The following is a 57,671-nucleotide window of genomic DNA, read 5'->3' as shown; positions in this document are numbered from 1 at the left end:
ATTATTTTTAAAACATATGTAAATGGTGGGTAGTACTTTTCCCATCATCACTCTTGAGTCATCAAAACCTTACGTGGCTTAGTGCCTTCAGCTGGTCCAATCACTCCGGCTTCTTCCAATTCTTCCATCAAACGAGTGGCACGGTTAAATCCAACCGACAGACGACGTTGAATCATAGAAGCGCTAGCTTTTTGTGTTTCCAATACCAAGGCCTTCGCTTCTTCAAAGAGAGGATCTCCTTCCGAGCTACCACCATTGGCAGACGAACCTCCACCAAAATCATTCTCAGAAACTTCGCCAGGGTCAAAGCTCTCATCGTAGTCAGCAGAAGCCTGATCCTTGATAAAGGTCACAATACGTTCCACGTCATCATCAGAAATGAAGGAACCTTGTAGACGAACAGGGTGGTTCTCATCAATCGGTTTGAAAAGCATATCCCCACGTCCGAGTAGCTTTTCTGCCCCATTTTCATCTAAAATAGTACGACTATCTGTTCCCGAAGACACCGCAAAGGCCACACGAGAAGGCACATTGGCCTTAATCAAACCAGAGATAACATCAACCGATGGACGTTGGGTGGCAAGAATCATGTGAATTCCAGCCGCACGTGCTTTTTGTCCAAGTCGAATGATGGCATCTTCCACTTCTTTACTGGCCACCATCATCAAGTCAGCCAACTCATCAACGATAACCACAATCAAAGGCAAGGGGATCTGTTTCTCTTGCGACTGGGCATTCCAGTCTTCAACCTTGGCATTATAGCCTGCGATGTTACGCACGCCAAACTTACTAAAGAGTTCGTAACGATTTTCCATCTCATCGACCACTTTTTGAAGAGCCTTGGCGGCCTTACGTGGATTGGTCACCACAGGGATAAGGAGATGAGGAATATCGTTGTAAACAGAAAGTTCAACCATCTTAGGATCGACCATGAGGAACTTAATCTGATCTGGGCGAGCCTTCATTAGAATACTAGAGATGATTCCATTAACCGCAACAGATTTACCAGAACCAGTTGATCCAGCCACTAACAAGTGAGGCATCCGACCTAGGTCAAAGCTACGAGCTGAACCATCAACAGCCTTACCAAGAGGAACTTCCAAGAGCTTATTAGGATCCGTCTTGGACTGTTCCCAAAGTTCACGGAAAGAAACCGTCGCAATCTCGGAATTAGGTACTTCGATACCAACTAAAGATTTTCCAGGTATAGGTGCCTCAATACGGACATCTTTTGCCGCAAGAGCCAGAGCCAAGTCATCTGCTAAATTGGAAATACGATTAACCCGAACCCCAACAGCAGGCTTGACCTCGTACTTAGTTACAGACGGTCCAATCTCAGCCCGCTCAACCTTGACATCAATATTGAAACTCTTGAAAGTATCTTCTAAGATTCGAATATTCTTACGAACGATGTTTTTCTCTTTAGATTGACTCTTAGGCTTATCAGGTGCAAAGAGATCTATCTGAGGTAATTTATACTGTAAGAGCTTCTTCGGTGTGAAATCAACCTCGACAGGTGCATCATCTCCCTCAACAACCATAGATGGCGGAAACTCCTCGGTTGGCACATCCTCTGGATAAGGTGCATAATCTTCTTGGAAATCCTCATAATCCCCTGGAGGCAGATTATCATAGTAAGCCTCAGAGGCATAATCACTGATTTCAGGTTCAGGTTCAAAAATCTCGGCTTCTTGTGGCAACTCTTCTGCGGCGTCATCTAAGATTTCTCCCGTCTCCTCGTCAACAGTTAAATCAGCCAGGCGCTCTTCCTCAGCACGTTCTTGCGCTTCACGTTCTTTCTGAGCCTGACGTTCTGCCTTCTTCTCCTGACGTTTGGCCGTTCGTTCCAAACGCTTCTCGGAACCTCTCTTCCAGATACCTTTTGCATAATCCATGATATCTAAAACATCCCAAGGACTGAGAATAAAAGCACCCAATAGAATAATCAAGCACCCAATCATGAAGCTACCAATATTTGAAAAGAGGAAGGAAATCGGTTGGTATAGGAGAGCTCCCAACATACCACCACCCGCAAAACGAGCTACTTGCACACTGACCAGTTCCCCAAAAAGCAAGTCCTTTGTCCCAGGGAAAATATCCAGACCACTCATGCGTTCTAGACTAAAGAGATAGGCGTGAAACTCCAACAAGAGACCCGCGAAGACCATCCAAAATCCTGTTACGTAGTTACTATGTTTCCGTAACCATTTAAAACCAAAGAGATAGATATAGATAGCAAAAATTAAAGGATAAGCCATACTCCCCACAAATACTCGAAAGAGATTATAGAGGGTAACCCCAAAGAAACCCAATCGAAAGACTGGGAAAATTAAGACAAAGGCAAAAAAGAAGGTCCATAGCATTCGCTTAATCGCCTTCTGTCTGTCTAATTCTGCTTTTGTAAGCCGCTTCTTACTGTTCTTAGAAGTCGACCCTTTTTTCGTTCTTTTCGTTGTAGCCATAGGTGTATTATACCACGTTTTTAGACATGAAAAAAGAGAGACAGGTCTCTCCTTAGATTGAAGACAAAGTCTTTTTTTGAGACTTTCCTTCTTTTGAAATTATTCTTCAATTAATGATGTTGAGTGAACCGGACGATTCTTACCGTCTGGATCAATATATTGAATAGCTTGGTTGATAGCGATAGGAGCTTCACCCATTCCCACAGCAATCAAATCAATCTTACCCTCATATTCTGCCACATCACCAATAGCATAAACACCTTCTTGTGAAGTTTCAAACTGAGCATTAACCGTAACACTAGAGCGTTTGAAGTCAACATTCCAGTTACGAAGGTTTTTATTATTGGTTGAGAAGCCAAAGCTAACAATAAGGGCATCAAGTGGCAATTCCACAACCTCGTCTGATTTCACTTTTTGAACGGTCAAACTTTGGGCAAGACCATTTTCACCCTTGATTTCAAGGGGGACATAAGGCGTCATCACATTAACTGATGATTGATGAAGAAGCTCTACACTATGCTCATGGGCACGAAAGGCATCACGGCGGTGAATCAAAGTCACGCTCTCAGCAATCCCATCCAAGTGATTAGCCCAGTCAACAGCTGAGTCACCGCCACCAGCAATCACAACCTTCTTGCCAGCAAATTGGTCCAGGCTATGCACATTGTAGAACAAGTTATTGTCCGCATAATCTTCTTCATTGTCCACTCCCAAAGGGCGAGGGGCGAAGGCACCATTCCCACAAGCAATGACGATAGCCTTGGACAAGTGTTGACCCTTGCTAGTAGCAATCGTGAAGATACCATCTGTTTTTTCAAAGGTTTGAACCTCCTCTTTTAAGCGAATACTGACACGATCTTCAAAACGCTTAAGCTGGGTCAACAGATTTTCTGTCAATTCGGCACCTGTCGTTTGAGGAAAGGCTGGGATATCATAGATTTTCTTCTCAGGGTAGAGAATGGCAGGCTGACCACCAAGCTCTGACAAACTCTCGATAATATTCACAGTCATGCCACGTAAGCCGGCATAGAAGGCAGCCCAAAGGCCTACTGGTCCACCACCGATAATAGTAATATCATATATCTTTTCTTCTGACATTTTATTTTCCTTCTACTTTTATCTCTTCTAAAATGTGACGTTCTTCGTCTGTAAAGGCGTAGTTTTCCAAGAGGTCAGGTCGACGCTCCCAAGTCTTTCGTAAACTCTGTTCCATACGCCAACGTCGAATATTAACATGGTGACCTGACAAGAGTACATCTGGCACCTTCATGCCACGAAACTCAGCTGGGCGAGTGTACTGTGGAAATTCCAAAAGCCCTGATGAGAAACTATCATCCTTATGACTAGCTTCCTTACCTAAGACCTCAGGAATCAGGCGGACAGTCGCATCTACAATAGTCATTGCAGCCAACTCTCCCCCAGTTAAGACAAAATCTCCCAAGGAAATCTCGTCTGTCACCAAGGTTTTGATGCGCTCATCATAGCCCTCATAATGGCCACAGATAAAGACCAATTCCTCTTCTTGCGCCAATTCTTCTGCATAGGCCTGATCAAAGGTACGACCCGCAGGATCTAAGAGAATAACGCGAGGCTTAGTGACATTTAGCTTGTCAAAAGTATCAAAAATTGGCTGGGCACGTAGCAACATGCCTTGGCCACCACCGTAAGGTTCGTCATCTACATGACGAGCCTTTTCCGCATTTTCACGGAAATTGTGATAATTGATTTCTAGAAGCCCCTTATCCTTTGCCTTACCAACAATGGAATGCTCTAAGGGAGCAAACATATCTGGAAATAGGGTCAAGATATCAATCTTCATCGTCTAATCCTTCCATGAGCTCAACCTCAATACGACCAGCTGCGACGTCAACATCAAGAACCACTGGTGGAATATATGGCAAGAGCAGGTCCTTTTTACCTTTACGTTTCACTACCCAAACATCATTAGCACCCGGTTGGAGAATCTCTTTGACCTGACCAATCAAACTATCGCCTTCGTAAACATCAAGGCCAATGATTTCATGATAGTAAAATTCACCGTCATCAAGATCTGTTAGATTTTCCTCAGCAATCTTTAGCCTACAGCCCTTATACTTCTCTACATCATTGATATGGTAAAGCCCTTTGAACTTAACGATATCAAAGTTCTTATGCTTACGGTGACTCGCAATCTCGACATCCATGATGTGATTATCTTTGTCATCAAAAAGAGCTAGTACACTCTTCTTCTTAAAACGTTCGTCCGCAAAATCTGTTACAGACAGAACACGAAGTTCACCCTGCAATCCCTGTGTATTTACAATCTTTCCAACGTTATAATATGTCATTTAACTTCCTTATTAATTCTTATTCAAATCAAACCATGAGTCAACGAATTTTCAAGTAGCCTATGACGGCATCTCAAAACACGCGTTTTAAACCAGGTTAGATTCTTGTTATTCTTTATTTTAAAGCGATATAAAATGTCTGGCTTAGATCATTCAACCCCTCTATTTTATCAAAAAGGACACAAAAAAACCAGCTTTCTCTAGCTGGTGCTTATAGTCCGTACGGGATTCGAACCCGTGTTACCGCCGTGAAAAGGCGGTGTCTTAACCCCTTGACCAACGGACCATAATCTGTATCTCTACCCTCAGATAGAACTGGGGTAGCTGGATTCGAACCAACGCATGAGGGAGTCAAAGTCCCTTGCCTTACCGCTTGGCTATACCCCAAAAGACTCTTATTATTTTACAGAAAAATCAGGAGGCTGTCAATACTTTTCTTAACTTTTTTTCAAAAAAAACAATCGGCATAACCGATTGCTAAGTGTTAGGAGATTTCATAATCTAAGTGACCTTAGATTGATGATTCGAGGTTGAAGCAACCTCATACGAAAAAAGAAAAGTTTTAGGATGATTTAATTATATATGTTGCTAGAAATAAAGTCAAACACTTTGACTCGTAAAATAAGAGATAATTTGCACAGCCATAATTAACCTTTTCCAACTCCTAAAATAGATTTATTCATCATCCTGTGAAACCAGATGATGTCTAAAGGCATAAACTACAGCCTGAGTACGGTCATCAACATTTAATTTCCCAAGGATATTAGACACATGGGTCTTGACGGTTTTTAAAGAAATAAACAGTTCGTTAGCAATGGTTTGATTGTCATAGCCTTTAGCTAAGAGGGCTAAGATATCACGTTCACGCGCGGTCAAATCATCATGTAAGTCCGGGTGACTATCGTGATATTTAATTTTATTATCCACCTCAGTTTCGATAGCTTCTTCTCCACGGTAAACCTTTCGGATACTATTTAGAATCTCTGCTGCACTGCTCGTTTTAAGCATGTAGCCTTTGGCCCCAGCTTCAATGACTGGATAAATTTTTTCATTGTCCAAATAGCTGGTCAAAACTAGAATCCTAGCTTCAGGCCATTCTTTGAGCAATTCCAAAGTCGCCTGAACACCATCTAACTCAGGCATAACAAGATCCATAACAACAACGTCTGGACGCAACTCCAGAGCAAGATCGATACCATCACGACCATTTCCTGCCTCTCCCACCACTTCTACATCTCCTTGGAGATTCAAGAAACTCTTAAGGCCTAAACGAACCATTTCATGGTCATCTACCAAAATCACATTAATCTTATTCGACATTGTCTTCTCCTCTTAATATTGGCACACGAACATCAATAGACGTCCCTTTACCTTTAGCTGATAGGAACTGCACAGTCCCCGCCATTTCATCAACACGCTCTTGGATGTTTTTTAGCCCATAACTCATCTCGTCAGTCGAGGCGTTCAAATCATAACCAACACCATTATCTAGCATTTTTAACTGAATTTCCTGACTATTTTGATAGAGGTAAACCTCTATTTGGCTGGCCTTGGCGTGCTTAAGGGTATTAGAGATAAACTCTTGGGCAATCCTAAAGAGATTATTTTCAATACGTTTGGGCACTTTCTTAACCATATCCTTGTAGACAACACGGATATTGGATTTATCGGTTAATTCCTTAAGAATCATCTGCAAGCCTTCTTGTAAGGTCTTGTTCTCAAGCTCTGTCGGACGAAGGTGCAAAAGCAAGACACGCATATCATTTTGAGCATCTGTCAGCATGGCCTCGACTGCCTGAATCTGATTATGTAAATCTTCCTTACTTAGTTGGCCCACCATCTGAGAGACACCAGATAGGATCATACTAGCTGCAAAAAGCTCCTGGCTAACGGTATCGTGAAGATCTCGAGCAATGCGGCCTCGCTCTTTCTTAAGAATATCACGACTTTGCAAAGCCTGAGCATTTTCCGTCTTTTGCAGATCCTTGGTCAATTTACGCATTTTATGAGATAGACGCATCATATTCTTGTCCAACTCAATATCTCCCTGACGTTTGACTGGCTGGTTATTGATAATACGACGCAAGTCCTGATTGACCGAACGCATACTATTATCATTAGCAATGGCCCAAAGAATATATAGTAAAATGAGCAAACTCAGAACCACAAAAAACATGTTAAAAAAGAAGTGAAATGCCTGAGAAATACTACCGAAAACCAGCGAAAAGTTGAGGTTAAAGCTATCCATAACTACAAGGGTAACCCCAATTAAAACAACAACTGAATAAATTAGGATTAAAAATAGGTACTGTTTCTTCATTTACGACGTACCTCCACTGGTCCAGCTCCCACATTGAGAATCAATTTAACCGTGCGATGGGCATGCTCATACTCCGCTCCCTGCAAGGTCAATCTTTCGTAACGGAGGTCGTATTCATCTTCATTAAAGAAGGTCACAGAGCTATAGATAGCTGATATATTCAGCTTTACAGAAACATCAATTGGTACCAAGATTGTCGTTGGCCCATAAAGTTTCTGTAAAATGACGACATTTTCTCGACCCGAAACGATAACCTGGGTCAAATCAATCACATCTGTCCCAAAGAAACGGATAATATTAATATCATCAAAGTCATAGCGATCACTGACAGGTTCCATACGAGTCCCAATCCACTGATTTCGCACAGCCTGTGGATTCAAGTCGTCTTCCTTAAATTGAATGAGAGCATAGCGATTCTTTTTCTTGACCTGTGAAAAATGGTTAATCATGACATAGGCTACACCCACTAAGATAGCAAGAACCACATAGATATTCCACATGGAAACCAGAAAAAGTGAAATCAAGCAGATTGTCAAGACAAAGTCGCTCTTGGACTCCTTGTTAAAAAAGCGAACTGCCAACAAGGTCAAAACCAGTATGAAAATAAAACTGGTAATATCATTATTAAAGATGGTGATTAAGCCTAGAGTTAAAAGAAGAGCCTCCACCACTAAGAAAAAATTAAATTTGGTCATAAGGACCTCTCAAATAAAAGTATACAGGGTTCATTCTATCAAATTTTGGACTAATTGACAAAAAGGCCTAGTTCGAGAGCTTACTGGCTATGGGAGATAGGGGCAAAAAAGTACCTCCATTATAGGAAGCACAATCTTTAATCTACAGAAAACCTAGTCGTCGTTCTTATCCATTTTCCTACTCATAGCAAGCACCGTACTTCTGATTTCCTCAAGAATGGCACGTTGTTCAGCCAACTCCTTCTCAAACTCAGCTAATTTTCGTTCAGTTTGGCGACCTGAACGTACCAAAATATTATTAAGAGAGTTAGTCAACAACCCCAGAGTAGTAATTCCACTAAACATGAGCACAACAGCAATTACCTTACCTACGAGGGTTTTAGGGACACTTTCCCCGTACCCTACTGTGGAAACTGTTGCCACAGACCACCAAATAGCATCTATAAAATTATGATGCTCCACACGGGCGATAATAGCACTACTGATAAGGATGATAATACTATTAACCGAAAGCAAAAAGTAAAAACCATTCCTACGATTAATACGATTTGAATTATGCTTAAGCTTACTACTTAAACTAATTAGACGTGAGATTTTTACCAAACGAGCAAAGCGTCCCACCCTTGAAAAACAAAGGAAGGTGAAGACTTCATTGTAAGGAACAATAGCCAACAAGTCCAAGACATGCGTTTTAACAAAAATCCGCTTCCGAAGTGCCAAGGAGAAACAAATAATATAACCTAAAGCAAAATATAAGGGTAATGGTCTGATTAATAAATAGAAAAGAGTGTCTCCCAATAATAATCAACCCAACCAAATCAAAAATTACTCTCCCTATGGAAAGAAGGGATAGAACCGTCATGACAATATCGTAGCTAATAATATACCTTTTTCAGTTTTCTACGGTTTCTCATTGCGCCTCTCCTCTATGTGACGCGTTCATTATAAAAGAATCTGCCATTCCTGACAAGCAACCACTTTAAAATCCCCAAGCAATTGAATCAAAAAGAGAGGCAAAAAACCTCTCTTTCTCTTATATCTAAGATTTCAAAACTTATTATTGCTCTGTGTGGGTAGCTTCAGTAGCTGTTTCGGTACTAGAAGCTGTACTTTCAGAACTAGAACTTGTAGATGACGACGAATGTGTCGTACTTGCTGAGCTTGACTGTTGAATGCTTGAACTCTCAGTTACAACTGAAACATAGAGAATCACTGTACCATCAACGGCAGTACCAACTTGTGGGTCTTGATAAAGTACCTCTGTATTACTAGGTACCTTACTCTTATCCAACTTAACACCAGTATTATAGTCGTGATACTCAATACTGCTACTTGAAATATCTTTACGATTCAAGGTTTGGACTGCTGTCGAGACAGTTAAACCAGTCACATCAGGCATAGTTATGGTCTTAGGAGTTGCCACACGGAACTTGATTTTTGCCTTACTATCTTTAGGATTGAAGGACTTGTTTTTCTCCGGACTTTGAGATAGGATTTCACCTTCTTTAGCATCATCGTCTTCAACATGTTGAATATCAATTTGATCCTCGGAAACCCCATAATTCGAAGTTAAATCCTCAATGGCATCCTTATAATTTTTCCCCTTGTAATTTTTCAGAGTGAAACCTTTGCTACCAGAAGAAACATAGACATCAATGCTTGTTCCCTCTTTACGCGTTGTCCCAGCTGTAGGGTCGGTCTTGATAACTTTGCCCTTATCGACTGAATCATTCTCGACTTCATTAACATCGCCAACTTTAAAGCCTGCACTTTCAAGTTTCGTCTGAGCTGTTGACAACTCTTGACCTACAACATTTGGCACCTGAACATTGTCAGGATTGGTAAAAACAAGATAGGCAAAAATGATAATTCCTATAAAGACTAAGCCTAGGAAAACCTTGAGTAGAGTTGAAAAGGGATTTTTCTTCTTTTTAGCTAGAGAAGCTTTTTCCCTCGGTTGTTTGCTTGGAGCCGGTGTTGGCTCTGATGGTTTAGGAGAAACCTTTTTCTCAGGACCTACTGATGGAACTGAATCAACCTTTGGCAGGGTCTTAGTATCCATCATGTCATCAAAAACTACTTTAGAATCACGACTATGACTAGGATGTAAACTAGTTACTAGGTCGCGACTCATTTCCAAAGTGCTATTGTAACGATTTTCAAGCTTTTTAGCAGTTGCTCTAATAACAACATTTTCTAACGCTTGAGGAACATTACGGTTCTCAGCCAAAATCGATGGCAGGGGCTTTTGGAAATGTTGAAGTGCAATGGTTACTGCACTATCGCCATCAAAAGGAATATGCCCTGTCAACATTTCGAAGAGCATAATCCCCATAGCATAGATATCACTTTGGATAGTGGCTTTAGAACCACGTGCCTGTTCTGGTGACAAATAATGGACTGACCCCAACATTGAGTTAGTTTGTGTCAGACTGGTTTCAGCAAATGCTACTGCGATACCAAAGTCTGTAACCTTAGCTCTACCATCCTTAGTTAATAGAACATTCTGTGGCTTAAGGTCACGGTGAATAATGCCCTTTTGGTGGGCAAGAGTCATGGCGGAAAGGACTTCCCCCATAATACGCACAACATCTTGGTTAGACAACGGAGCATGGTCTTGAATGAATCTCTTCAAGTCCGAACCGTCCACATACTCCATCACCAAGAACTGCTGACCGTCTTCTTCACCAATATCTCGAATCGCAACGATATTCGGATGGCTAAGCTCAGCCATGGCACGCGCTTCACGCTGGAAACGCGCCACAGCAACCTGATCAGTTTGATAATTGGTACGTAGCACCTTAATAGCTACACTTTCATTATCCAGAATCAGGTCGTTAGCCAGATAAACATCCGCCATACCGCCACGTCCGATAGACTTAAGGATTCGATAACGTCCAGCAAACAATTTGCCAACTTGGATCATTATCCTTCCTCACTTTCTACTTTGATGAGAGCAACGGTAATATTATCATAACCACCGGCCTCATTGGCAGCGGCAACTAAACGACTGGTTTTTTCTTCGACGAAACCAGGACTGTTAACAATATGAATAATCTGTTCAATTGAAATCATATTAGTCAATCCATCTGAATTGGCCAAAATATAATCTCCCGGTTCCAATTGTTGAACACCAAGATCTGCTTCAACTGGAGCAGCTTGCCCTATAGATTGCGTAATAATATTACGTTGTGGGTGAACTGCTGCTTCTTCTTCTGTCAACTGACCAGCCTTGATAAGAGCATTAACCAAGGAGTGATCGTTCGTTAATTGCTTATACTCACCATTACGGATAAGGGAAATACGTGAATCCCCAACATGAGCGAAAATCACAGCATTATCAACTAAGGCAAGAACCTCGATAGTTGTTCCCATTCCTTTATATTCTTCATTTTGACCAAGCTCATAGATTTTACGATTTTCTTCATCGATGGCAGCAATCATCCAATCACGAATATGGCTCAACTCACGTAGATCAGTGTTAATCCAGTCACGACCAAGGTCAGTTACTGACATCTCACTGGCAATATTTCCAGCACGGTGTCCACCCATTCCATCTGCAACAATGACAAGTGTAACACCAGCCTTGTTGACAAATTTATTAACAAAATCTTGATTGTTTGACCGTTTTTGGCCAATGTCTGTTAATAATGATATTTCCATAATTTTCTTTCTGACTTGCGTCAGTGTTTCCTCCTCTGTAACCCTAGACCTTCTTACGCAACTGAGCGATAAAAAAACCATCAGTTAGATACTGTTCGGGGGTAATAGCCAAACAGCCATTGACCACGATGTCCTTGCATGGATGATCCAAGGCAACTTGCTCAAAATCAGGATGGCTCTCAAGAAAGGCTTGAATCACCTCTTGATTTTCTTCTGCTATGATGGTGCAAGTACTATAGGTTATTATACCACCTTTTCGTAGGGTTTGACAAACACTGGATAAGATATCCAATTGCACAGACTTGAGGGATTCAAAGTCTTGGAGATACTTATTGTATTTAATGTCTGGTTTTCGACGAATGAGACCAATCCCTGAGCAAGGAGCATCCACTAGAATCTTGTCAAAACTATCAGATGGAAAGACTTGATGCACCTGACTAGCATCCAGCTTCTGAGTCCTAACCTTATCAGCCTGGCCAAGACGTTGTGCATTTTCTTCGATAAGGACAAGCTTATGATCATAGAGGTCAAGCGCCGTCACATGTCCACTCGTCAAATAAGAGGCCATATGTACCGTCTTACCACCAGGTGCTGCACAAGCATCCAGAATTTCTTCCATACCTTGAATTCCTAAAGTTGGTGCAACTAGCTGACTAGTCTCATCCTGAATGGTCAATAAGCCCTCTTTAAAATAATCAGTCCCAGCAAAATAACCCGAAGATTTAACAAGCCCGACTGGTGACAAATCTGAACGCTCTGCTCCAGTGGCCTCCGCAATCTCTTCCAAACGTGACGCATCCGTTACACGCACACTAGCCTTATTTCTAACAAAGAGACTTTGAAAAATAGCAAGGGCTCGCTTTTCCCCATACTGGTCAATAAGCTTTTTCACCAACCATACAGGTAGGGAATATTGAACAGAATAGCGTTTATTGACACGTTTAATCTCGCTTGGATCTGGCAATGGCTGGCTAGATAGTTTACGAAGAACTGCATTCACCAGCTTCTCAGCTCCTTTTTTATTGCCACGATTTTTGGCAATAGAAACCGCATCATTAACCACCGCATGGGCTGGAATCTTATCTAAATAGGCCAACTGGTATAGACTCAAAAGCAAGAGGTCGTAGACCCAAGGTTCAAGCTTATCTCGGTCCTCGATGACATGGGCTAAAATCCACTCCAAAGTAATCTTACGAGCTACGGTCCCATAAACAATTTCCGTCACCAAGGCCTTGTCTTTATCAGTCAAATATGACTTGCTCAGATGTGCATTGAGAGCAATATTTGAGTAAGCACCTTCTTGGAAGACTTCTTCTAAGACTTCAAGTGCCTGTCCACGGGCTGTTTTTTTCCAATCATTGGCCAAATGCATCACCTACTTCAAGATTGCGACCAACTCCATTAAGGAAATCAACAATAGCCATACGAGGTTTACCTGCAGGCTGAACACTCTTAAGTGAAATAGCCCCCTGACCAGTCGCAACGACCAAACTCTTCTTAGTTTTTTCGATAATATGACCAGCCTGTCCTTGCCCTTCTACTAAGTCTCCTTCATAAATTTTGAAACGTTTACCATCAAGCAAAGTATGTGCCACAGGCCATGGGTACATGCCACGAATTTGATTAAAGATGTCACGAGCCGACTTATTCCAATCAAGGCGTTCCTCTTCTGGGCTAATGTTTGGTGAAAACGTTACCTGACTGGCATCTTGAGGAACAGGTTTGATTTCTCCAGCAATGTAGGCAGGCAAGGTTTCAAGCAAGAGGTCACGACCCAAAACTGCCAATTTTTCAAACATAGTACCGACATTATCTTGGTCCAGAATTGGCAAGGCCTTTTGGCTGACCATGTCACCAGCGTCCATTTCCTTGACCATTTCCATAATAGTCACACCTGCTTCTGCATCACCATTGATAATGGCATAATGGATAGGTGCACCACCACGATATTTTGGCAAGAGCGATGCGTGAACATTCACCGCAAAATCCATGCTATCAAGCAACTTACTTGGCAAAAATTGTCCATAAGCCGCAGTAACAATCCCATCAGCACCAAGTGACATAAGTTGTGCCATTTCCTCAGAACCTGACAACTTTTCAGGTTGATAGATTGGCAAGTCATGTGCCAAGGCTACTTCCTTGACCGGTGTCATGCGGATTTCTTTTTTACGGCCGACAGCACGATCTGGCTGTGTGACAACAGCGACAATGTCGTAACGCTCATCTGTCAAAAGTCCCTCCAGCACTGTCGCTGAAAAGGCCGGCGTTCCCATAAATACTATTTTTGTCATATTCTTCCTTTTCTAAATTAGGTAAAATTCTGAGGCTCATGGTCGATAATCAAACGCAGATCCTTATTTTCAGGTTCCTGAGTCATATCAAGGATCCTATTAAGCGTCTCTTCCAAGCTATCCTCAAAACGATATTTGATAATAATCTGATAATGATAAAGGTTATGTGTTCGGGCAATAGGTTTTGGTGTTGGTCCCAAGAAAGTCACCTTGTCCGACAAGTGTTCTCTTAAATAAGCCATGACATCATAGCTCTTACGGATTACAAACTCTTCATCCTTGTGGGAAAGAGTGATCCCTACCGTATAAAAATATGGCGGGTAGGCCAACTGACGTCGAATCGCCATCTCATAGGCATAGAATCCCTCATAATCCTGTTGCTGTGCAAAACGAATGGCATAATGACTAGGATTATAGGTTTGAATAATAACTTCCCCTTCCTTGTCAGCACGACCAGCACGACCAGCCACTTGTGTCAAAAGCTGGAAGGTACGCTCAGCCGAACGAAAATCTGGCAAATTTAGCGACGTATCCGCATTTAAGACCCCTACCAAGGTAACATTGGGAAAATCCAAGCCCTTGGCAATCATTTGGGTTCCTAGCAGAATATCAGCCTGGCCACTTCCAAAAGTCTCTAGGAGCTTCTCGTGAGCCCCTTTTTTACGTGTAGTATCAACATCCATACGAATCACTCTGGCTTCTGGCAAAAGTTCCGTCAATTGATCATAAGCCTTTTGTGTTCCAGTCCCATAATAGCGAATCTGGCGACTCTGACAGTTAGGACAAACATGAGGAATAGCTTTTTGAAAATCACAATAGTGACAATTCATGGTCTTAGTATCCATATGCAAAGTCAGTGAAATATCACAGTTCGGACAATCATCCACATAGCCACAGTCACGACACATGACAAAAGAGGAATAGCCACGACGGTTCAACATTAGCACGACTTGTTCCTTACGTGCCAAGCGTTCTCGGATTTTCTCTAAGAGAGGGGGCGTAAAATCACTCGCCTCTTGTCGACCTACAAAGTCCTTAAAGTCCACCACTTCCACCTGCGGAATTTTAGCCTTAGGATTGGCCCTCTCCGTCAACTCAAGAAAATGGTAGACCCCTTTCTGAGCCCTCGCTCGCGACTCAATAGAAGGCGTAGCTGACCCAAGTACAAGCACAGCTCCATGACTCTTAGCCCTAAGCAAGGCCACATCTCTAGCATGGTAACGAGGATTGGACTCTTGTTTATAAGTAGCCTCATGCTCCTCATCGATAATGATAGCCCCAATATTTTCCAAAGGAGCAAAGATAGCCGAACGCGCTCCTACGACAACCTTGGCCTGACCAGACCTAACCTTACGCCACTCGTCAAATTTCTCACCGTCTGACAAACCTGAATGCATGATTGCTACTAAGTCACCAAAACGGGAGATGAAACGATTGGTCATTTGTGGCGTCAGAGAAATTTCTGGAACCAAGACAATAGCCGTTTTCCCCATAGCCAAGGTTCTCTCAATGAGATGTAGGTAAACCTCAGTCTTACCTGACCCCGTCACTCCTTCCAACAAGAACGGCTTCCCACCATGACCAATCTGACCTGTCATTACTTCAACAGCATATGCCTGCTGAGTATTAAGCTCTAGAAAATCCGTCTTCTCTACCTTTTCAAAGTAGCTATCAGCACGATTGACCTCAACTTCAGTGATAGATAGAGCTCCAGTACCAATGAAAAACTTCACCACATCTCGAGAAAAAAGTTTGTGCAGGTCTACCAACTTTCCAGACTCATTCTTTTCTAACAAGAAGTCGCGCAGCTCCATCCGTTTCTTGGCTCGTTGCGAAATATCCAAAGTCTCTAAAATGCCCCTTTGAACACTATAATGCTTCTCCGTTTTTATATTTTGTTTATCCTTAGCAATGTAATCAACCGTTACGCGACCAGATTCCACCAGACGCGGAATAGCTTGACCTTGTTCCTTCGACAATTGGGAGAAGAGAATATGATCTCGCCCCTGAAGAAAAATGTCCCTCTCCTCTTCGCTCAGTTTATCAGTTGCCATGATAACTTTGTCATACTGTGAATTAAGGAGACCCGGAAGCATAGACTTCAAGATGGAAATCTTATAGGAAAAAACCGTGTGTCGCATTTGGTCAGCCAAATCCAGCTGATCCTGATTAAGGACTGGTTCATAATCCAAAAGTTCCGCAATTGACTTCAAGTCTGGCAGCTTTCTTACATTTTCTTGCTCTCCAAAGCCAATAACAAACCCTTGCAAGAGACGATTTCCTTTACCAAAAGGTACATGAATCCTCATGCCGATGGCAATTTGCCCCTGCATGGATTCGGGTACAAGGTAACTATAAGGCCTGTCCGTCTGCATCAGAGGAACATCTACAATTATTTGTGCAACTAACACCATATATCTCCTCTCTTCACCTTTGGACCAGCGATTTCCTAAACTCCAGAAATCTTGAGCTAGTGATATTCATCATAAAGAAGGAAGCTGAGACACTATGCCTCAGCTCCTCCTATCCTTGTAAACCAAAGCAAGACTTTGATTTTAGATTTTATCGCCTTCTTCTTTTTCTTTAGCGATTTGCTCTTTGATTTTACGTTCTTCTTCCTCAGCAGCAAGACGCGCTTGGATAACTTTCAAACGTGCCAATTCACGTTTAGCTTCTGGATCTGGGTGGATAGTGACATTACCAGATTCAATTTCTTCAAGGGCTTGAAGCGTAGATTTTACAGCCGAAAATTCTTGAGTAGGTTCAGCACCAGCTGCCAATTCATGGGCACGTTTTGCTTGCAAAATAACTAATGAATATTTTGAAGGCACTTTATCCAAAAGTTTATCAATAGAGGGTTTCAACATCATAATTCTATACCTATTTCTAATTTATTTATCTGATAATTTCTTGTCTGAAATCATATTACGATAGTGACCAATCACACGGTCAACTCGGAAGTGTTCCGCTTCAATAACACGCTTCACACGCTCGGCAGCCAAAGGCACCTCATCATTGACAATGGCATAATCGTATTCGCTCATGAGAGCAATCTCTTCACGCGCACGTTCAATACGTTGGGCAATAACTTCTTCAGAATCCGTTCCACGGCCAACTAAACGTTCTTCAAGTTCGTTCAAATCTGGTGGTGTCAAAAAGATAAAGACAGCATCTGGAACCTTTTTCTTAACCTGTAGGGCCCCTTGAACCTCGATTTCAAGGAAAACATCAATCCCTTTATCCAAGGTTTCATTGACATAGGTCAAGGGTGTTCCGTAGTAGTTGCCCACATACTCAGCATATTCCAACATTTGACCATTACGAATAAGCTCTTCGAATTCCTCACGCGAACGGAAGAAATAATCCTTTCCATCAACTTCACCAGGACGTTGAGCACGTGTGGTCATCGATACCGAGTATTCAAATTTGTGGTCAGGTGTTGAAAAAATCTCCTGACGAACAGTTCCTTTTCCGACACCAGAAGGCCCTGAAAAAACAATTAAAAGTCCACGTTCAGACATGTCTTCTCCTTAAACTAAGATTAAAATTCTTCTTATGACTCACCTTAAAAAAGAGAAGTAAATCATCTCTTTTTATGGCTTAGGGGTTGTTCAGTGATTAAGTTACAGCTCACTTTTCAAAGCAGTCGTATTTCTTACTATTTTATCAATAAAAGCGACTTTTTTCAAGGTGAGGACACCATTAAAAAGAGTGAATCTCTTTTCCCAGTACTCACTCTTTTTAAACCAATCCAGTCAAGAGACCTTGCATGAATTCTTCTGAATGGAACTCCCCAATGTCGTCAATTTTCTCACCAAAACCAATTAACTTAACTGGAATATCCAACTCTTGGCGAATGGCTAGAACCACACCACCCTTGGCACTACCATCCAACTTAGTCAAGACAAGACCTGTAAGAGGTGTAATTTTTGAAAATTCCTTAGCCTGACTAAGGGCATTTTGACCTGTTGAGGCATCCAAAGCCAAGAGGGTTTCATGAGGTGCTTCTGGCACCACACGCTTGATAATACGGCCGATTTTTTCAAGCTCTGCCATGAGGTTGTCTTTGTTTTGTAAACGACCCGCAGTATCGATCATAAGAACATCAACACCTTCAGCAAGGGCCTTCTCCATACCATCAAAAACCACTGAAGCAGGGTCAGCCTTTTCAGCACCAGTCACTACTGGCACATCAACACGATGTCCCCATTCAACCAATTGGGCAACAGCTCCCGCACGGAAGGTATCTGCAGCAATCAGCATGACTTTTTTGCCTTCTTGTTTGTATTTATGTGCCAACTTACCAATAGAAGTCGTTTTACCAACCCCATTAACACCAACAAAAAGCATAACTGTCAAACCATCTTGGAAATTAATATGCTCCTTGTAAATATCGTCCTTCTCGTAGATATCCACAAGTTTTTCAATAATCAAGCGTTGCAAATCCTCAGTCTTTTTGACATTCTCAAGTCGAGCTTCATAGCGTAAGTCTTCTGTCAATTGCGTTGCAACATTAACACCTACATCGGAAAGAATCAGCATTTCTTCCAATTCTTCGAAAAACTCTTCATCAACACGACGGAAATTCGCAAAGAATTCATTCAGGCGGGCAGCAAAACCTGTACGCGTCTTCTTAAGGGTACGATTATATTTTTCTTGTTCTGTTTCAGTTTTTGAAGCCTGAACTTCTTCAGTTTTTTCCTCAACTTTACGGGTTTGAACAGCCTCAAAAGTAACTGTTTCACCTTTTTCTGCAGCAGCAGCTACCTGAGCCTTTTTAGCATAGTAATCAGCCATGACATCCGCAAAGTGGTTATCCACAGTTACTTGGCTTTCTTCTGTCACTGTAGATTCGCTTTCTTCAACAGATTCTGTAGACGAAATCTCTTCTACTTGAGTCTCTGACTCACTGAGCTGTTCTGCTTGACTTTCACTTGTTGACAAGTCTTGATTATCAAGAGCCTCAGTTTCTGAAAATTCCTGATTTGCTACAGTTTCTTGTGACTGGTTTTCCTCTTGTCCAAATAATCGATCAAATAGACCCATTTGGTTCTCCTTATTTCTCTAGAATATATTTGTGGATGGCCTCAGCCACTCCAGATTCCTCATTAGTTTTTGTCGTTACTGCCTTGGCAACAGCCTTAACCTTAGGAACAGCATTTGCCATAGCCACACCAAGACCAGCCCACTCCAACATGGTCAAGTCATTTTCCTCGTCTCCCATAGCCATAACCTGACTTTTATCAAGGGTAAGATAATCAGACAAAAGTTTCAAGCCTACAGCTTTATGAACTCCTTTCGGCATGACCTCAAGGATAATCTCACGAGACTTAAAAACTTCAAAATTCTGATATAGCTGTTTAGGTAGTTTTTCAATTTGGACATCCAAAAATGCTTCCTCACAGACCGTAACTACCTTATTATAGACGATATTTTCAGGAATGTCATCAATGCTATCCACATCAACGAAGGTCAAGGTAGGATTAGCCTGACGATAGAGAGAATGATTTCCTTTACTCGGAACACCATAGACAATGCCATCACTGATAACATCCATAGGGAGCCCTAGAGGTTCAAAGACAGCATAAATCTGCTTTAAATCTTCTCGACTCATCTCTTTCTTTATAAGGATATCCCCATTATTACGCTGAACCAAGCCACCATTGAAGGTCACACTATAGTGCTTATCATCCAACAAGCCCAAATCTTCCAAGATATGAGTAATAGCTGGCAGAGGACGACCAGTCGTAATGACCACATGAATTCCCTCAGCTTCTGCCGCCTTAAGAGCAGCTCTATTTTCAGCTGTTACTTGCTTATCCTTGGTAAAGAGGGTCCCATCTAGGTCCAAGGCTAGTAATTTAATCTCAGACATCTGAACCTACCAATCCTTCCATGTAGTCAAAGACTGCACCATCTTTATGGTGACCAATCACCTCATCTGCTACTTCCTTAATCTCATCACGCGCATTTTCCGTAGCAACCGCATGCCCTGCAAAGGTCAGCATCTCCATATCATTGAGATTATCGCCAAAAGCAACGACATCTGAAGCCTGGCATCCCAACTTTTGACAAAGATGGTAGAGACCAAAGCCCTTGTCCACACCTTTAAGAATGATATCCATGGAATCAAAGCCAGTTGTCACTGCTGTCATATCCTCAAAGATTGTGTTGAGGTAGTCACCACGGTCCATAATGGTATCCCCTTGGAACTTAGCAGTTACCTTGAAAATATCATCTGTGACCGCTTCAAGGTCCGTTGCCATAACATTTTCATAGTAGCGTTCCATGGCCTTAAGATAGGCTGGATCTGCATCGTTTGGTGCATAGGCTCCTCGACGTCCTGACAAAAGAATTCCCTCGCAAGTTGGCAGGGCTAAAGTCGTATCTGCAATTTCCAAATAATCTTTAGGTTCTAGCTTAGACTCAAACAAGACTTCACCCTTATACTGAACCAAGGCCCCATTTTCCGCAATAATAGCAATGCGGCCCACAAAGCCGTCAAAGAGTTCTTCCAAAGCTAAGAGAGCTCGACCAGAAGCTACTGTAAAGACACAATCTTTAGCTTCACAAGCATCCAAAAGCTTATCTAAACGTGCCTTATCATAGGAACCAAGGTGGTCCAAAAAAGTACCATCCATATCTGTTGCTAAAATTTTCAAAATAATCTCCCTTCAGGTCGAATATACTTGCCCCTATTGTACCAAAAATAAGGATATAAGTTAGGGAAAAGCTAAAGAAATTAGAGAAAATATAGCATTTTACTTGCAAATTTATCGTTTTAGTTGTATCATTACTGTAGTACAAAAATAATACTATTATACTTTTAGAAAGGAGTCTTTTATGGCTTGGACATTTGATGAAAAATCGCCAATCTATCTCCAAATCGCCTATCGTGTAAAACTGAAGATAGCTTCCAAGGAATTGAGCATGAGACAACAACTCCTACCTGTAAGGGAATTTGCTCAGGAAGCCGGGGTCAATCCCAACACCGTACAAAGAGCCTTCCAAGAACTTGAAAAAGAGGGGCTGGTCTATTCTGCCCGTACCTCTGGCCGCTTTGTTACCGAAGATGAAAAACTTATTGATCAAAAACGGCACGAGATTGCCCAAAGTCTCATGAAAAACTTTGTCACTGAGATGGTAGCCATTGGTTTTAGCTCACCTGAAATCAAAGCTATCATTACTGACTACATCGAACAAACAGGAAAGGACTTATAGACCGATGACTGATATTGTAACTCTAACAAATCTCACCAAGACCTATAATGGTATTCCAGCCCTTAGAGATGTGACCATGTCCATTCCTTCTGGTAAAATCATTGGTCTCTTAGGACCAAACGGTAGTGGTAAAACAACTCTCATCAAGATTTTGAATGGCCTCCTCCAACCAACTTCTGGTTTAGTAACTATTAATGGATTTCAGCCATCACCTATCACTAAAGCTCAAGTGGCATATCTACCCGATACAACTTATTTGGATGAAAGTAAGACTATCCAATACTACTTGGACTTCTTCCAAGATTTCTATGCTGACTTCCGCTATCCTCTTGCCTTGCAACTCTTGCAGGATCTAAAACTACAGCCTGATTTGCACCTCAAAGACCTTTCAAAAGGTAACAAAGAAAAAGTTCAGTTGATTTTGGTTATGAGTCGTGAGGCTAAACTCTATCTCCTTGATGAACCTATCGGTGGGGTCGATCCCGCATCACGTGACTATATCCTTAAAACTATCATCAACCAGTACTCTGAAGATGCTTCTGTTATTATTTCAACCCATTTGATTGCAGATATTGAATCTGTCCTAGATGAAGTTGTCTTCCTAAAATATGGTCAGATTGAACTTCAGGGTGATGCTGATAATATCCGTCAAGCCCATGGCAAATCTATCGACAAACTCTTTAGAGAGATGTTCCACAATTAGGAGGTATGAGCATGTTTTGGAAATTAGTTAAGTATGAATTACAATCAGTCCGCAAGTGGTATCTTGGCATCTATGGGATTGCCATCCTACTGTCCATACCTTTGGGCTTAATGCTTCAAAAATTAACGGTCACCTTTGAACACAGCCACAAGGAACCAAGCTTACTGTTTATGGCTTTCTTCACACTGATTGTGATTGCTACCATTGTTGTTTGGGGAACCATCTATATCGCAACCATTGTTCTCATTATCAAACGCTTTGCGACTAGCGTCTTTGGACGAGAAGGCTACCTAAGCAACACGCTTCCTGTTTCAGCGCACCAATTAATCTTGTCTAAACTTTTGGCAGCTTTTATTTTAGATACGATTTCATCTCTCGTTGTACTCGCTTCAATTGGCATTATAGCCACTTTCAACCTTGATATGAAAGATATCCTACTGACTACCAGCTACTTCGGTCAAATCTTAAAAGAAATGGGAGCTCTCTATCTCTTCATCCCTACTACAATTTTAGGAACAATTGGCAGTATCCTATTCTATTACCTCTGTATCAGTATCGGAAACCTCTTCAATAATAACAAAGTTCTTATGGGATTTGTCGCCTATTTTGCCATTCAGGCTATCCTATTCTTTATTGGTTTCTTCTTTGGAATCGGTGCATCCTTGACCGGAAATGCAACAAATACTATAATTAATAACTCGTCATATATCTTTAGTCTAGTTCAATCTCTCATTCTCATCGCAGCAAGTTACTTTGGTACCTATTATATCATGACAAAGCGTTTAAATTTGGACTAAAGAAAAACCGTGTTCCTTTTGGAACACGATTTTTTTTGCATTGAAAAGACTTACTTACTTTGTTCTTTACGATAAGTCTCAATTTCTTTCTTGTTACCCCAAACGAAGTGACCTGGACGTACTTCCACCATTTCTGGTTTATCAACCGAATAGTCGTGTTGGTTTGGATCATAAACCTTCAAGACCTTCTTACGTTCCAAGATTGGATCTGGAATAGGAACAGCAGACAAGAGTGACTTGGTGTAAGGGTGGATAGGATTGTTGTAGAGTTCTTCTGTCTCAGCAACTTCCACAATTGTCCCCTTATAGATAACAGCGATACGGTCAGAAATGAAACGGACCACTGATAAGTCGTGAGCGATAAAGAGATAGGTCAATCCCAACTCTTTTTGGAATTTCTTAAGCAAGTTCAGGACTTGGGCACGGACTGACACGTCAAGGGCTGAGATTGGTTCGTCAGCGATAACCAAGTCAGGCTGCATGACCAAGGAACGCGCAATCCCGATACGTTGACGTTGTCCCCCAGAAAATTCGTGAGGGTAACGTGTCAAGTGCTCCTCAAGAAGTCCCACTTCTTTGATGATTTCCTTGATTTTAGCTTTACGATCTTCCTCATCTTTATAGAGATGGAAGTTATGCAAACCCTCAGACAAGATATAATCAACTGTTGCACGTTCATTCAAACTAGCCGCAGGGTCTTGGAAAATCATCTGGATACGACGGATAAGGTCGTTTTTCTCAGAGTTAGATAAGTGTCCATTGATTTTCTTACCGTCAAAAATAATCTCACCATTACTTGTATCATTTAAACCAATAATGGCACGACCGATTGTGGTTTTACCACTACCAGACTCACCAACGAGGGAAAAGGTTTCACCCTTGTTGATGAAAAAATTAGCATTGTGGACAGCAACGAATTTCTTGCTTCCTTCACCGAAGGAAATCTCCACATCTTTTACCTCAACTAACTTCTTAGGCATCGCCTTCCTCCTCATCTCCTAAATGTGCAAATCCCATATTAGCACGGATTTTTTCATGTAGATTTTGGATAACCGCAGGTTTTTCAACTTTTGGTGCATCCTCATGTAAGAGCCAGGTCTTAGCCCAGTGAGTATCTGAAACTTGGAATTGTGGTGCTTTTTCCTCAAAGTCAATTTGCATAGCATAGTCTGAACGCAAGGCAAAGGCATCTCCAACAACCGGTGTATAAAGTGATGGTGGTGTCCCTGGAATTGAGAAAAGCTCACCCTTATCGTCAGCCAACTGTGGTAAGCTTGAAAGCAAGCTCCACGTGTATGGGTGACAAGGCTCATAGAAAATTTCCTCAACAGTTGCGTACTCAATGATTTCACCAGCATACATAACAGCAACCTTGTCAGCAATACTTGCTACCACACCAAGGTCATGGGTAATGAAAATCACTGAGAAACCGTACTCCTCTTTGAGAGATTTCAAGAGGTCAATAATTTGAGCTTGAATGGTCACATCAAGGGCAGTTGTTGGCTCGTCACAGATAAGGACATCAGGACGGCAAGCCAAGGCAATGGCGATGACGATACGTTGACGCATCCCACCAGAGTATTGGAAAGGATATTCGTTGAAACGTTTTTCAGCATCAGGAATACCAACCTTATCCATGTAATCAATAGCCATTTTTTTAGCTTCTTTGACTGATTTTCCTTGGTGTTTGACAATGACTTCAACAATTTGGCTACCAATAGTCTTAATTGGGTCAAGACTGGTCATAGGATCTTGGAAGATAGTCGCAATCTTAGCTCCACGAATAGGTGCCCAATCTTGGTGACTCTTAAGCTTGGTCAAATCTTGGCCACGATAATCAATAGAACCGCTAGCTACACGACCATTTTCTTCAAGCATCCCTGTGAAAGTCTTAGTCAATACTGATTTACCTGAACCAGACTCACCAACCAAGGCTAAAACTTCACCTTCAACCAAATCAAGGGACACTCCTCGAATAGCTGTCAAAACACGGTCACGAACGTCAAACTCCACGACGATATCGCGAGCCGATAATATTACATTTTTATTTTCTGTCATATTGGACTCCTATCTATGCGTACGTGGGTCGCTGGCATCCGCCAAGTTTTGACCGACAATAAAGAGGGCAAGGGAAACGAGGATCAAGGTAGTCAATGGAATCCAGAAGAGATAAGCATTGACTGTAACGTTCTGTGCATAGTCTGAAATCAAACGACCAAGACTAGGCGTAGTAACGGGAAGTCCCAAACCAAAGTATGAAAGAAAGGCCTCATAAGAGATAAATCCTGGCAAAAGTTGACTAGCCATGGTTACGATAACTGACACAAGTTGTGGCATGATATTTTTAACCACAATCTTAGCAGTTGGTGTTCCCAAAGTACGAGAAGCCAAGTTATACTCCAAATCACGGTAACGCATGATTTGAATACGGATAGTATAGGCAATACCAATCCATCCTGTAACAGTCATGGCAAAGATCATATTCCAGAAACCAGAACCCAATGAGTAAGTCAAGACGATAACCACAAGGAGGTCAGGAATATTTGAGATGATGTTGTAGATTTCCATCATAATCATATCGAAGGTCTTAGAAATCCCCCAAACAGCACCAACAATCAAACCAATTATAACATTAAGGAAGGTAGCGATAACAGCAATAAGGATAGAATTACGAGCTCCGAACCAAACACTGTCAAATAGAGACTTACCATTACTGTCAGTACCGAACCAGTATTGAGCGTTTGGATGTACATAACGCAAACTGAAATCATTTACTTTTGAGACATCATTGAAGTCAAATTTAGAAAACATTGGGTAGATGAAACTCATCAAAACAATGGCAATCAAGATACCTAACATGACAACTGTTGATTTCTTTTTAAAAAATTGACGCATCACTGATTTCCAGTATGAGTAAGCCGGTGCATCAATTGTTTCAGAGGCAAAATCATCGCGCTTTACAAATTGGAACTTACTTTTATCAATTGAAGCCATTACTTACCTCCTTTAGATGTCAATTTGATACGTGGGTCAATAATAGTCATAAGGATATCACCCACAAGCAATGAGAAGATGGTGAGGGCTGTGAAAATAAATACCAGACCAACAACCATAGCATTATTAGAAGCACGAACAGAATCGATCAACATTTTACCCATACCAGGGTAGGCGAAGATTGTTTCTGTCAAGGTAGCCCCTGTGATAACCCCAACAATAGATGCTGGAATTCCTGAAACCAAGGAAACCATAGAATTCTTGAAAATGTGCCTGTTCGAAATTTCTTGTTCTGATAACCCTTTGGCACGTGCAAAACGAACGAAGTCTTGTGATTGCAAATCGATCATGTAACGACGAATCCAAATAGCAAGACCTGGTGTTGACAAGAGACCGAGAATAACAGATGGCAAGACGTATGAACGCCAGTCACCTGCACCCAAGATAGGGAAGGAATCTGGAAGACCAATCTCAGAACCAATCAAACGAATGATATAAACCAAGGCGATGGTTGGTAGTGAAAGCAAGAAAGTCAAGACACCTGTTGACACACTATCAAAGAGTGTGTTTTTAAAGCGTGCCATGTATGATCCCAATGGAATTGCCAAAGCATAAGACAAGACCAAACCAATCAAACCTGCAATGGCAGAGCTTGTCACCATTGATGGGTATTGATAGCGACTCTTGGTAGCTGTGTACGGATCATCACCATAGTAAGAACGATCTCTAGCGTCAGCCTGACTAGGTGATTTATAAGTACGAGAATAGATATCTACTGAAGATATTTTCTTACCAGTAGGGAAGTTAACCTCAGAGCTTTGTGTTTGCCCTTGGCCTTGAGTAATAACATCAAGAACACCTTGCTCAGCATAAGTTGGGTATGAAGTTCCAAGATTCATCTTCACAAAGTTTTGGTGAACAAATGGGAACTGACTGTTAAAGTAAAGCAAATATTTGTGCTTAGTCCCTGAACCAACAACTGACCAACCAATAGCTGGATCATTTTCAATACGGATGTAACGCTTCAAGTTTGGATTCGTTTTATCTTTAACCCATCCAGTATTGTCAAATTCAAAGAGGTGCGTGTAGAATTCAAACACACGTTCAAGCACTGGTACATCACGTGTCGCATAGAACTGCTTACTTTGCTTAAACTGATGCAAACGCCAGCCATGTCCCAAACTATCCACATATTTTTGGTAGATAGCTTTATTGGCTTTTGTTGGCTTAGTTGTTACCAACTTATCAAGTGTGCTGGCTTTCTCCTGCAACTCCTTGGTGTCATAGTAATCAATGTAACCCATACGTTCAAAGATTGTATTTTCATAGTTTGCCTTAGAATCAGCTGTTTTTGCAATCTTATTGTAGTTAGGGTCCTGTCTGAAAATCAGACGCCTCGGCACCATGGTATAGATAATCGTGTAGGTCAAGGCCGTCACGACAAATATTGACAATAGAGAACGGAGGGTTCTCAATAAAATGTATTTTTTCATGTCTCTTCCTTTAATTCCAAAAGAACTTTCCCAATCAAATGAGAAAGTTCCATCGTCCTTTTATTTAACGTGTTTCTCAAGATCTTTTTGAGCTTTTTCGTTAGATGCTTTCTTTTCTTTAAGCCATTTTTCACGACTTTGTTCATATTCTTTCTTAGTAACTACTTTTTCTTGTGGTTTAACATATTTGAAGTAGTCACCTGAACTCTTATCACCCACTTGAGTATATGAACCTGTAAATGGTGTCAAACGTGAGACAACTGGAGCTGCACCGTTACCAACCGTCAAAGGAATGACAAGTGAACTATCTTCTAACCAAGCTTGAGCTTGAGCATAACGATCATAACGTACATTGAGATCTGTTGTTTCAGAATCTGCTGAGTCAAGCAAGGCATCATAATCTTTAAGTCCTACTTGGGCTGCTGCCGCATTATTTGGGTTATCATATCCCATGAAGGTCTTAGTGTTTTCATTTGATGTTGTCTTAAAGATATTAAGATAAGTTGATGGGTCTTGATAGTCTGGACTCCAAACAACACCATTTGAAATATCCCAATCTTCTGCAGCCGCATTTGGCGCATTAAGGGTTGCATTTTGCATATCATCAGATGACAATTGGTTGATATCAATCACCACATTGTCACTTCCCAATGATTTTTCAATGGTTTGTTTCAAAGATTGCGCTTGAGAAACATTAAGTTTAGAACTTTGGTCAACTGGAAGGTCCAAGTGGATTGGGAATTGAACACCTTCTCCTTGGAGAGCTTCTTTAGCCTTACTAAACTCAGTTTTGGCTTTTTCTGCATTGTAGAGACCATCTTGACCATCAGCAAAGTTGACGCCTGACCACTCATCACCATATGAACTCATCTTTTCAGTAACAAGATCTCCAAAGGTCTTATCTCCTGCACTAACGAAGTCAGAAGGAACAAAGAGATTTCGAATAGCTTTAGCTGCTCCATCCTTACCGTTGACTTGTGATTGATATACCGTACGGTCAATAGCAAAGTTAATTGATTGACGGAAGTCTTTATTCAAAAGAGCTTTTTTCGTTGAAGTCTTTTCAGCATCAGTCTTTTTAGCAGTGTATTTGTAACTTTGACGGTCAATATTGACACTCATGGCTGATGTTGACGCACCTGCTGCAGTATAGAAGATATTATCTTTATATTTCTTTTCGACAGATGCATAGTTAGAGCTCATTGGGTAGACACGAGCAATACTATAAGCACCATCAGTGAAACTACGTTCCAAAGATTCTGGATCAGAACCATCATCATAGGTCAATTTGATAGCATCAAAGTGAACGTTCTTCTTATCCCAGTAGTTTTCGTTCTTAGTCAACTCGATTGATGATTTAGCTGTCAAAGATTTGAGAAGGAATGGACCATTGTATAGGATAGAGGTTGGGTCTGTTGACTTACCGAAATCTTTTCCTTTAGTCTTAAGGAAGTCTGCATTGACTGGGAAAAGCAAACCATAAGTTGTCTTAGAGTTCCAGTATGGCTCTGGTCGTTTAAGTGTATATTGCAAGGTATGGTCATCAATTGCCTTAACACCAACCTTTGAGAAATCTTTATTGGCACCTGAAAGGTAGTCGGACAAACCAGCAATAGAATCTTGAACCAAATAGAGAGCACCAGCTTTTGAGTCTGCCGCATGCTTAAGACCAGTTACAAAGTCCTTGGCTGTAACATCAGCGTACTCTTCACCATCAGAGGTATACCATTTAACCCCTTTACGGATTTTATAAGTGTAGGTTAGACCATCTTGAGAGACAGACCAATCTTCAGCCACTGAAGGTACAAGATTACCATATTTATCTGTTTCCATAAGACCATCAACACCATTTGTCACAGCGGTTGTTGTAGGTCCTGTATTTGAGGTAATATAATCCAAAGTTTCAGGATCTGAACTGTAAACGTAACCATAAGTAGTACCACTAGTACTAGACTTAGATGAACAAGCCGCCAAAATACCAACACTAAGGACGGCAGCGCCTGCTAAGGCTAACCATTTACTTTTTTTCATAAGATTTCTCCAAAATATAAAATTTTTTACAGCTTCATTATAGCATAAATAATCAAAAAGAACAGTTATTATTAGAATCTTTTATACAATTCGATAATATCTGTAAACACGAAAACTACTGAAATTCCTTATCAATAAAGGGTTTTCTTTAGTTTATGTTGATTAATTTTTAATCACAAAAGTTGCATAAAAAAGCCCAGACACTTAGCCAGACTTTCTTTTATTATTGCTTTTAATTATTAAGAGCTTGAGCAGCTGTGATAATAGCTAAGTTGTAAATATCTTCAGCACTCGCACCACGAGAAAGATCGTTTACTGGTTTATTAAGACCTTGTAAGATTGGTCCGATAGCCTCAAACATTCCCAAACGTTGAGCAATCTTATAGCCGATATTTCCAGCCTGCAAACCAGGGAATACAAAGACATTAGCATGTCCTGCTACGTCACTATCTGGAGCCTTAATAGCTGCTGTTGCTGGAACAAATGCTGCATCGAACTGCAACTCACCATCAATAGCCAAGTCAGGACGCATTTCTTTAGCAATATTTGTTGCTTGAACAACCCTGTCAACTTTTGGTGATTTAGCAGAACCTTTTGTTGAGAAGCTAAGCATGGCCACTTTAGGATCAATACCAAAAACTTTAGCTGTTTCTGCAGTATTAATTGCAATTTCTGCTAATTCTTGAGAATTTGGTTCAATATTGATAGCACAGTCGGCAAACATCAAACGATGATTGGTATCTTCACGGTTCATAAGGAAGACACCTGATGTACGAGAAATACCAGGTTTTGTTTTGATAATTTGAAGAGCAGGACGTACCGTATCCGCTGTTGAGTGAATGGCACCTGAAACCATTCCATCAGCAAAACCAAGTTTAACTAGCATAACACCGAAATAGTTCACATCACGAAGCAATTTCTCTGCATCTTCGACTGTTGCTTTTCCCTTACGAATTTCAAGAAATATTTCCTTCATTTCCTCAAAACCTTCATAGGTTTCAGGATTAATAATCGTATAGTTAAAGTCTGCAAAGCCAAGATCGTTCAAGATTTTGTGAACCTCAACTGGGTCTCCCAAAATAATAGGATCCACCAATCCTTCAAATTTCAAACGGGCAGCAGCACGAACCACACGGTCATCGTTACCCTCAGGGAAGACAATCTTAACTCCTTTCCCTGAAATACCTTCACGAAGTTCACCAAATAGACTACGCATAAAAAATCCTCAATCAATCTTTTTTAGTTTGTAAGTTCATGATAACGGTTTCAAAATCATCTGTCAAGGAAGATGCATGGACCATCTCTTTTTTGGTGAAAGGATCTATAAATGCAAGGCGATGACAATGCAAGGCTTGACGCTTAATACCGTAGTCTAGGGACCCGCCATAAAGGTCGTCTCCCAAAAGAGGCAAACCTAAGTGGGCAAAGTGCACACGAATCTGGTGCGTACGTCCGGTATGAAGATTGATATCAACCAGTTTAACCCTACCATAATCACCTACCAAACGATAACTAGTGTGAGCATATTTTCCCGATTTATGGACTCGACGTGTGATAATGGAATCCACATCACGCGCAATCGGTGCAATGATTTCACCCTGCTGCTCAAGTTTGGTATCACCTTCAACCAAGGCATAATAATGTTTCTTAATAGACTTCTGTTGTAACTGTTTATCCATACGAGCATGGGCGTAACCATGCTTGGCAAACAGCATGAGACCAGATGTGTCCTTATCCAAACGTGTCACGATATGGACACGCTGGTTAGGATAATTATTGCTGACAAAGTGATATTTGACAAAGTTAGCCATGGTATTATCATGGTTAACACTTGGAATACTAGCATAGCCATAGGGTTTATTAATCACCAAGAAGTTATCATCCTCATAGACTATATCCAAGTTAAAAGGAATTGGCTTCAATGTTTCATGCGGCGCCTCATCAGGAATTTCTATGGCAACCACGTCTCCCTCATGGACAGGATAAGTCGCAAACTGCTCCTCACCATTGACCCAGATATGACCACCCTCAAACTTAATTTTGGCTAGAAGTCCTTTTGAAATATCGTGCTCCTTCAAAAAGGTTTTAACTCGACATGAACGTCCTACAGTAAATTCATATCTCATTCTTCCATGTCTCCAATAAAGGATTCACGGACCCGTTCCCAAAAACTTGTGTGACTAGCACTAGCAACAAAAGAAATCTTACGTTGGTCAATCGAAAATTCTACCTTTTTCACATTACGGTTGGTATAGGTCTTATTATCAACCGACAGAGTGTAGCTCCCCATTCGAGTAGGATAGATAGTAATCTTCTCATGTTTTGGCACGATAAGTGGACTACCTAAGGTACGGTAAACACGATTATTAAGACTAGCAATTTCTGTCAGCTGCAAGGCTTCAATAGTGGGATGAAGTACCGCACCACCCAAAGATTTATTGTAGGCGGTTGACCCCGTAGGTGTCGATACAGATAACCCATCTCCACGGAAGCTCTCAAACAGTACATCATTAAGACAAACATCTGCCGCCATAGTCTTCTCGTTACGCTTAATTGCTGCTTCATTGAGGGCAATAGACGTGAAAGAACGCCCATCAGCCAAGGTTAATGTGACATTTAAAAGAGGGTAGGAAATCTTATCTCCATTATCCTTACGCAGGGTTTCAATTAATTGATCCACTTCACTATCCAAGTAATCTGTATAAAAACCTAAATGCCCCGTGTGAATCCCTACAAAACGGACACGAGAGAGCTCTTTTTCATACATGTGGAAAGACGATAGCAACATGCCATCGCCACCAATAGAGATAATCACATCAGGATTTTTCTTAGTCAAATAAAAATCGGGATCATCTCGAAAGGTATTAAAAAGTTTTGAGGCAACACGCCTGCTTTGGGGTTTGCCATTAGCAATAATAGCTACCTTCATCTTATCAGAAAAGGTCTTCATCTGTGTCATCACTATTTCCTACACTATCTTTCAAAGTTCTGTTGATTGGATCAAAGAGCAACTGAGCATCTCGAATATCATCACGTATCTTACGCATCTCTTCATCAAGTTGATAGGCTATGCGTGCCGTAGTTTCCAAGCGAAGTTTAATCTCCTCTGGAAAATTTCCCTGATACTTATAATTAAGGGAATGTTCAATGGTGGCCCAAAAGTTCATGGCCAAAGTCCTAATTTGAATCTCGGCAAGGATTTCCTTGCGACCATCAATGGTATCAACAGGATAAGACACGATAACATGGTAAGAGCGGTAACCCGAGTGTTTACGGTTCCTAATATAATCACGCTCTGAGACTATGGTCATATCACTACGGTGACGCAGAAGACCCAAAACCTCGTCCACATCATCAACAAATTGAACCATTATTCGGAGTCCTGCAATATCTTGCATATCCTTTGCTAAATTTTCAACAGACAGTCCACGTAGGGCAATCTTCTCTTCAATGGAAGCCACTGACTTTACACGTCCCGTCACAAACTCAATGGGCGAGTGACGATTTTGCTTACGAAATTGTTTACGAATACCTCGAAGCTTAATTTTGAGCTCACCTACGGCCTGAATGTAGGGGTCTAGAAATTCTTCCCAATCCATGGTCAAGATAGGACTCCTCCTTGTCAAAAGCTTTAGTTTTTTATAAAATAAATACAATCTGTTACATTATACCACATTTAAAAGAACAAGGGAGGACACACATGAACCATTTAGAGATAGAGTACAAGACTCTGCTCACCAAAGACGAGTATAATCGTTTAGCAGTGCTTTTCTCCCATGTAACACCTGTTACGCAAACCAATTACTACATTGATACACCCCAAAGTGACATGAGGAATAAAAAGTTGTCTTTGCGTATCAGAACCCTTCCCACTCATGGTGAGCTGACTTTGAAAATTCCTGAAAAGGTCGGAAATATGGAATACAACGTCACCATGGACTGTGCAGATGCTAAGGCTATGACCAAGTCTCTTAACTTCCCTGATTGCCAAATCAAGTCCATTCTTCTGGAACGTGGTGTTAAGTTAGAAGACCTAACCATCCTCGGACATTTAACCACAACCCGACGTGAATATCAGACCAATATTGGTCTCATGGCACTTGATGTCAATGTCTATGCTGATAAGAAAGACTATGAGCTAGAGTTGGAAGTTTCAGATGCCAAGAAAGGTAAAGACGACTTTGATGCCTTTCTTAAGGAAAATAATATTGACTTTAAGTATGCCAAGAGTAAGGTTGCACGCTTTGTAGCCACCCTAAAGCGAGATAAAGACTAGTTGGTGAAATGTGAGTTTATAGAAATTCCGCTAGTCATTTTTGATACGTTCTGAGGCGAACTTTCCACCGTGAAAAACGTCTATAAAAACCATTTACTTCATTTTAAGACAAGGATTAACCCTTGTCTTTTTTATATATAAAGACAATTTGGTACTTGTGGCAACTTCCACAATCGCTCTCATCTGTCTAAAAACGCATACAAAAACGATTCAGCGATTTATGGTCCGTCAATTTTCATCAATATCGCTTTCTGAAGGCTGAAATTTCTACTTTTTTTTGCTAAAATAGAACCATCTGTAGTTTTATTACAATAGCCCTAATTGGGCTTCGCATCTTATTTTTTTAAAGGAGTCACCATCGTCATGGTACATCAAAAAGCAAACCCACAATTGAAGTTGTTCTCGCTCAGCTCAAACCCAGAAATTGCTGAAAAAATTGCTAAGGCTACCGGATTGCCACTTGGCAAAGTATCTTCACGTCAATTTTCTGACGGTGAAATCATGATCAATATTGAAGAGTCTGTTCGTGGGGACGATATTTATATCATCCAATCTACAAGCAACCCTGTTAACGACCACCTTTGGGAATTGCTCATCATGATTGATGCCTGCAAACGTGCCAGTGCTAACTCTGTCAACGTAGTGATGCCTTACTTTGGTTATGCACGTCAAGACCGTATCGCTGCTTCACGTGAACCAATCACTGCTAAATTGATTGCCAATATGCTGGTTAAAGCTGGTGTCAATCGTGTCTTGACACTTGATCTTCACGCTGTCCAAGTTCAAGGTTTCTTCGACATCCCAGTAGATAACCTCTTCACAATGCCTTTGTTTGCTGAATACTACAACGAAAAAGGATTCACAGGAAGTGATGTTGTCGTTGTTAGCCCTAAAAACTCAGGTGTTAAACGTGCTCGTAGCTTGGCGGAATACCTTGATGCACCAATCGCTATCATTGACTACGCCCAAGATGATTCAGAACGTGAAGAAGGCTACATCATTGGTGAGGTTGAAGGAAAAACAGCAATCTTGGTTGATGATATCCTCAATACTGGTAAAACATTTGCTGAAGCTACTAAAATCCTTGAACGTGGTGGCGTTAAAGACATCTATGCAGTTGCTAGTCACGGTCTCTTTGCAGGAGGTGCTGCCGAAGTCCTCAACGCTACTCCAATTAAAGAAATCTTGGTAACAGATTCAGTTGCGACTAAAGAAAAAGTGCCTACAAACGTTAAATACCTTTCAGCAAGTGAGCTGATCGCTAACGCTATTACTCGTATCTTTGAACGTCAACCACTTAGCCCACTCTTTGCATATACTGCCAACGAGGACTAATTTATGGTTTATTTGGACAATGCAGCAACAACTTCTTTGAATACTGCTGCTATCTCAGCGATGACACATGTCATGACTGAAACTTTTGGAAATCCATCCAGCCTACATGCTTATGGCCGTAAGGCTTCTAAGGAACTCCGTGAGGCTCGTGAAGAAATGGCCAAGCAATTTCAAGTTCCTGCTCGAAAACTCATTTTCACCTCTGGTGGGACTGAAGGAAACAATACAGCTATCAAAGGTTATGCCCTAGCCAATCAAGCTAAGGGTAAGCACCTGATTACAACTGCTATTGAACACCACTCTGTCCTTCACACCATGGCCTACTTGGAAGAGCGTTTTGGTTTTGAAGTAACCTATATTCAACCAGAAAATCAAGTCATTACTGCTCAACAAATTGCTGATGTCCTACGTGACGATACTATTCTAGTTTCTGTCATGTATGCCAATAACGAGACCGGCCAATTGCTTCCTATCAAGGAAATTGGTGACCTACTCGCCAATCACCAGGCTGCTTTCCACGTGGATGCTGTTCAGGTTGCAGGAAAACTTCCAATTCACCCAGAAGAACTTGGCGCCGATTTTCTCTCAATCAGTGCCCATAAATTCCATGGACCTAAAGGTGTCGGCCTGCTCTATCATAACGATTTGCATTTTGACAACCTACTCCATGGTGGTGAACAAGAGGAAAAACGTCGTGCCAGCACTGAAAATCTGGTCGGTATTGCAGGTATGACCGCAGCTTACAAGCATGCTAGTGACCACTACCAAGACAATTACCAGCATGTTGAAAAGATTCGTCAGGTCTTTCTAGATACCCTTACCGTTCCTTATGAAATTAATGATGGAGGATCTAGCCTACCTCACGTCATCAACATCAGTTTTCCTGGTAAGGAAAATGGCCCTCTCTTAACCTTGTTAGACCTAGCTGACTTTGCTGTTTCAACGGGTTCTGCTTGTACTGCTGGAACTGTTGACCCTAGCCACGTCATCCAGGCCCTCTATGGTAAGGATTCTGACAAGTTAAAAACAGCCATCCGCATTAGTTTATCAGAAGAAAATACCGCTGAAGAACTCCAAGCCCTAGCAGAAAAACTTAATCAAATCATAGGAGACTAACATGGCATTTGAAAAAAGCATTCATTTGACTAACTGTAAATACCGTTACACCATCAGCCCTAATGTCAAAAAATTCACCCTTCGTGATACAACTTTTGTACAAAATAAAATCGGTAACTACGAGTTACACCGTCTACTCGAAAAAGTGCCTAACTCAGGTGAAGGTTTCCCACTAAAGATCACTATTAACAAAGATTTGACAGGTTTCAAATTGTCAATCACAGACAAATCTGGCCTTCGTAACGTTAATATCTTTAAAAATGAAGATCATCACATCTTGCAAGAAAAATTCTACTTCTTGATGCAGAGTTTGGTTGACCGTCAAGTTTTTGAGCAAGAAGAAGTCTAAATTTTTTCTTACTACATAGAAATAGCCTATCCATGTGATAGGTTTTTTATATCGCCTCATCTACACTATTTTGTTGCAATTTTCACAAACTTTTCTTAAAATATAAGAGAATCATACTAATTGAAGAAAGGAAATGCGATCAATGACATTTGAGAAAAACATTCCAAACGCTACTGCTAAACGTCTCTCTCTCTATTATCGAATTTTCAAACGATTCCATCGTGAAAATATCGACAAAGCAAGTTCCAAACAAATTGCTGAAGCAATTGGAATTGATCCTGCCACAGTGCGTCGTGACTTCTCCTATTTTGGTGAGTTAGGTCGTCGTGGTTTTGGTTATGACGTTAGTAAGCTGATGACATTTTTCGCAGAACTCCTTAATGATAATGCGACAACTAAGGTAGTCCTTGTAGGAGTAGGAAATATCGGACGTGCTCTTCTTCACTACCGTTTTCAAGAACGTAACCGCATGCAGCTGGTTATGGCTTTTGATACAGACGATAACGAACTGGTAGGAAGCCAGACTGAAGACAATATTCCTATCTATGGTATCTCTCAAATCAAGGACAAGATTGCCCAGGAAGATATAAAAACAGCGATCCTGACAGTGCCATCAGTCAAGGCACAGGAGGTGGCTGAGCTTTTGGTTGATGCTGGAATCGAAGGCATCCTATGCTTCTCCCCAGTCAACCTCAATCTTCCACGCCACGTGGTTCTCCAATACGTAGACCTGACTAGTGAGCTACAAACCCTACTCTATTTCATGAAAGAAGAAGAAAAAGCAAGGAGAAACAATGACTAAACCAATTATAGGTATCACAGCCAATGTAAGACCTAATCCAGCCCATGAAGATATCAACTGGTCTTATGCCCCATCTGGTTTTGTAGAAGGAGTTCAAAAAGCTGGTGGTCTAGCAATCCTTCTACCAGTATCTGATCCTTCGGAGGCTAAAAACTATATCTCCATGATTGACAAGCTTATCCTCATCGGCGGTCAAAACGTTGACCCTAAATTCTACAACGAAGAAAATCATGCCAGTGAAAATGACTTCTTCCTTGAGCGAGACCTCTTTGAGATGGCACTGATTGAAGAAGCTACCAAACAAAAGAAACCAATCTTTTCAATCTGTCGTGGAACACAACTCATGAATGTTGCCCTTGGTGGCAGTCTCCATCAAGATATTGAAAGGCACTGGCAGGATAAGCCTTCCGATTACCTTTACCACGAAATGATTATTGACGAAAACAGTAAGTTAGCAGAGATTTACGGCCTAGAAACCTCTATCAACTCTTTCCACCATCAGAGTATTAAGCACTTGGCCTCTGACCTCCGTGTTATTGCGCGCGACCCTGAGGATAATACTGTCGAAGCTGTTGAATCAAACACCCCAGACCTTCGTTTCCTTGGTGTTCAGTGGCATCCAGAACTTCTCCTACACAAGCGTGAAGAAGACCTCAAACTCTTTGAATACGTTGTAAACGAACTTTAAAAGCAACTGATACTACACTCAGTTGCTTTTCTTGTGTCTTTAACTTATAGACTCTACTTAAAGCTCAAAATCCTCCCTCTCCTCACGAAAGGAATAATATGTTGATTTTCCAACAATAATATGATCAAGCAGACAAATTCCCAAATCATCGCAAGACCGCTTAATTTTTTGCGTAAAATCAATATCATTTCGGCTCGGATAGGCCTCACCCGAAGGATGATTGTGAACCACTATCAAGGACGTCGCCATCAGATGACAAGCATAATGTAAAATCTCACGTGGCTCGGCAATCGAACGGCGAACACCACCAATAAAGACTGTCTTCTGCTGAATAATACGATTCTGCGTATCCAAATAGATAGCCACCAGATGCTCCTGAGGCTTGTCGCCAATATCCAACATCATACGACGCGCCACCTGTTGACTGGACATAATCTGCTCGGAACGAGCCAACTCAGCCTTCTCAATCCGCTTAGCCAACTCCACCATAGCCTTCAGCTCAATAGACTTCACACGCCCAATACCAGGAATTTCCTGTAGCTCATTCAGGGACAAACGAGACAAATCCGCCAAACTCGTCATCCCTGTTAAAATACGATTGGCCATAGATAAGACCGACTCAGACTTGGTCCCTGTTCGCAGCACTATCGCCAACAACTCCTGGTCCGATAAAACCTCTGCCCCCTTCTGTAAGAGTCGCTCACGAGGCAAAAGCCCCGCCTCCTCAGATACAATACTATACATAAGAAAAAACCTCCTACTTACCTATTCGTAAGTGGGAGGGGGAAGTTACACAGCTGAGGATTTATTCTATGGCCAAACTCTGAATCAACAAAAGAAAAAAAGATTTTCTGATTTATTGACTTGCTTCTATCTGTATTGGGAGAGCTTCAATTATAGCTCAAACAAAGATAAACTATGTCTGTAACTGAGTATATATACCGATACTTATAGTTAGGATATTTAGATACACTAATATATATTGTAAAGTACTTTCAAAATTTGAGTTTTCACTCATAATAGTTTCAGCAATACCGAATAATTTTCTAAACCAAGAGCCACAATAAAGCGGCATGAACATAAGAATAAAATAATAATAACGGCCTTGAACGCCACCAACAATAATATCTCCTTTATGGTATACTCTAGGATCTCCAGATATGGCAATCACTATCAGAGAAGCAATTGCTATAAGCAAAATAAGGCTAAAATATTTAAAGAATTTTGGAAGTTCAATCTTATTTCTCATTACAACAATAAATAAGAGTAAAAAGAATATTATTGTTGAAATAGCAATTAAAAATGCGGATGGTTCTTTGACGTATTTTAATGGCTCAGAAACAAAGTCATTAATAATACCATACGGTGCTTGGAATAAAGTTCTAATTAAAGGCAAAGGATGGGTTATAAAATAGGAAATTCCTGGTCCATTTCCTGAAAGGGCACCTTTAGAAGGAAACAACTTAATTATTCCAACATAAATAAATGAGACTAATAAATTCAAAAAGAACAAAATTAAACTTAAAATTCTCACCGATTTCTTTTCGTAGTATTTATTAGGTAAAACGGAGAATAGACTGCCAATTAGTATGAACGGAAATTTTGAAAATGAAAAAAGCAAGGTTGAACATTGAAAAGCAATTGCATACCTTCTATCAATTTTATGGTTTCCACTAAGAACATTTGTTAGTAAAGCAAGTCCAAACATGCTCGCACCAAAATATAGATAGTCATAATGATAACCCGCTATGATATACAATACTGCCGGAAAAGTAGAAAACAAATAGATGACTTCTTTATAAGCCTTACTTATTTTCAAAGCAAAAAATACTATTAAAGCAAATGCTATCACCTCAAATATTCTTCCTAAAAAGTAGGAGATGTACACTTTATTTGAAATAATCCTACCAATATTCCATCCTATTGAACTAGGAATAAATGCAGGATTGTCGAATCCAGTCTTAACCCCACTAATTTTACTTTTTTATGTTCAACATTTAACCAATAATTCTTATCTTTTTTAGCAGGATTCCTAAGAGAATCATATGCAAATACCGAATCATAATCTGCTAGTTTTTCTTTAGAATATTTGAAAATTGGACTATCCGAAACACTGATTACATTTGGTAAATGTGACTCCTCGTCTAAACCGTACTGAACTGGTTTTACAACAGAAATAATTGTTCCAAATATAATAATCAAAAAGAAGGCATTTATCGGTAATTTTTGTTTATCAGTTGGATTGAATATAATAAAATACATTATTACACCCAGAATTAAAAGATAAACATTGGTATTGATAGTGAGGTCAAATAAACTAGCTAAGAACACCTTCGAAAATAAAATCAGAAATACCGAAATAATAATATTAACTATTTTTGTCTTATTTATAATTTTCACAATACATACACTACTTTCTAATCAATAGCCTTTTGAGAATATATTTCACAGCTCTTGCTGGACCGATCACGATATACTTCAAGGCACCTTTAATCCCACCGATTTGATTAAAGTCCACGAAGGTATGCGGTTGGAGATCTTCACGATTGTTCAACTGCTTATTATCGATAAATGGGGTTAAAACATGCGGGTTTTGAGAGATTCTAAAATCATACTTTTGATCCCAGGCAATGTAGATCAACAAACGTTCAATCGCATGCAATATCGAATTTTGAGGAAGAGGTTCAGCTGGAACATCTGCTGCTGTCAGGTTCAAATCAAACAAAGGTTTTAGAGCATCATATTTAAACCAAACAAAAGTCCCATAACTCATGACAAAGGTATTGAGACTCTTGAAATCAATTGTCTTGGTCGCTCCCATCCGTTGCCAGAGCTTGTTCATCTCTGGTGAAATGAGGGCCTCATTCCAGGCAACTACTATTCGATTATAACGGAAGAAGGTTGGAATATCTGCGATAGTGATTCCGACTTTTGGATTGGCCTCCATATTGGCAAGGATTAGATCTGCTGGTTTGACCAGCATCTCGATCAATTCTTTTCGCCAGGATTCACCTGCCCAGAAATCTGCTTCTTTGGATTTCTTGGTATGGAAATGACCTACATAATCATAGCGCGAGAGTTGCTCTTTTAGGAGCAACATTGGCAACACATCTCGTCCAATGTTTCCAGTCACCACAACCGTGGCATCTTGTACTCGATTAGAAAGAATTTTCTCAATAGCCTGCTTCTTTTCTTCTACATCTGTCGTAATCCATAAGTCATAGATGAAATGAAAAGCTTGGAAAGCATCTAGAAATTCTTCCAAAAGATCCACATAAAAGACATGGAGATGAACCGCAACTTTTCTATCGAAATTCTCTACCAATTCTTGGCCTTTCAAGTACTTATGCGATAACAAATACGGATAGTCCGGACGATCAATCATAGACATGTGGTTGAGAATCAAATCTAATGGATAGTCCGATATACGTTCCAATTCGTCAAAAATGTAAGGCATAATTCCTTCATTGTTTGCAATAGTTTTGACTTTGATGAAAGGAACCTTATGATTTAGAATCGCTGTAGGATTGTAGTAAGAAAAGTCTGGATAGAGCATTCCTGTTGTGTCTTCATGGATAGTATCAAAAACAGTTTTATAGCGAAAACCAGCATTCAAGAAGTTCGTTGTGACCTTGGTCTCGTAGTGATCAATCACATTTTGAACATTGGTGAAGTCTTGAACACCCTGCCAAAATTCATGAAAGGCGCTCGATGTTAGCACCTGTTTTTTAAAACTGAGATAATAACTCTGAATATGCTCGTTAAAATCCTTGTCTTTCCGATAATTGGTCATCCCCCAGAAATCCACTTCGTCATCATTTTCAAACTGCTGATAAATTGGTTTTAGATCCCAAAGAGGTCCAAAACAGGTATCATTCATGAGGGTGACAGAATCAAAGTTAGCTAGTTGATCAAAGCCGACCACCTTCATCCCATCTCGCCAAGCAGCAAAGTCAAATCCGATATTTTGACGCTCCAGAATATCATCTACTAGATTTTGAGAAGACAAACTATCCTTCACATCTTCTGAAAGTTGACTATTGGAGATAAAGACCACCCGAGAATACAAGGGACGGATTTTTTCCAATTGATAGAGAACATGTCCACTAATAAAGCTAAATTTATTGAAGTGAACATATAAAAGTAAACGTTGCATACTATTTCCTTATTCTTAAGAATTTCAAGATTTTTGTGGGGATGGTCCAACGACGTGAATGAATGACTGTACTATATGCTTCTTTTGTAGCTTGTAACTCTGCCTCAAGATTTTTCAAACTATTTTGACAATCTAACATTTCGGCAGCAAAAACCTTTCCAATATAATCCGGTGCAGAAGGATTATCTATAGAAATCATTTTATAGCTCAGTTGATACACACCCTCTTCTTCAACTTCATAAATCAACTGAGGATCCGGTTCGCTAAACAAATACAAATGATCAACAACAACACCATTACTATAAACAGCTGAGCAAACTTTGCCTGACGAATCTTTCAATTCAACATCAGAGTAATAACTAGGACATTCCGAAAGATCAACTCGAACAGTGGAGGTTTCCTTCGGAATTTCGATTGTCAGACTATCTTCTTTTTGAAGAAGTTTAGTCAGGACACGATCTTCCGAATAGGTATTTTTTTCATCTCCAAAATAAATTGTAACAGACTCCATTCCGATGTGTGAAAGAGAATCCATTGGTTTGGAAAGACGGATCTCATAAGTATTATTACGATCTAAAAGGATCTTCGTCATCTCTTTATAATCGGCATTTGGATATTTATCAAGATACTCAAGTTGTGTTTTCAACAAATTATGAAAACGTCGTTCTAATTTTTTTAAATCAGTAGGACGAGAATCCGATCCTTGATTAATGGTATAAGCAACTGTCGCTTCATCCAGATATGCTAAAGAAGTCCGTTGAAAGAGCTCCAATTGGAGGTTGAAAGTATCATCTGATGTTGTTAAGTCTAACTCTTGATTGACTTCTAACATCAGTTCTCTATCTACTAGCCATGTAGAAGCCATGGTAAACCCTCTTGTTGCAAGCATCTTTTCGTAGGTATCTGCTAATGGAATCGTATGATTCGCAAAGCCAGCCTTAGAAACGAGAGTCCCTTGTTCATCATAAATATCAAAATCTGTATTGGACCATTTACAATCAGGCTTACTTTCTAATAAGTCAACCTGTTTCTGAAGTTTTAAAGGATCTAACCAAAAATCATCTCCGTCACAGCGAGCAATATACTGTCCCTGCGCTTCCTTACAGATAGTGACCCAGGTTTTAGCAATCCCCTGATTCTCTTCGTGATAAAAGGTACGAATCAAATTAGGATAGTTAGCTTGATAGTCCTGAATGATGTGACGAGAACCATCGCTTGAGGCATCATCCACCAAGATAATCTCAAAAGCAAACTCTGTTTGTTGTACTAAGAAGCTATCAATCGTCTTCTTTAGCCAGGGTTCTTTATTAAAAACTGTACAAATAATCGAAACAAAAGGCGTCGTTTCCATATCTTCCTCAGTCTAGTCAGTTATTGACCATGTTCCATTACGTTGGATTAAGCCACTTGCTGAATCCATTGCTGATTTATCATCTAAATCTATATCATCTCGATTGATAAAGATTAGTGGAGTTTGGGTAGCATCTGAAAAAGCCAACATTTGCCCTTCAGCATCCCGTACTGTCACTTCTAATTTCATTTTCAAGTCATTCACAGTTGAAAGTGAACAAGAGTAGTACACCGTTTTATGTCCAGCCCCACTCATAAGTCGATCCATAGAATTATCATTATAAATCCAAATGTTCCGATCGATATCCGTTAAAGACAGAGCAATATAGGTTTGAATATCTTCACGAACATCAAAATCAATCTGGAACTGAATGGGATCTTGTGGACGTAACTTGTTCGAACTTAATAACTGAAGCTGAAAGTTTTCAACCAAGACTTTTTCCTCCTGGTTTGACTTAGCAATCCCACTAGTCTCTCCTCCCTGTTGTAAAGGAGCTGTATTATCAAAACTATACTGATTGGCAACATTTTCCGGACTTCCTAAAGCCTTCACCAAACCATTTTCAATCAAAACAGCCTTGTTACAATATTTCTTGACGGCTCCCATATCATGGGTAACCAGGATGGTGGTTTTCCCTGATTTCTTTCGTTCTTGGAAGTAATCGTTACACTTGCGCTGGAAAGCCTCATCCCCTACCGCAAGAACCTCATCCAAAATCAAGATATCACCTTGTGCCTTAATCGCAACCGAAAAGGCTAGGCGAACCTGCATACCTGATGAGTAGTTCTTAAGTTTTTGGTTCATGAATTCATGCAACTCAGCAAAGTCTACGATGTCATCATACATGGCATCAATTTCAGCTGTTGAGAAGCCCAGCATAGCTCCATTCATGTAGACATTTTCACGACCTGTCAGTTCTGGGTTAAAGCCCACACCAAGCTCGATAAAAGACACCAGTTTCCCATCGATGGTAACAGAACCTTTCTCAGGAACATAAATTTCAGAAATAATTTTCAAGAGGGTCGATTTCCCAGAACCATTTCTTCCTAGAATCCCAAAAAAATCTCCTTTTTCTACTTCGAAAGAAATATCATTCAGAACGTGTTGTTCTTTGTAACCTTTAATTCCTTTGAAGCGATTAACCAAGGTAGTTCGGAGACTGTTAGTAGCCTCTGTTGGCAACTTAAAGTACTTGCTAACATGGTCTACTTTTACTGCAATTTGTTTATCTGTCATTAGAGAATCTCCGCAAATTTCTTAGCATGTTTGTTAAAGTAAGCAAAGCCAGCAACAAAAATAAGAATTGGCAAGACATAAGGAATCAGAACCAAATACTTATTCTGCACCAAAAGCCATACTGGGGTGTTAGCTTTATCAATCAAGAAATAACGCATATCTTGAATAATCTGAGCCAATGGATTCATCATGACCAACTTAGCCGCCCATGGATTGCGGTCTGCAATAAAGGTAATCGGGTAGATAATTGGCGTCGCATACAAGCCGGCTTGCAAAAGTACTTCCCAGACTTGACCTAGGTCACGGAAACGAACAAAAAAAGTCGCTAAAATCAAAGCGCATCCTGTCGCTATCAAGAATAACTCAAAGAATAACGGAATAACCATCAAAGCTGTCCAAGAGAATGTCACCCCATTAAAGAATGAGAAAATCAAGACCACTACAAGGTTAATGACAAAGTTAATCGCTGCTCCTGAAATCGCAGATAAGACAATGATATGTTTGGAGAAGTTCAACTTGCGCAACAGGTCGCCTCGACTAACAATCGAAACCATCCCCATAGATGTTGCTTCTGAGAAGAAGCCCCAGACTACATTGGCCAACAAGAGGGCAACTGGGAAATGGGGCACATCTCCACCCAAGCGTAAGAATCGGATGAAGACAATATACATGATTGTGAAAGTCATCAAGGGTTTTAAAATCGACCAAAGATAACCAATCGCTGATCCTTGGTAGCGTAATTTAAAGTCTGTTTTAATTAATTCTCGTAATAAAATTCGATTTTTCTGACTAAAAACGTCAAACATTATTTTTTACCTCGATATGCAAACTTTGTCAGAATCAAGCTGGTAAACACAAAGGTGTGGAAGGCTCGGTTCTTACGATAACCATACTGACGAATCCGTCTCATACGTTCTTTTAAAGGGACGTCCATAATAGTTACAAAGTTTTCAATAATTCCTTTATTTTGGGGACTGACAGGCAGATCCAATAGATTTTTCGCTTGTTCTTGACTAGATTCGATGAGATTCCAATACTTAGCAAACAAAATATGGGGACGAACCCAATTTTTGACCCGTTTTCTAAGGGTACGAGCACCCAGAACATTGCTACTGTGCTGACGGTACAATTCTGTTGGTTGATCGACATAGATGAGCTTCCCAAAAGCAGCTGCCAACAAGGCCAGGTACCAATCATGCATGAGAAGCGCATGATTTTCTTGACCTGTCCATAATTCAGCCAGCGTATGGTTAATCATAGCTACTCCGCCAGTTACCGTATTTTCTGTCAGCTCTTGAATGAGTTCTGTATTGGCATGATCAGACTGGGTGCGAATCATACTCTCATGCTTAACATTTAAGTTTTCATCAACCACTTTTAAATCTGTGTAGACCAATAAAGGCTCCTTTTGCGGATGTTTCTCTGCTTCTTCCACTTGTAGGGCAATTTTTTCAGGAAGCCAGACATCATCTTGGTCACTAAAGCAATAAAGATCAGCCTTTTCATATTTTAACAGTGTGTGAAAACTCTTGATAACTCCGAGATTTTCGATGGCTCCTTGATTGATAAAGCGAATGCGCTCATCCTGAGCAACCAGCTCTTGAATAATCTCTACTGTACCATCTGTCGAACCATCATCCCGGATCAAGAGTTGCCAATCCTGATAAGTCTGGTCTTGAATACTTTTGACCTGCTCTTTTAGATACTGCTCACCGTTGTAGGTGGACAACAAGATATTTACTTTCATAATAAGAATAATTCCTCGTACTCACCTACAATTTTTTCCCAGGTAAAGTTTTGCTTCATATTGGCTTTGGCTAGTTGGCCCCATTCAGATGCATCTTCTAAAGAATCGACTTGATTAATCAAATGTGCCAAATTTCCAGTTTCTTTGGTCCAATATTGAGCCGTGTCCTTTGCGACTGTTTGATTAAAGGAGACTCCTAGGACCAAATTGAGATCCGTCTGAGCAAGAGCCTCTAGGAGGCCTGGATTGGTCCCACCCACTTCATGACCATGGATATAGGCAAAGGCTTCTTTACGGATATACTTCAAAAGGTCTTGATCATAGACTGTTCCTACAAACTTGACGCGTGGGTCCTGATCAAATCCAGTCCGAGAGCGAAGTTCTTCAAAATAGGGATTACCTTCATGGTTACAAATAATCACCAAATCTCGCTTGGTCGAAGAACCCATAAATTCACGAATAGCGGTCTCGTAATTATTTTCTGGAACAAAACGTCCCAAAATCAGGTAATAGTTTTTTTCCTGTATCTGCCACTTTTGATAAAGTTCTCTAACCTTGCTATCCTGACTAGCCAAACTTGTTGGAGATAAGTCAGTCCCATAAGCAATATAGGTCGTTTTAGACCAAGGATAGACTTCCTGGATATAGGACTCAATTCCAGGATTATCAGAAATTACCAAGTCAGCATGATGCGTCATGACCTTTTCAGAATACTTGAGATAGGCTTGAATTGGCTTTGCCCACTTGGCCCGTTTCCACTCCAGTCCATCAGGATTAATATAGAATTGACCACCAATTTTATGAATTTTTCTCGCAAAAGGCGCCACAAAGGCCCCGATGGTATTACCCAAAATATAAAAAATAGGTTTTTCAATTCCTTGTTTCTTAATGACCTTCAAGGCATAATTGATGGCTATCATATCATAGGCAATGACCCGCGCAGGCCCAAGTTTGGGCGCTTTAATCGTAAAACAATCTACACCCTTGTAGTCAAAATGATAGTAAGCTTGATCATTAGAAAGGCAAGCAACATGGTACTTGATATTCGGTGATACTCGATTGGAGACCAATTGGTCCACGAAGGTCTCGAAACCACCATATTGAGCCGGAAGTCCACGACTTCCGATAATAAAAACGTGTTGCATATTATTCCCTTTCTAACAAACTACAATCCGTTCAATTATACCATTTTCTGGGCTTTTTGCCTAATACAAAAAGAAAAACGACTGTTCAAGTCGCTATTGCTATGAATATAAAAACAAATCAATTATTCGTCTTCTGACTCTTTACATATTGTTTCATAAGGATATTTGCTATCCATTTTGGCCAAAAGAGTTGGTACATATACAAATCTTCTTTACTACGAGTATTATCAGCAATTGTCTTAGAAGTCTCAGATTCCTCATGAATTCGGTGACACATTAGCTTATCTGACACATAAACAAAACGTCCCTTGTATTCACTAATCTTATACCAAGCATACCAGTCAAGACTAACCTTCATTCCCTCATCAAAATAGAAATTCTTCAATTTTTCAAGGTTATAGGTGACAGCTGGACAACAAATTGGATTACCAAAAGCCATTACGCGGTTACGCCAAAAATGACTACTAGGAAAAAGATTCATTGTCTTCAGCATCAAAGTTTTAATCTTGAGATTTGTATTTGCAGAAATCTTAAGACCGTTTTTTTCTTCAAAATAATCAGAATATCCAATTAGGACATCACTATACTTATCCATCTTGGCCAATACTTTTTCTGCATATCTTGGCTCATAATAGTCATCCTGATGGGCGATAGTAGCATATTTTGTTCCTACAAAAGAAATGGCATTATTCCAATCCTTACCAATCCCCCCACCTTGTTTCGTATAAAATGGGATATCATAACGCTGGCAAAGTTCCTTAATCGAATCAAGTGGCGTTGAACTATAACAGATAATTTGAGAATAAAGAGTTTGATTTTTCAAAGATTGAATACAGGCTTCAAGATAATCACTTTCTCCATAAGCGCAAATTACCCAAGTATGATTATCATTCATTCTTTTCCTCTTTCTCTTCTACATGACTTTTGAGAATAGATAATTCCTGAACCAAATGCTTTATCTGCTCTTTTTGTTTCGACAAAGTCATGGTTTGTAGGAAAGCGATGACCAATAAGAAAAAGATAGCAAGCGACAGCAAAAAATTCGAAGTCAGTTCAAATCCAAGTAATCCTGCAAAATATACCGGAATAACATCAAAAAGGGAAATAACAATCATAACCAGACTGATGACGATCCACATGAAGGCCTGTTCAAATAAAATATTATTCTTATTAATATTTCTAATGACTAGATAAAGGAAAAAGATGGAAGCTACCAACATCACAATAGATAAAACTGACATTATTCACTCTCCTTCATAAAGGCTGCAATAACAATCGACGAACATACTTCAAGCATATATCGAATCGATTTAATTGGCGTAATGGAAGAAACGCCACCAGTACGTTCAAACATATTCGCTGGTTGCTCAACAACTCGATATTTACGTTTCAAAATATGAACAATAGTCTCTGGTTCTGGATACTTGATTGGATAACGCTTAGCGAACTGTTTAATAACAGCTTTATCAGCCAAACGGTAACCCGAAGTTGTATCTAAGACTCTTTGTCCAGTTGTCCATTTGATAAGATTGGAAATAACACTAATTCCTAAGCGCCTCATAAAAGTTGTTTGAAATTCAGACTTAACATCACCAACAAAACGAGAACCAATAACTAGGTCTGCTTCATTTTTTCGAATTGGCTCTAGCAAATCTGACAAGGATTCAATATCATGCTGGCCATCTCCATCAAATTGAACTGCTACATCATAGTCATGCTCTAGTGCATATTTGTAGCCTGTTTGAACCGCACCGCCAATCCCAAGATTCATCACGAGATTAACCGCATTAAAATGATTATCTTCCAGAATTTGTTTTGTCTTATCTGTTGATCCATCATTGATAACAACATAGTCCAAATCAAAATCAACTTTCTTGCGGTAATTCAAAATACTCGTTACCGTATCGAAAATACTTTCCTCCTCATTGTAGGCAGGGATTATCATTAAAACTCTCATTTATTATTTTCTTTCTTTATTCATTACAACTATTTCTTATTCTTTTGAAGTTGTTTTTTTCGATATTTCATGAATGTTGGTATAAGTGAGTTAATTATCTTATAACGTAACATTGGAAAAGGTTTCATAACTATATTAAAAATCCTAAAACAAATAAAGTATAATTCCCAACCAGTTTCCATAGGCGTTTCAGACCAAGGTGTTCGTTTCTGATAATCAAGATATTGCTTGGCAAACCTATGTGTATTTCCTTTACGCCAAGGGCGTTCCTCTCCTAAATAGTGGATAATTGAAGGTGATTTTTTTATTTCTAAAAATTCATTTTTGGAAATAAAGTCTGAAGGAAAACTTAATTGTTTTAAAATTCTGTAAGGGTAAGTATCATAAATATTGAAATAGTTATATGAAATTGATAACGTTGCTATATCCTTATTAAGGGCACCATTTAACGCATCTTGATCTGGAGCAAAAAGTTTTCCATCGTGCAGTTTATAAAAATCAATAACTTTTTTACCGATTTCTTCCCTCCTCCATCTTTTTAAATCAATCAATAATACTCCTGAGTTATGATATGGAACCTCTCCTAAAGCTAAGAATTTCCTTCTTTCTTTATCAACAGTAGGCTCAGGACACATCCCTAAAACTTTATCGCCAAGATCAATGTTATAAAAATTAGAAATATCTTTTAGTACAAGAGTATCTCCATCCAAATATAAAATTCGATTGATATCGTCAGGAAGCAATTTATCAAGGAATAATCTAGCTAATACAATTGAAGACCATCCATTGGTATCAAAATCAAAATCTATAAGGTCTGAGATTTCTCCTAAATTAATCAGGTGTACTTTGCGACCGTACCTTTCAGCAAAATTAATTAATTTTTGCTTATTATCAATAGAAATATTCGAAGCAATCAAATAAATATTGATTTCACTCATAGACTTATTATTTTCAAAAATTGAACACATACATGTTGCAGCTTGAGGAACAAAAGCGTTATTTAACGTAAATAAAATATTCATTAACTTCTCTTTCTTTTATTGTTATTATTTACCCAAATATAAATTATTATGCTAGTGCAAAAAAAGATAATCATTGAAATCAAGAATGACATTGATGCACCCATAATCCCCTCTCCCTTTACAAACGGCATTGTGATAAATTTAGCTACAATAAAGCTAGTAATATATGCAATCACAAGATATGTTTGTTTTCTAAAAATTGTCATAACTATATCAATAACAAGTGCTAATACATTTAGGATTCCTCCAATAAGGAGAATCACAAAAGGCACTTTATATTCTACCAATGACGTTCCATAAATAAAACCTAGAATCTCTGTACCAATTAGATAGCCTAGACCTATAATAATTATGCCTAAAACAGTCATAGTTGCAAATAAAAGATAAACCTGCTTATAAAACAGATTATATTTCTGTTCATACCAATAGATTGATAGCTGTGTAGTTAAAGGTCTTAAAACGAAAAATAAGAGGGATAAAACAAAGACGGGCATAAACAATACATTAAAGTCTCGTTGAATACCATTTGAAAATAACCCCTGAGACAAGAGAGAATCAATATCAATCTTAGCTTCATTGTAGACATAAGTAATCAAAAAACCATTTAGAAATAAGGGAAATGCTTCTTTTAATATAGAGATAATATTACGGTTATCTTTAAATATTGATGGATAAAAATTAATTTCAAAGTTTCTAGTAGAGATTCTATAATCTAGGACAACTGTAAGAAATAGATTTATCAAACAAATAATAGTACTTGAAATCATTAGTGATTTTGCTAAAATCAAGCTTAATCCAAAGACTAATATAGAAATCCAACTACGATAAAACTGAACTTTTCCAGCTAAATCTGATCTGTTTTGTTGTTGAAAATAACCCTGAAAAACATCTGAATAAGCATCGATTGCTCGATACAACACTAGGAGTAAGATAATTACTGCTTTATAAAAACTATATCCTTGCACAAAAATATATCCAAGAGAGGTTAATAACATCATAATAACTGTTACTATACGTGTATTATGATAGGAAACAAATGAGTGCCTTTCTTGAACATCTGTAGACTGCATATTACGTATCTGGAAATATCCCAAAATAAAGAACTGCTGACTTAGTGCGTATGCAATGCTAAAAATATCTGAATTTTGAGAATCAAGAAGTCTAGAAGCTAAGAGCAAGAGAATAACTGAAATTAAAGAAGAAGAGATAGTTCCCAACATATTCCAGATATAATTCTCCTTTATAGAAATTTTATTATCTATTATCTCTGAAATGAATTTTGGGTCATCTACATTCTTCACTAAAGTGCCTTTTTCTGAACTCATTATTTCTCCTACAAAAATGATTTTTCCCTTTATTATACTATAGATTTTTTAAAAAGTGAAAATCCCACTAACAATTCACTTCACCTCCTAAAAAAGAGGTCTTAAAGACCTCTTCAAAAAAGTTTGATAACTATATTCTTTTAGAACAAATAACACTAATTATAAATAATCTGCTTCTGAATTATATAATACAACCAAGGGACTGAATACTATTGCGAAATATTCTTTGCCAAAATTGGATAATGTCAGAAATTTCTATTTACAGTTTCCCTTCTGGTACCACTATTTTCATCACACTATCCAAGGCTATAGAAAACTACCAAAATAACCACTAATAAACCAAACAATAGTACTTTTCCCATATTCTTATTTCACTTCTTGTTTGTAAAACTCTCTCAAAGCATCTTGCCATGTTGGGATTACAAACCCTGTTGCCTTAGCCTTAGCCAAACTCATTGTTGAGTTAAGTGGGCGTTTAGCTTTAGCAGGGAATTGGCTTGAATCAACAGGTTTCACTTCAACATCAGTATCTTTGAGGATTTCAACCGCAAAGTCATACCAAGTTGTATCTTCTGCTGCATCATTTGACAAGTGATAGTAACCATATTCCTTACGGTTTTCAGCCAAATAAGTCATAAACTCTGCCAAAGTACGTGTCCAAGTTGGACGACCATGTTGGTCATTAACAACTGTAAGTGTCTTGTGAGTCTTAGCGAGGTTTTGCATGGTGAAAACAAAGTTCTTACCATAGTTACCGAACACCCAAGCTGTACGGATAATGTAGTAGTTTGAAACATGTTTTTCAACTAACTCTTCACCCATGCGTTTTGTACGGCCATACTCTGTCTGTGGATCTGGTTTGTCATCAACTTCCCACTCTTGACCTACTGGTTTTTCACCATCAAAAACGTAGTCCGTTGAAATATAAACAAGCGTTGCACCATGTTTTTCGGCAGCCTTAGCGACATTTTCAGTACCTGTCACATTAATTGCATAGTCAAGCTCTTTGCCTTCATCTTCAGCAGCATCAACAGCTGTGTAGGCAGCACAGTGATAGACCAAGGTTGGTTTTACTTCCGCAAACACTTCATCTACTTTTTCAGCATCTGTGATGTCCATTTCTGCCACATCTACTGCTACATACTCTTCGTTACGTTCATCAAGTAGATGACGAAGCTCAGTTCCGAGTTGGCCATTTGCACCTGTTACTAGAATCATATTTTTCTCCTCGTAATTTTCATTAATAGCACTTTAATTTTAACAGAAAAAGGGTGAAATTTCACCCTTTTTCTTTAATAACATACACTGGTCGTTTCTTGGTTTCTAGGAAAATCTTTGAGATGTAGTTCCCGATGATTCCCAAGGCTAAGAGTTGGATTCCTCCGATAAAGAGGATGATTGAGACAAGGCTTGCCCAGCCTGCAACACTCCCACCTATGGTTAGTTTTCGGATAACGACAAAGACAATTCCAACCAAAGAGATTAAGAATGAGAAGGTTCCTGCCCATGTGGCAAGTTTCAATGGCACTTCGGAGAAGTTGATAAAGCCATCAAGTGAATAGCTCAATAGGCTCCAGAAAGACCATGAGGTTTCTCCTGCCACACGTTCACGATTTTCATAAGAGACGTAGGCCACATCAAAGCCAACCCATGAAAAGAGCCCTTTTGAAAAACGATTGACCTCTTTGAGTTCTAGGATAGCATCAACAACCTGGCGAGTCATCAAACGAAAATCACGTGCGCCACCAACCATCTCGGTGTCAGAAACTTTGTTAATTAGCCAATAGAAAGTCTTGGCAAAGATGGAACGAATCGAAGGCTCTCCCTTACGGTCAGCACGACGACTCCCAACAACATCATAACCTTCTTGAATCTTGGCATACATCTCAATAAGCAGTTCAGGCGGATCCTGAAGGTCAGCGTCCATAACTGTCACATAGTCTCCCTGAGCTGCTTCAAGGCCAGCAAGTAAGCCCGCTTCTTTACCAAAATTACGTGAGAAAGATAGATAGTGGACATTCTCAATTTGCTTTGAAACCTGTCTCAATACCTCTAAAGTTTTATCTTTAGAACCATCATTTACAAAGTAATAGTTAAACGCTAGTTGATTGGCCATCTGCTTTTCAACAGCCTGAGAAGCCTTTAAAAATGGATGAATAGTCTCTTCTTCGTTATAACAGGGGACAACGATAGCCAGTGTTTTCATAAACGTTCTCCTAACGAATACCTAGAGCGATACGGGCATAACGGCTCATTTTTTCTACAGACCAAACTGGTGTCCAGACCAACTTCACTTCAGTCTTAGTGACTTCTGGCACTTCTTTCATAGCATCATAAATTTGGTCTGTCAAAAGATCTGCCAAAGGACATCCCATAGTCGTCAAAGTCATATCGATTTCAGTATAGCCGTCTTGTTGGAAACGGATATCGTAAATAAGGCCTAGGTTGACAATATCAATCCCCAACTCTGGATCAATGACCATTTCTAAGGCTTCCAAGATACGGTCTTTGATTTTTTCAATTTCTTCTTCAGTGTATTTTACTTCAGACATAGCTTTTCCTCCAAAATCAGGGCCTAACAATCAGGCCCCTTCCATTTACTATCTTAGTCTTCAATAAAGTCTTTAAGTTGTTTGCTGCGGCTTGGGTGACGCAATTTACGAAGAGCTTTAGCTTCAATCTGACGAATACGTTCACGAGTAACGTTGAAGACTTTACCAACATCTTCCAAGGTACGCATCTTACCATCATCAAGACCGAAACGGAGACGAAGAACGTTTTCTTCACGATCTGTAAGGGTATCAAGCACTTCATCCAATTGTTCACGAAGAACGACACGAGTTGTGTAATCTACTGGATTTTCGATAACTTCATCCTCGATAAAATCACCCAAATGGCTATCATCTTCTTCACCGATAGGTGTTTCTAGAGAAACTGGCTCTTGAGCAATCTTAAGGATTTCACGAACCTTATCTGGTGTCATATCCATTCGCTCAGCAATTTGCTCAGGTGTTGGGTCTTGTCCTAACTCTTGCAAGAGGTTACGTTGCTCACGTACCAATTTATTGATAGTTTCAACCATGTGAACTGGGATACGGATGGTACGTGCTTGGTCTGCGATGGCACGTGTGATTGCTTGACGAATCCACCATGTTGCATAAGTTGAGAATTTGAAACCTTTAGAGTAGTCAAATTTATCAACGGCTTTCATAAGCCCCATGTTACCCTCTTGAATCAAGTCCAAGAACTGCATACCACGTCCAACATAGCGTTTAGCGATTGAGACTACCAAACGAAGGTTGGCTTCTGCCAAACGTTGTTTAGCTTCCAAGTCACCATTTTCAACAGCAATAGCCAATTCTTTTTCCTCTTCGTTACTCAAGAGAGGCACTACCCCAATCTCTTTTAGATACATACGAACAGGGTCATTGACCTTAGCTGAGTTTGAACCAAGAAGCTCCTCGTCTGTAAGCTCTTCTGGTTTTGGTGCCTCAACAACATATTTAGATGAAGGGTTTCCATCCTTATCAGTGATAGAGATACCACCATCTGTCAAACGTTCCAAAAGGTCATCAATCCCATCAGCATCTAGAACAAATGGGATAACTAGTTTTTCTGTGACTTCATCATCAATTGCTGTACCAGCTTTTTTATGGTTACGAATGAAATCAGCGACTTGAACGTTGAATGCTGTATTTTGTTTTTTCTTTGCCATGTGTTACTCCATATCTCGTTTTTGGGCGATGAGCATCTGCAAGGCTTCCACCGCTGCATCCACATCACCGTGGTTACTTGATTCTCTAATTTGTTTACTTTGCTTGCGAAAGTCCTGTTCCATCAAAAAATGATTTCTACGCTCTTCGATAGCCTGAACTTCTTCAAGACTAGTTTCAGGTGGTAAAATCTCCTCTAAAACCTGATAATAGGCTGTTTGTACCTCTTGAGAAAGTAGAGATAAAGCTACGGTATCAATCTGACCATCTTGTTTCAGAATATGATAAAGCTCCTCTAACTCAGGTGTTTGGAAGAAAAACTCCTCTCTCATGCGATAGTCATTCAAAATCATAGGATGATTAACCATACGATGGAAGAGTTGATTTTCCGCCCGACGAAGACCTGTGATTTTAGGTGTAGAAGGTAGTTTGACCGTTCCTCTGAATCCTGACGCTGAAGACTCATAAGCACTATTACTAGCAGCCGATAATTGAGCTGTCTGCTGATTTCTCATGGTCAACCGTTCGTTATTGACCGCTTGCTCGACTTGGAAAAAATCAAAGTCAGGCAAAAGGTCAGCCACCTTAGAAATGTAGGAATTTTGTGCCGTCACAGAAGGTGACTTGGCAATAATCTTAGCAATCTGCTCAACATAGGCAATCTCTGCTTGAAGATTGTCTACATTAGCAGGTTTTAGCTGTCCTATCCAAAATTCCACATCTGAAATACGGGACTCGACCAAAAGTTTCCCCAAAGCCTCTTCGGATGTTTTCTGTAGATATTCATCAGGGTCCATATTGTCTGGAATTTTAACAATATCCACTTGAAAATCCGATAAAAGCTCAAGAGACTTGGCAATCGCATTTTGCCCTGCCTTATCACCATCATAGGTCAAAACAATTTTCTTGGTGAGTTTACGCAGACGATTGACATGCTCAGGGGTCAACGCCGTCCCCATAGAAGCCACAACATTAACATGCCCAGCCCTATAGGCCGCAATGACATCCATGAACCCTTCCATCAGATAGACCTCATGGGTTTTCTGTATCACTGGCTTAGCCTGATCGAGGTGGTAGAGTTCATAAGACTTATTGAAAATGCGGGTAGCCCTTGTATTTTTGTACTTAGCTTGTCCTTTTTCAATATCTTCCTTGGTCCAAACACGCCCTGAAAAACCGATAGTCTTTCCAAACTCATTCTTAAGCGGAAACATGATTCGATTTTTAAAAGTATCGAAAAGACGATTACTTTCAGAAAGATTAAAAAGACCTGATTCTGTCAGTACCTCTTCGTCATATTTTTTTGATACAGACTGATAGAGATAATCTGGTTCGTCAGGGGCTAGACCAATCTGGAAGGTCTTAAGTAAATCGTCAGTCATACCACGCTCATAGAGGTAGGCACGCGCTGCTTCTCCTATCTTGGTCGTCATGAGGACAGCGTGGTAAAACTTAAGCGCATCCTCATGAAGATCATAAAAAGTTTGATTAGGAGAATTTTGCTGCTGGACTTGCCTTGGCACATCTATACTAACTGCGATACCTAGTCGATCTGCCAGAACCTTGACACTTTCTTGAAAAGAAATCTGACGATATTCTTCTAAAAATTTGAAGACATCGCCAGACTTGCCACAACCAAAGCAATGGTAAAACTGTCTGTCCTCAATAACATTAAATGAGGGGGTTTTCTCCTTATGGAAGGGGCAGAGACCCAGGTAATTGCGGCCAGCACGATTAAGACTGACAACTTCACCAATCACGTCGACGATATTGGTACTGCTCTTAATATCTTCTATTAAAGTTTTATCAATTACCATCTAATCGCCCCCCCATCTTACCATAATTGCATTACTTCTAATTATAACATGACGAAAAATGAAAGTAAAATAAAATTGATTTTTCATGAGCAAAATCCTTGCCAAGATTTACAAAATCAGATAGACTATTAAGTGAATAGATGAAAGGATTCATTGTCAAAATGATTAAAGAACTTAAAGACTTTTTGTTCAAAGGTAACGTCCTTGACCTTGCTGTAGCCGTTGTTATGGGGGCTGCTTTCAACGCTATTATCACTTCACTTGTAAGTGATATCATCACACCACTTATCCTTAACCCAGTTGTTAAGGCTGCTAATGTTGAAAACCTCTCTAAATTGTCATGGAACGGTATCGCATACGGTAGCTTCTTGAGCGCAGTTATCAACTTCATCATCGTTGGTACTACTCTCTTCTTCGTTGTTAAAGCTGCTAACCACGCCGCAGCTCTTGGTCAAAAACAAGCTGAAGAAGCTGCTGAAGAAGCTGGTCCATCACAAGAAGAATTGCTTGCTGAAATCCGCGACCTTCTTGCAAACAAATAATCTTTATTTGTTCAACTAAAGACGTCTGAAGTTTCAGACGTCTTATTTTTTGTATCTCATAACTACTAACTGACTTATTTATTCGATTAACAGAAAA

Annotated in this window: 56 protein-coding genes and 2 tRNA genes; 10 read left to right on the top strand and 48 right to left on the bottom strand. The window is 39.9% G+C overall.

Annotation, left to right across the window (positions count from 1 at the left end; genetic code table 11):
• Nucleotides 1–47 precede the first annotated feature (47 nt).
• From HMPREF9425_RS02910 to HMPREF9425_RS02815, 20 genes are all read right to left on the bottom strand, one after another.
• A complete protein-coding gene (locus HMPREF9425_RS02910; protein ID WP_003096625.1) occupies nt 48–2,462 on the bottom strand; it encodes a DNA translocase FtsK in 2,415 nt (804 codons plus the stop codon).
• Nucleotides 2,463–2,561: 99 nt separating this feature from the next.
• Entirely contained in the window at nt 2,562–3,560 is a 999-nt protein-coding gene (locus HMPREF9425_RS02905) for an NAD(P)/FAD-dependent oxidoreductase (protein WP_003096623.1), read from the bottom strand.
• A gap of 1 nt (nt 3,561) precedes the next feature.
• The gene (gene trmD / locus HMPREF9425_RS02900; RefSeq protein ID WP_003094621.1) at nt 3,562–4,281 is read right to left on the bottom strand and encodes a tRNA (guanosine(37)-N1)-methyltransferase TrmD; all 720 of its coding nucleotides are present in this window, start codon (nt 4,279–4,281) and stop codon (nt 3,562–3,564) included.
• Nucleotides 4,271–4,789 carry a ribosome maturation factor RimM gene (gene rimM / locus HMPREF9425_RS02895; protein WP_003096621.1) on the bottom strand — a complete coding sequence of 173 codons (519 nt, stop codon included), beginning with the start codon at nt 4,787–4,789 and terminating at the stop codon, nt 4,271–4,273. The genes trmD and rimM overlap by 11 nt, the downstream gene beginning before the upstream one ends.
• A 214-nt stretch (nt 4,790–5,003) precedes the next feature.
• Nucleotides 5,004–5,075, bottom strand: a tRNA-Glu gene (locus HMPREF9425_RS02890).
• Nucleotides 5,076–5,104: 29 nt separating this feature from the next.
• Nucleotides 5,105–5,176: transfer RNA gene (locus HMPREF9425_RS02885), tRNA-Gln, on the bottom strand.
• 288 nt (nt 5,177–5,464) lie between these two features.
• Complete coding sequence (locus HMPREF9425_RS02880; protein ID WP_003096619.1) at nt 5,465–6,109, bottom strand: response regulator transcription factor; 645 nt, start codon at nt 6,107–6,109, stop codon at nt 5,465–5,467.
• Nucleotides 6,099–7,109 carry an envelope stress sensor histidine kinase LiaS gene (locus HMPREF9425_RS02875; protein ID WP_003093548.1) on the bottom strand — a complete coding sequence of 337 codons (1,011 nt, stop codon included), beginning with the start codon at nt 7,107–7,109 and terminating at the stop codon, nt 6,099–6,101. The genes HMPREF9425_RS02880 and HMPREF9425_RS02875 overlap by 11 nt, the downstream gene beginning before the upstream one ends.
• Complete coding sequence (liaF, locus tag HMPREF9425_RS02870; RefSeq protein WP_003096617.1) at nt 7,106–7,804, bottom strand: cell wall-active antibiotics response protein LiaF; 699 nt, start codon at nt 7,802–7,804, stop codon at nt 7,106–7,108. Before liaF ends, HMPREF9425_RS02875 begins: the two co-directional genes overlap by 4 nt.
• Nucleotides 7,805–7,957: 153 nt before the next feature.
• Nucleotides 7,958–8,524 (bottom strand): potassium channel family protein, encoded by a 567-nt coding sequence (locus HMPREF9425_RS02865; RefSeq protein ID WP_003096616.1) that lies wholly within the window; start codon nt 8,522–8,524, stop codon nt 7,958–7,960.
• A 337-nt stretch (nt 8,525–8,861) separates the two neighbouring features.
• Nucleotides 8,862–10,730 (bottom strand): Stk1 family PASTA domain-containing Ser/Thr kinase, encoded by a 1,869-nt coding sequence (gene pknB, locus HMPREF9425_RS02860; protein ID WP_003093571.1) that lies wholly within the window; start codon nt 10,728–10,730, stop codon nt 8,862–8,864.
• Nucleotides 10,730–11,467 (bottom strand): Stp1/IreP family PP2C-type Ser/Thr phosphatase, encoded by a 738-nt coding sequence (locus HMPREF9425_RS02855; RefSeq protein WP_003094327.1) that lies wholly within the window; start codon nt 11,465–11,467, stop codon nt 10,730–10,732. The genes pknB and HMPREF9425_RS02855 overlap by 1 nt, the downstream gene beginning before the upstream one ends.
• Nucleotides 11,468–11,510: 43 nt before the next feature.
• A complete protein-coding gene (gene rsmB, locus HMPREF9425_RS02850; RefSeq protein ID WP_037621653.1) occupies nt 11,511–12,833 on the bottom strand; it encodes a 16S rRNA (cytosine(967)-C(5))-methyltransferase RsmB in 1,323 nt (440 codons plus the stop codon).
• Entirely contained in the window at nt 12,823–13,758 is a 936-nt protein-coding gene (gene fmt / locus HMPREF9425_RS02845; RefSeq protein ID WP_003096612.1) for a methionyl-tRNA formyltransferase, read from the bottom strand. Before fmt ends, rsmB begins: the two co-directional genes overlap by 11 nt.
• Nucleotides 13,759–13,775: 17 nt before the next feature.
• Complete coding sequence (locus HMPREF9425_RS02840; protein ID WP_003096610.1) at nt 13,776–16,172, bottom strand: primosomal protein N'; 2,397 nt, start codon at nt 16,170–16,172, stop codon at nt 13,776–13,778.
• Nucleotides 16,173–16,313: 141 nt separating this feature from the next.
• Complete coding sequence (gene rpoZ, locus HMPREF9425_RS02835) at nt 16,314–16,628, bottom strand: DNA-directed RNA polymerase subunit omega (protein ID WP_003093276.1); 315 nt, start codon at nt 16,626–16,628, stop codon at nt 16,314–16,316.
• 21 nt (nt 16,629–16,649) lie between these two features.
• Nucleotides 16,650–17,279 (bottom strand): guanylate kinase, encoded by a 630-nt coding sequence (gmk, locus tag HMPREF9425_RS02830; protein ID WP_003094729.1) that lies wholly within the window; start codon nt 17,277–17,279, stop codon nt 16,650–16,652.
• A 220-nt stretch (nt 17,280–17,499) separates the two neighbouring features.
• Nucleotides 17,500–18,804 (bottom strand): signal recognition particle-docking protein FtsY, encoded by a 1,305-nt coding sequence (gene ftsY / locus HMPREF9425_RS02825; RefSeq protein ID WP_003096608.1) that lies wholly within the window; start codon nt 18,802–18,804, stop codon nt 17,500–17,502.
• 10 nt (nt 18,805–18,814) lie between these two features.
• On the bottom strand, nt 18,815–19,633 hold the full coding sequence (locus HMPREF9425_RS02820) for a Cof-type HAD-IIB family hydrolase (RefSeq protein WP_003096607.1): 819 nt from the start codon (nt 19,631–19,633) through the stop codon (nt 18,815–18,817).
• On the bottom strand, nt 19,626–20,420 hold the full coding sequence (locus HMPREF9425_RS02815; RefSeq protein ID WP_003096606.1) for a Cof-type HAD-IIB family hydrolase: 795 nt from the start codon (nt 20,418–20,420) through the stop codon (nt 19,626–19,628). Before HMPREF9425_RS02815 ends, HMPREF9425_RS02820 begins: the two co-directional genes overlap by 8 nt.
• Nucleotides 20,421–20,601: 181 nt before the next feature.
• On the opposite strand from HMPREF9425_RS02815, the gene HMPREF9425_RS02810 reads away from it, so the two are divergent.
• From HMPREF9425_RS02810 to HMPREF9425_RS02800, 3 genes are read left to right on the top strand one after another with little or no spacing between them, the layout of a single operon-like run.
• Nucleotides 20,602–20,979 carry a GntR family transcriptional regulator gene (locus HMPREF9425_RS02810; RefSeq protein WP_003096605.1) on the top strand — a complete coding sequence of 126 codons (378 nt, stop codon included), beginning with the start codon at nt 20,602–20,604 and terminating at the stop codon, nt 20,977–20,979.
• A 4-nt stretch (nt 20,980–20,983) separates the two neighbouring features.
• Nucleotides 20,984–21,682, top strand: a complete 699-nt coding sequence (locus HMPREF9425_RS02805) for an ABC transporter ATP-binding protein (protein WP_003096604.1) — start codon at nt 20,984–20,986, stop codon at nt 21,680–21,682.
• An 11-nt stretch (nt 21,683–21,693) separates the two neighbouring features.
• Nucleotides 21,694–22,479 (top strand): hypothetical protein, encoded by a 786-nt coding sequence (locus tag HMPREF9425_RS02800; RefSeq protein ID WP_037621376.1) that lies wholly within the window; start codon nt 21,694–21,696, stop codon nt 22,477–22,479.
• A 50-nt stretch (nt 22,480–22,529) separates the two neighbouring features.
• Here the strand turns inward: HMPREF9425_RS02800 and HMPREF9425_RS02795 are convergent, their stop codons facing one another.
• The 9 genes from HMPREF9425_RS02795 to yjbM all read right to left on the bottom strand — a co-directional run bounded on the left by HMPREF9425_RS02795 (nt 22,530) and on the right by yjbM (nt 32,602).
• Nucleotides 22,530–23,459 (bottom strand): ATP-binding cassette domain-containing protein, encoded by a 930-nt coding sequence (locus HMPREF9425_RS02795; protein ID WP_003096596.1) that lies wholly within the window; start codon nt 23,457–23,459, stop codon nt 22,530–22,532.
• Nucleotides 23,452–24,537, bottom strand: a complete 1,086-nt coding sequence (locus HMPREF9425_RS02790) for an ABC transporter ATP-binding protein (protein WP_003096593.1) — start codon at nt 24,535–24,537, stop codon at nt 23,452–23,454. Before HMPREF9425_RS02790 ends, HMPREF9425_RS02795 begins: the two co-directional genes overlap by 8 nt.
• A gap of 9 nt (nt 24,538–24,546) precedes the next feature.
• Complete coding sequence (gene oppC, locus HMPREF9425_RS02785) at nt 24,547–25,473, bottom strand: oligopeptide ABC transporter permease OppC (protein ID WP_003094850.1); 927 nt, start codon at nt 25,471–25,473, stop codon at nt 24,547–24,549.
• Nucleotides 25,473–26,966: an ABC transporter permease gene (locus HMPREF9425_RS02780; RefSeq protein ID WP_003096591.1), complete on the bottom strand. Its 1,494-nt coding sequence runs from the start codon at nt 26,964–26,966 to the stop codon at nt 25,473–25,475. Before HMPREF9425_RS02780 ends, oppC begins: the two co-directional genes overlap by 1 nt.
• Before the next feature lie 60 nt (nt 26,967–27,026).
• The gene (locus HMPREF9425_RS02775) at nt 27,027–28,997 is read right to left on the bottom strand and encodes a peptide ABC transporter substrate-binding protein (RefSeq protein WP_003096589.1); all 1,971 of its coding nucleotides are present in this window, start codon (nt 28,995–28,997) and stop codon (nt 27,027–27,029) included.
• A gap of 232 nt (nt 28,998–29,229) precedes the next feature.
• A complete protein-coding gene (gene pta, locus HMPREF9425_RS02770; RefSeq protein ID WP_003096587.1) occupies nt 29,230–30,213 on the bottom strand; it encodes a phosphate acetyltransferase in 984 nt (327 codons plus the stop codon).
• A gap of 13 nt (nt 30,214–30,226) precedes the next feature.
• Entirely contained in the window at nt 30,227–31,123 is an 897-nt protein-coding gene (locus tag HMPREF9425_RS02765) for an RluA family pseudouridine synthase (RefSeq protein ID WP_003096585.1), read from the bottom strand.
• Entirely contained in the window at nt 31,120–31,956 is an 837-nt protein-coding gene (locus HMPREF9425_RS02760; protein WP_003094740.1) for an NAD kinase, read from the bottom strand. Before HMPREF9425_RS02760 ends, HMPREF9425_RS02765 begins: the two co-directional genes overlap by 4 nt.
• Nucleotides 31,931–32,602: a GTP diphosphokinase gene (gene yjbM, locus HMPREF9425_RS02755; protein WP_003096583.1), complete on the bottom strand. Its 672-nt coding sequence runs from the start codon at nt 32,600–32,602 to the stop codon at nt 31,931–31,933. Before yjbM ends, HMPREF9425_RS02760 begins: the two co-directional genes overlap by 26 nt.
• Before the next feature lie 95 nt (nt 32,603–32,697).
• Here yjbM and HMPREF9425_RS02750 point away from each other — a divergent pair, with 95 nt between their 5' ends.
• From HMPREF9425_RS02750 to HMPREF9425_RS02725, 6 genes are all read left to right on the top strand, one after another.
• Nucleotides 32,698–33,273, top strand: coding sequence for a CYTH domain-containing protein (locus HMPREF9425_RS02750; protein WP_003094309.1), 576 nt, complete (start codon nt 32,698–32,700; stop codon nt 33,271–33,273).
• A 363-nt stretch (nt 33,274–33,636) separates the two neighbouring features.
• Nucleotides 33,637–34,608 (top strand): ribose-phosphate diphosphokinase, encoded by a 972-nt coding sequence (locus HMPREF9425_RS02745; RefSeq protein WP_003094061.1) that lies wholly within the window; start codon nt 33,637–33,639, stop codon nt 34,606–34,608.
• A 3-nt stretch (nt 34,609–34,611) separates the two neighbouring features.
• Entirely contained in the window at nt 34,612–35,724 is a 1,113-nt protein-coding gene (locus HMPREF9425_RS02740) for a cysteine desulfurase family protein (protein WP_003093705.1), read from the top strand.
• 1 nt (nt 35,725) lies between these two features.
• Nucleotides 35,726–36,073 (top strand): DUF1831 domain-containing protein, encoded by a 348-nt coding sequence (locus HMPREF9425_RS02735; protein ID WP_003093257.1) that lies wholly within the window; start codon nt 35,726–35,728, stop codon nt 36,071–36,073.
• Nucleotides 36,074–36,215: 142 nt separating this feature from the next.
• Complete coding sequence (locus tag HMPREF9425_RS02730; RefSeq protein WP_003094902.1) at nt 36,216–36,875, top strand: redox-sensing transcriptional repressor Rex; 660 nt, start codon at nt 36,216–36,218, stop codon at nt 36,873–36,875.
• Nucleotides 36,868–37,563 carry a gamma-glutamyl-gamma-aminobutyrate hydrolase family protein gene (locus tag HMPREF9425_RS02725; RefSeq protein ID WP_003096580.1) on the top strand — a complete coding sequence of 232 codons (696 nt, stop codon included), beginning with the start codon at nt 36,868–36,870 and terminating at the stop codon, nt 37,561–37,563. Before HMPREF9425_RS02730 ends, HMPREF9425_RS02725 begins: the two co-directional genes overlap by 8 nt.
• Before the next feature lie 57 nt (nt 37,564–37,620).
• On the opposite strand, the gene radC is transcribed toward HMPREF9425_RS02725, so the two are convergent.
• The 19 genes from radC to dnaG form a co-directional block, all read right to left on the bottom strand.
• Complete coding sequence (radC, locus tag HMPREF9425_RS02720; protein ID WP_003096578.1) at nt 37,621–38,307, bottom strand: RadC family protein; 687 nt, start codon at nt 38,305–38,307, stop codon at nt 37,621–37,623.
• Nucleotides 38,308–38,479: 172 nt separating this feature from the next.
• On the bottom strand, nt 38,480–39,463 hold the full coding sequence (locus HMPREF9425_RS02715) for a DUF2142 domain-containing protein (protein WP_248687992.1): 984 nt from the start codon (nt 39,461–39,463) through the stop codon (nt 38,480–38,482).
• Between the two features lie 20 nt (nt 39,464–39,483).
• Complete coding sequence (locus tag HMPREF9425_RS10200) at nt 39,484–39,963, bottom strand: hypothetical protein (protein ID WP_003096574.1); 480 nt, start codon at nt 39,961–39,963, stop codon at nt 39,484–39,486.
• 10 nt (nt 39,964–39,973) lie between these two features.
• Nucleotides 39,974–41,719, bottom strand: a complete 1,746-nt coding sequence (locus HMPREF9425_RS02710) for a rhamnan synthesis F family protein (protein ID WP_003096571.1) — start codon at nt 41,717–41,719, stop codon at nt 39,974–39,976.
• Between the two features lies 1 nt (nt 41,720).
• A complete protein-coding gene (locus HMPREF9425_RS02705; RefSeq protein WP_003096570.1) occupies nt 41,721–43,070 on the bottom strand; it encodes a glycosyltransferase in 1,350 nt (449 codons plus the stop codon).
• Nucleotides 43,071–43,082: 12 nt separating this feature from the next.
• Entirely contained in the window at nt 43,083–44,306 is a 1,224-nt protein-coding gene (locus HMPREF9425_RS02700; RefSeq protein ID WP_003096568.1) for an ABC transporter ATP-binding protein, read from the bottom strand.
• Nucleotides 44,306–45,112 (bottom strand): ABC transporter permease, encoded by an 807-nt coding sequence (locus HMPREF9425_RS02695; protein WP_003096566.1) that lies wholly within the window; start codon nt 45,110–45,112, stop codon nt 44,306–44,308. The genes HMPREF9425_RS02700 and HMPREF9425_RS02695 overlap by 1 nt, the downstream gene beginning before the upstream one ends.
• Nucleotides 45,112–46,053 carry a glycosyltransferase family 2 protein gene (locus HMPREF9425_RS02690; protein ID WP_003096564.1) on the bottom strand — a complete coding sequence of 314 codons (942 nt, stop codon included), beginning with the start codon at nt 46,051–46,053 and terminating at the stop codon, nt 45,112–45,114. Before HMPREF9425_RS02690 ends, HMPREF9425_RS02695 begins: the two co-directional genes overlap by 1 nt.
• Nucleotides 46,050–47,198 carry a beta 1-4 rhamnosyltransferase Cps2T gene (cps2T, locus tag HMPREF9425_RS02685; protein WP_003096563.1) on the bottom strand — a complete coding sequence of 383 codons (1,149 nt, stop codon included), beginning with the start codon at nt 47,196–47,198 and terminating at the stop codon, nt 46,050–46,052. The genes HMPREF9425_RS02690 and cps2T overlap by 4 nt, the downstream gene beginning before the upstream one ends.
• 118 nt (nt 47,199–47,316) lie before the next feature.
• On the bottom strand, nt 47,317–48,093 hold the full coding sequence (locus HMPREF9425_RS02680; RefSeq protein WP_003096562.1) for a glycosyltransferase family 2 protein: 777 nt from the start codon (nt 48,091–48,093) through the stop codon (nt 47,317–47,319).
• Nucleotides 48,086–48,439, bottom strand: a complete 354-nt coding sequence (locus tag HMPREF9425_RS02675; protein WP_003096561.1) for a DUF2304 domain-containing protein — start codon at nt 48,437–48,439, stop codon at nt 48,086–48,088. Before HMPREF9425_RS02675 ends, HMPREF9425_RS02680 begins: the two co-directional genes overlap by 8 nt.
• Nucleotides 48,439–49,155: a glycosyltransferase family 2 protein gene (locus HMPREF9425_RS02670; protein WP_003096560.1), complete on the bottom strand. Its 717-nt coding sequence runs from the start codon at nt 49,153–49,155 to the stop codon at nt 48,439–48,441. The genes HMPREF9425_RS02675 and HMPREF9425_RS02670 overlap by 1 nt, the downstream gene beginning before the upstream one ends.
• Nucleotides 49,156–49,184: 29 nt before the next feature.
• Nucleotides 49,185–50,177, bottom strand: coding sequence for a glycosyltransferase family 8 protein (locus tag HMPREF9425_RS02665; RefSeq protein WP_003096554.1), 993 nt, complete (start codon nt 50,175–50,177; stop codon nt 49,185–49,187).
• Nucleotides 50,177–51,502: a lipopolysaccharide biosynthesis protein gene (locus HMPREF9425_RS02660; RefSeq protein WP_003096552.1), complete on the bottom strand. Its 1,326-nt coding sequence runs from the start codon at nt 51,500–51,502 to the stop codon at nt 50,177–50,179. The genes HMPREF9425_RS02665 and HMPREF9425_RS02660 overlap by 1 nt, the downstream gene beginning before the upstream one ends.
• A gap of 366 nt (nt 51,503–51,868) precedes the next feature.
• Nucleotides 51,869–52,720 carry a dTDP-4-dehydrorhamnose reductase gene (rfbD, locus tag HMPREF9425_RS02655; protein ID WP_003096550.1) on the bottom strand — a complete coding sequence of 284 codons (852 nt, stop codon included), beginning with the start codon at nt 52,718–52,720 and terminating at the stop codon, nt 51,869–51,871.
• 61 nt (nt 52,721–52,781) lie between these two features.
• A complete protein-coding gene (locus tag HMPREF9425_RS02650; RefSeq protein ID WP_003096549.1) occupies nt 52,782–53,708 on the bottom strand; it encodes a glycosyltransferase family 2 protein in 927 nt (308 codons plus the stop codon).
• Nucleotides 53,709–53,718: 10 nt separating this feature from the next.
• Entirely contained in the window at nt 53,719–54,054 is a 336-nt protein-coding gene (locus HMPREF9425_RS02645) for a metal-sulfur cluster assembly factor (RefSeq protein ID WP_037621651.1), read from the bottom strand.
• A gap of 53 nt (nt 54,055–54,107) precedes the next feature.
• Nucleotides 54,108–55,217, bottom strand: coding sequence for an RNA polymerase sigma factor RpoD (gene rpoD / locus HMPREF9425_RS02640; RefSeq protein ID WP_002884252.1), 1,110 nt, complete (start codon nt 55,215–55,217; stop codon nt 54,108–54,110).
• 3 nt (nt 55,218–55,220) lie between these two features.
• Complete coding sequence (gene dnaG / locus HMPREF9425_RS02635) at nt 55,221–57,032, bottom strand: DNA primase (protein WP_003096542.1); 1,812 nt, start codon at nt 57,030–57,032, stop codon at nt 55,221–55,223.
• A 161-nt stretch (nt 57,033–57,193) separates the two neighbouring features.
• Here dnaG and mscL point away from each other — a divergent pair, with 161 nt between their 5' ends.
• Nucleotides 57,194–57,574 carry a large conductance mechanosensitive channel protein MscL gene (gene mscL / locus HMPREF9425_RS02630; protein ID WP_037621649.1) on the top strand — a complete coding sequence of 127 codons (381 nt, stop codon included), beginning with the start codon at nt 57,194–57,196 and terminating at the stop codon, nt 57,572–57,574.
• Nucleotides 57,575–57,671: the final 97 nt, after the last annotated feature.

Source organism: Streptococcus vestibularis ATCC 49124 (assembly GCF_000188295.1).
Lineage (GTDB): Bacteria > Bacillota > Bacilli > Lactobacillales > Streptococcaceae > Streptococcus > Streptococcus vestibularis.
Note: the sequence above shows the minus strand (reverse complement) of the source record. Positions and strands in the feature narration are given on the sequence as shown.

Coding starts and splice junctions, on each gene's coding strand:
- HMPREF9425_RS02660 (WP_003096552.1), bottom strand. CDS start 51,502: ATGAGTTCAGAAAAAGGCACTTTAGTGAAGAATGTAGATGACCCAAAA.
- HMPREF9425_RS02780 (WP_003096591.1), bottom strand. CDS start 26,966: ATGAAAAAATACATTTTATTGAGAACCCTCCGTTCTCTATTGTCAATA.
- HMPREF9425_RS02750 (WP_003094309.1), top strand. CDS start 32,698: ATGAACCATTTAGAGATAGAGTACAAGACTCTGCTCACCAAAGACGAG.
- dnaG (WP_003096542.1), bottom strand. CDS start 57,032: ATGGTAATTGATAAAACTTTAATAGAAGATATTAAGAGCAGTACCAAT.
- HMPREF9425_RS02705 (WP_003096570.1), bottom strand. CDS start 43,070: ATGGAAACGACGCCTTTTGTTTCGATTATTTGTACAGTTTTTAATAAA.
- HMPREF9425_RS02775 (WP_003096589.1), bottom strand. CDS start 28,997: ATGAAAAAAAGTAAATGGTTAGCCTTAGCAGGCGCTGCCGTCCTTAGT.
- pta (WP_003096587.1), bottom strand. CDS start 30,213: ATGCGTAGTCTATTTGGTGAACTTCGTGAAGGTATTTCAGGGAAAGGA.
- HMPREF9425_RS02810 (WP_003096605.1), top strand. CDS start 20,602: ATGGCTTGGACATTTGATGAAAAATCGCCAATCTATCTCCAAATCGCC.
- HMPREF9425_RS02795 (WP_003096596.1), bottom strand. CDS start 23,459: ATGCCTAAGAAGTTAGTTGAGGTAAAAGATGTGGAGATTTCCTTCGGT.
- HMPREF9425_RS02880 (WP_003096619.1), bottom strand. CDS start 6,109: ATGTCGAATAAGATTAATGTGATTTTGGTAGATGACCATGAAATGGTT.
- HMPREF9425_RS02700 (WP_003096568.1), bottom strand. CDS start 44,306: ATGACAGATAAACAAATTGCAGTAAAAGTAGACCATGTTAGCAAGTAC.
- HMPREF9425_RS02805 (WP_003096604.1), top strand. CDS start 20,984: ATGACTGATATTGTAACTCTAACAAATCTCACCAAGACCTATAATGGT.
- HMPREF9425_RS02765 (WP_003096585.1), bottom strand. CDS start 31,123: ATGAGATATGAATTTACTGTAGGACGTTCATGTCGAGTTAAAACCTTT.
- HMPREF9425_RS02725 (WP_003096580.1), top strand. CDS start 36,868: ATGACTAAACCAATTATAGGTATCACAGCCAATGTAAGACCTAATCCA.
- oppC (WP_003094850.1), bottom strand. CDS start 25,473: ATGGCTTCAATTGATAAAAGTAAGTTCCAATTTGTAAAGCGCGATGAT.
- HMPREF9425_RS02695 (WP_003096566.1), bottom strand. CDS start 45,112: ATGTTTGACGTTTTTAGTCAGAAAAATCGAATTTTATTACGAGAATTA.
- HMPREF9425_RS02650 (WP_003096549.1), bottom strand. CDS start 53,708: ATGAAAACACTGGCTATCGTTGTCCCCTGTTATAACGAAGAAGAGACT.
- liaF (WP_003096617.1), bottom strand. CDS start 7,804: ATGACCAAATTTAATTTTTTCTTAGTGGTGGAGGCTCTTCTTTTAACT.
- mscL (WP_037621649.1), top strand. CDS start 57,194: ATGATTAAAGAACTTAAAGACTTTTTGTTCAAAGGTAACGTCCTTGAC.
- HMPREF9425_RS02675 (WP_003096561.1), bottom strand. CDS start 48,439: ATGTCAGTTTTATCTATTGTGATGTTGGTAGCTTCCATCTTTTTCCTT.
- HMPREF9425_RS02840 (WP_003096610.1), bottom strand. CDS start 16,172: ATGGTGTTAGTTGCACAAATAATTGTAGATGTTCCTCTGATGCAGACG.
- HMPREF9425_RS02855 (WP_003094327.1), bottom strand. CDS start 11,467: ATGGAAATATCATTATTAACAGACATTGGCCAAAAACGGTCAAACAAT.
- fmt (WP_003096612.1), bottom strand. CDS start 13,758: ATGACAAAAATAGTATTTATGGGAACGCCGGCCTTTTCAGCGACAGTG.
- HMPREF9425_RS02690 (WP_003096564.1), bottom strand. CDS start 46,053: ATGAAAGTAAATATCTTGTTGTCCACCTACAACGGTGAGCAGTATCTA.
- HMPREF9425_RS02875 (WP_003093548.1), bottom strand. CDS start 7,109: ATGAAGAAACAGTACCTATTTTTAATCCTAATTTATTCAGTTGTTGTT.
- HMPREF9425_RS02710 (WP_003096571.1), bottom strand. CDS start 41,719: ATGCAACGTTTACTTTTATATGTTCACTTCAATAAATTTAGCTTTATT.
- HMPREF9425_RS02730 (WP_003094902.1), top strand. CDS start 36,216: ATGACATTTGAGAAAAACATTCCAAACGCTACTGCTAAACGTCTCTCT.
- rimM (WP_003096621.1), bottom strand. CDS start 4,789: ATGACATATTATAACGTTGGAAAGATTGTAAATACACAGGGATTGCAG.
- gmk (WP_003094729.1), bottom strand. CDS start 17,279: ATGTCTGAACGTGGACTTTTAATTGTTTTTTCAGGGCCTTCTGGTGTC.
- rpoZ (WP_003093276.1), bottom strand. CDS start 16,628: ATGATGTTGAAACCCTCTATTGATAAACTTTTGGATAAAGTGCCTTCA.
- HMPREF9425_RS02645 (WP_037621651.1), bottom strand. CDS start 54,054: ATGTCTGAAGTAAAATACACTGAAGAAGAAATTGAAAAAATCAAAGAC.
- ftsY (WP_003096608.1), bottom strand. CDS start 18,804: ATGGGTCTATTTGATCGATTATTTGGACAAGAGGAAAACCAGTCACAA.
- trmD (WP_003094621.1), bottom strand. CDS start 4,281: ATGAAGATTGATATCTTGACCCTATTTCCAGATATGTTTGCTCCCTTA.
- pknB (WP_003093571.1), bottom strand. CDS start 10,730: ATGATCCAAGTTGGCAAATTGTTTGCTGGACGTTATCGAATCCTTAAG.
- HMPREF9425_RS02745 (WP_003094061.1), top strand. CDS start 33,637: ATGGTACATCAAAAAGCAAACCCACAATTGAAGTTGTTCTCGCTCAGC.
- HMPREF9425_RS02680 (WP_003096562.1), bottom strand. CDS start 48,093: ATGAATGATAATCATACTTGGGTAATTTGCGCTTATGGAGAAAGTGAT.
- HMPREF9425_RS02760 (WP_003094740.1), bottom strand. CDS start 31,956: ATGACACAGATGAAGACCTTTTCTGATAAGATGAAGGTAGCTATTATT.
- HMPREF9425_RS02740 (WP_003093705.1), top strand. CDS start 34,612: ATGGTTTATTTGGACAATGCAGCAACAACTTCTTTGAATACTGCTGCT.
- HMPREF9425_RS02735 (WP_003093257.1), top strand. CDS start 35,726: ATGGCATTTGAAAAAAGCATTCATTTGACTAACTGTAAATACCGTTAC.
- HMPREF9425_RS02910 (WP_003096625.1), bottom strand. CDS start 2,462: ATGGCTACAACGAAAAGAACGAAAAAAGGGTCGACTTCTAAGAACAGT.
- HMPREF9425_RS02670 (WP_003096560.1), bottom strand. CDS start 49,155: ATGAGAGTTTTAATGATAATCCCTGCCTACAATGAGGAGGAAAGTATT.
- rfbD (WP_003096550.1), bottom strand. CDS start 52,720: ATGATTCTAGTAACAGGTGCAAATGGCCAACTCGGAACTGAGCTTCGT.
- cps2T (WP_003096563.1), bottom strand. CDS start 47,198: ATGCAACACGTTTTTATTATCGGAAGTCGTGGACTTCCGGCTCAATAT.
- HMPREF9425_RS02790 (WP_003096593.1), bottom strand. CDS start 24,537: ATGACAGAAAATAAAAATGTAATATTATCGGCTCGCGATATCGTCGTG.
- HMPREF9425_RS02800 (WP_037621376.1), top strand. CDS start 21,694: ATGTTTTGGAAATTAGTTAAGTATGAATTACAATCAGTCCGCAAGTGG.
- HMPREF9425_RS02820 (WP_003096607.1), bottom strand. CDS start 19,633: ATGTCTGAGATTAAATTACTAGCCTTGGACCTAGATGGGACCCTCTTT.
- HMPREF9425_RS02905 (WP_003096623.1), bottom strand. CDS start 3,560: ATGTCAGAAGAAAAGATATATGATATTACTATTATCGGTGGTGGACCA.
- HMPREF9425_RS02665 (WP_003096554.1), bottom strand. CDS start 50,177: ATGAATATTTTATTTACGTTAAATAACGCTTTTGTTCCTCAAGCTGCA.
- rpoD (WP_002884252.1), bottom strand. CDS start 55,217: ATGGCAAAGAAAAAACAAAATACAGCATTCAACGTTCAAGTCGCTGAT.
- radC (WP_003096578.1), bottom strand. CDS start 38,307: ATGTATAGTATTGTATCTGAGGAGGCGGGGCTTTTGCCTCGTGAGCGA.